At 45.6% G+C, this 57396-nt stretch carries 56 protein-coding genes and 2 pseudogenes (1 of these 58 only partly in view); 32 read left to right on the top strand and 26 right to left on the bottom strand.

Going from position 1 to position 57396, the window contains the following annotated elements:
* Both H8K33_RS12635 and H8K33_RS12630 read right to left on the bottom strand, forming a co-directional pair.
* On the bottom strand, nucleotides 1-61 hold the beginning of the coding sequence (locus tag H8K33_RS12635; protein ID WP_186891414.1) for a hypothetical protein. It extends 449 nt beyond the left edge of the window; only the first 61 of its 510 coding nucleotides appear in the window; its start codon is at nucleotides 59-61; its stop codon lies beyond the left edge, outside the window.
* Nucleotides 62-88: 27 nt separating this feature from the next.
* Complete coding sequence (locus tag H8K33_RS12630) at nucleotides 89-463, bottom strand: HPF/RaiA family ribosome-associated protein (protein WP_186891413.1); 375 nt, start codon at nucleotides 461-463, stop codon at nucleotides 89-91.
* Between the two features lie 317 nt (nucleotides 464-780).
* Here H8K33_RS12630 and H8K33_RS12625 point away from each other — a divergent pair, with 317 nt between their 5' ends.
* The 3 genes from H8K33_RS12625 (at nucleotide 781) to H8K33_RS12615 (ending at nucleotide 1754) form a co-directional block, all read left to right on the top strand.
* The gene (locus H8K33_RS12625; protein WP_186891412.1) at nucleotides 781-1170 is read left to right on the top strand and encodes an MAPEG family protein; all 390 of its coding nucleotides are present in this window, start codon (nucleotides 781-783) and stop codon (nucleotides 1168-1170) included.
* Between the two features lie 17 nt (nucleotides 1171-1187).
* Nucleotides 1188-1409, top strand: coding sequence for a DUF2798 domain-containing protein (locus H8K33_RS12620; protein WP_186891411.1), 222 nt, complete (start codon nucleotides 1188-1190; stop codon nucleotides 1407-1409).
* A gap of 93 nt (nucleotides 1410-1502) precedes the next feature.
* Nucleotides 1503-1754: a hypothetical protein gene (locus H8K33_RS12615; protein WP_186891410.1), complete on the top strand. Its 252-nt coding sequence runs from the start codon at nucleotides 1503-1505 to the stop codon at nucleotides 1752-1754.
* On the opposite strand, the gene H8K33_RS12610 is transcribed toward H8K33_RS12615, so the two are convergent.
* Nucleotides 1751-3316: a tetratricopeptide repeat protein gene (locus tag H8K33_RS12610; RefSeq protein ID WP_186891409.1), complete on the bottom strand. Its 1566-nt coding sequence runs from the start codon at nucleotides 3314-3316 to the stop codon at nucleotides 1751-1753. The genes H8K33_RS12615 and H8K33_RS12610 overlap by 4 nt on opposite strands.
* 147 nt (nucleotides 3317-3463) lie before the next feature.
* On the opposite strand from H8K33_RS12610, the gene H8K33_RS12605 reads away from it, so the two are divergent.
* Complete coding sequence (locus tag H8K33_RS12605; protein ID WP_186891408.1) at nucleotides 3464-3946, top strand: low molecular weight protein-tyrosine-phosphatase; 483 nt, start codon at nucleotides 3464-3466, stop codon at nucleotides 3944-3946.
* A gap of 62 nt (nucleotides 3947-4008) precedes the next feature.
* On the opposite strand, the gene H8K33_RS12600 is transcribed toward H8K33_RS12605, so the two are convergent.
* The 4 genes from H8K33_RS12600 to H8K33_RS12585 form a co-directional block, all read right to left on the bottom strand.
* Nucleotides 4009-6324 (bottom strand): M28 family peptidase, encoded by a 2316-nt coding sequence (locus tag H8K33_RS12600; RefSeq protein ID WP_186891407.1) that lies wholly within the window; start codon nucleotides 6322-6324, stop codon nucleotides 4009-4011.
* Between the two features lie 76 nt (nucleotides 6325-6400).
* Entirely contained in the window at nucleotides 6401-6877 is a 477-nt protein-coding gene (locus H8K33_RS12595) for an EVE domain-containing protein (RefSeq protein ID WP_222613410.1), read from the bottom strand.
* 7 nt (nucleotides 6878-6884) lie between these two features.
* Complete coding sequence (locus H8K33_RS12590) at nucleotides 6885-7256, bottom strand: VOC family protein (protein WP_186891406.1); 372 nt, start codon at nucleotides 7254-7256, stop codon at nucleotides 6885-6887.
* Between the two features lie 78 nt (nucleotides 7257-7334).
* Complete coding sequence (locus H8K33_RS12585) at nucleotides 7335-8030, bottom strand: helix-turn-helix transcriptional regulator (protein WP_186891405.1); 696 nt, start codon at nucleotides 8028-8030, stop codon at nucleotides 7335-7337.
* 175 nt (nucleotides 8031-8205) lie between these two features.
* On the opposite strand from H8K33_RS12585, the gene H8K33_RS12580 reads away from it, so the two are divergent.
* Together H8K33_RS12580 and H8K33_RS12575 are read left to right on the top strand one after the other, a co-directional pair.
* The gene (locus H8K33_RS12580; protein ID WP_246443586.1) at nucleotides 8206-8574 is read left to right on the top strand and encodes a type II toxin-antitoxin system RelE/ParE family toxin; all 369 of its coding nucleotides are present in this window, start codon (nucleotides 8206-8208) and stop codon (nucleotides 8572-8574) included.
* A complete protein-coding gene (locus H8K33_RS12575) occupies nucleotides 8561-8863 on the top strand; it encodes an XRE family transcriptional regulator (protein WP_186891403.1) in 303 nt (100 codons plus the stop codon). Before H8K33_RS12580 ends, H8K33_RS12575 begins: the two co-directional genes overlap by 14 nt.
* A gap of 30 nt (nucleotides 8864-8893) precedes the next feature.
* Here H8K33_RS12575 and H8K33_RS12570 read toward each other — a convergent pair whose 3' ends face one another.
* Nucleotides 8894-9793 (bottom strand): helix-turn-helix transcriptional regulator, encoded by a 900-nt coding sequence (locus H8K33_RS12570; RefSeq protein WP_186891402.1) that lies wholly within the window; start codon nucleotides 9791-9793, stop codon nucleotides 8894-8896.
* A 343-nt stretch (nucleotides 9794-10136) separates the two neighbouring features.
* Here H8K33_RS12570 and H8K33_RS12565 point away from each other — a divergent pair, with 343 nt between their 5' ends.
* Together H8K33_RS12565 and H8K33_RS12560 are read left to right on the top strand one after the other, a co-directional pair.
* Entirely contained in the window at nucleotides 10137-10550 is a 414-nt protein-coding gene (locus H8K33_RS12565) for a hypothetical protein (protein ID WP_222613409.1), read from the top strand.
* A gap of 18 nt (nucleotides 10551-10568) precedes the next feature.
* The gene (locus H8K33_RS12560) at nucleotides 10569-11057 is read left to right on the top strand and encodes a hypothetical protein (protein WP_186891401.1); all 489 of its coding nucleotides are present in this window, start codon (nucleotides 10569-10571) and stop codon (nucleotides 11055-11057) included.
* 136 nt (nucleotides 11058-11193) lie between these two features.
* Here H8K33_RS12560 and H8K33_RS12555 read toward each other — a convergent pair whose 3' ends face one another.
* Entirely contained in the window at nucleotides 11194-11601 is a 408-nt protein-coding gene (locus H8K33_RS12555) for a hypothetical protein (RefSeq protein ID WP_186891400.1), read from the bottom strand.
* A gap of 234 nt (nucleotides 11602-11835) precedes the next feature.
* Between H8K33_RS12555 and H8K33_RS12550 the strand changes: the two genes are divergently transcribed.
* Entirely contained in the window at nucleotides 11836-13551 is a 1716-nt protein-coding gene (locus H8K33_RS12550; RefSeq protein ID WP_186891399.1) for a hypothetical protein, read from the top strand.
* Nucleotides 13552-14384: 833 nt separating this feature from the next.
* On the opposite strand, the gene H8K33_RS12545 is transcribed toward H8K33_RS12550, so the two are convergent.
* Together H8K33_RS12545 and H8K33_RS12540 are read right to left on the bottom strand one after the other, a co-directional pair.
* Nucleotides 14385-14618 carry an addiction module protein gene (locus tag H8K33_RS12545; RefSeq protein WP_186891398.1) on the bottom strand — a complete coding sequence of 78 codons (234 nt, stop codon included), beginning with the start codon at nucleotides 14616-14618 and terminating at the stop codon, nucleotides 14385-14387.
* Nucleotides 14619-14792: 174 nt separating this feature from the next.
* Nucleotides 14793-16094 (bottom strand): dicarboxylate/amino acid:cation symporter, encoded by a 1302-nt coding sequence (locus tag H8K33_RS12540; RefSeq protein ID WP_186891397.1) that lies wholly within the window; start codon nucleotides 16092-16094, stop codon nucleotides 14793-14795.
* A 117-nt stretch (nucleotides 16095-16211) separates the two neighbouring features.
* Here H8K33_RS12540 and H8K33_RS12535 point away from each other — a divergent pair, with 117 nt between their 5' ends.
* The 3 genes from H8K33_RS12535 to H8K33_RS12525 all read left to right on the top strand — a co-directional run bounded on the left by H8K33_RS12535 (nucleotide 16212) and on the right by H8K33_RS12525 (nucleotide 20144).
* Nucleotides 16212-16421 carry a hypothetical protein gene (locus tag H8K33_RS12535; RefSeq protein WP_222613408.1) on the top strand — a complete coding sequence of 70 codons (210 nt, stop codon included), beginning with the start codon at nucleotides 16212-16214 and terminating at the stop codon, nucleotides 16419-16421.
* A 14-nt stretch (nucleotides 16422-16435) separates the two neighbouring features.
* A complete protein-coding gene (locus H8K33_RS12530; protein ID WP_186891395.1) occupies nucleotides 16436-17296 on the top strand; it encodes a GIN domain-containing protein in 861 nt (286 codons plus the stop codon).
* A 142-nt stretch (nucleotides 17297-17438) separates the two neighbouring features.
* Nucleotides 17439-20144, top strand: a complete 2706-nt coding sequence (locus H8K33_RS12525; protein WP_186891394.1) for a serine/threonine-protein kinase — start codon at nucleotides 17439-17441, stop codon at nucleotides 20142-20144.
* A 78-nt stretch (nucleotides 20145-20222) separates the two neighbouring features.
* Here H8K33_RS12525 and H8K33_RS12520 read toward each other — a convergent pair whose 3' ends face one another.
* Entirely contained in the window at nucleotides 20223-20837 is a 615-nt protein-coding gene (locus H8K33_RS12520; RefSeq protein ID WP_186891393.1) for an ECF-type sigma factor, read from the bottom strand.
* A 198-nt stretch (nucleotides 20838-21035) separates the two neighbouring features.
* Between H8K33_RS12520 and H8K33_RS12515 the strand changes: the two genes are divergently transcribed.
* The 4 genes from H8K33_RS12515 to H8K33_RS12500 all read left to right on the top strand — a co-directional run bounded on the left by H8K33_RS12515 (nucleotide 21036) and on the right by H8K33_RS12500 (nucleotide 25077).
* The gene (locus H8K33_RS12515; protein WP_186891392.1) at nucleotides 21036-22622 is read left to right on the top strand and encodes a DUF1800 domain-containing protein; all 1587 of its coding nucleotides are present in this window, start codon (nucleotides 21036-21038) and stop codon (nucleotides 22620-22622) included.
* A gap of 71 nt (nucleotides 22623-22693) precedes the next feature.
* A complete protein-coding gene (locus H8K33_RS12510) occupies nucleotides 22694-23902 on the top strand; it encodes a DUF1501 domain-containing protein (RefSeq protein WP_186891391.1) in 1209 nt (402 codons plus the stop codon).
* A gap of 107 nt (nucleotides 23903-24009) precedes the next feature.
* Nucleotides 24010-24429: a hypothetical protein gene (locus tag H8K33_RS12505; RefSeq protein ID WP_186891390.1), complete on the top strand. Its 420-nt coding sequence runs from the start codon at nucleotides 24010-24012 to the stop codon at nucleotides 24427-24429.
* 102 nt (nucleotides 24430-24531) lie between these two features.
* Nucleotides 24532-25077, top strand: a complete 546-nt coding sequence (locus H8K33_RS12500; RefSeq protein WP_186891389.1) for a GNAT family N-acetyltransferase — start codon at nucleotides 24532-24534, stop codon at nucleotides 25075-25077.
* Between the two features lie 24 nt (nucleotides 25078-25101).
* Here H8K33_RS12500 and H8K33_RS12495 read toward each other — a convergent pair whose 3' ends face one another.
* From H8K33_RS12495 to H8K33_RS12475, 5 genes are all read right to left on the bottom strand, one after another.
* Nucleotides 25102-25824 (bottom strand): alpha/beta fold hydrolase, encoded by a 723-nt coding sequence (locus H8K33_RS12495; protein WP_186891388.1) that lies wholly within the window; start codon nucleotides 25822-25824, stop codon nucleotides 25102-25104.
* Nucleotides 25825-25979: 155 nt separating this feature from the next.
* A complete protein-coding gene (locus H8K33_RS12490) occupies nucleotides 25980-26564 on the bottom strand; it encodes an NAD(P)H-dependent oxidoreductase (protein ID WP_186891387.1) in 585 nt (194 codons plus the stop codon).
* A gap of 597 nt (nucleotides 26565-27161) precedes the next feature.
* Nucleotides 27162-27542, bottom strand: coding sequence for a MerR family transcriptional regulator (locus H8K33_RS12485; RefSeq protein WP_246443585.1), 381 nt, complete (start codon nucleotides 27540-27542; stop codon nucleotides 27162-27164).
* Between the two features lie 61 nt (nucleotides 27543-27603).
* Nucleotides 27604-27966, bottom strand: a complete 363-nt coding sequence (locus H8K33_RS12480) for a hypothetical protein (protein ID WP_186891386.1) — start codon at nucleotides 27964-27966, stop codon at nucleotides 27604-27606.
* Nucleotides 27967-28066: 100 nt separating this feature from the next.
* Nucleotides 28067-28435 carry a hypothetical protein gene (locus H8K33_RS12475; RefSeq protein ID WP_222613407.1) on the bottom strand — a complete coding sequence of 123 codons (369 nt, stop codon included), beginning with the start codon at nucleotides 28433-28435 and terminating at the stop codon, nucleotides 28067-28069.
* A 94-nt stretch (nucleotides 28436-28529) separates the two neighbouring features.
* On the opposite strand from H8K33_RS12475, the gene H8K33_RS12470 reads away from it, so the two are divergent.
* Nucleotides 28530-29837, top strand: a complete 1308-nt coding sequence (locus tag H8K33_RS12470) for a hypothetical protein (RefSeq protein ID WP_186891384.1) — start codon at nucleotides 28530-28532, stop codon at nucleotides 29835-29837.
* Between the two features lie 62 nt (nucleotides 29838-29899).
* On the top strand, nucleotides 29900-30859 hold the full coding sequence (locus H8K33_RS12465) for a polysaccharide deacetylase family protein (RefSeq protein WP_186891383.1): 960 nt from the start codon (nucleotides 29900-29902) through the stop codon (nucleotides 30857-30859).
* A gap of 14 nt (nucleotides 30860-30873) precedes the next feature.
* Here the strand turns inward: H8K33_RS12465 and H8K33_RS12460 are convergent, their stop codons facing one another.
* From H8K33_RS12460 to H8K33_RS12445, 4 genes are all read right to left on the bottom strand, one after another.
* The gene (locus H8K33_RS12460; RefSeq protein WP_186891382.1) at nucleotides 30874-31284 is read right to left on the bottom strand and encodes a hypothetical protein; all 411 of its coding nucleotides are present in this window, start codon (nucleotides 31282-31284) and stop codon (nucleotides 30874-30876) included.
* A gap of 27 nt (nucleotides 31285-31311) precedes the next feature.
* Nucleotides 31312-31917, bottom strand: a complete 606-nt coding sequence (locus tag H8K33_RS12455; RefSeq protein WP_186891381.1) for a hypothetical protein — start codon at nucleotides 31915-31917, stop codon at nucleotides 31312-31314.
* A 251-nt stretch (nucleotides 31918-32168) separates the two neighbouring features.
* Nucleotides 32169-32603, bottom strand: coding sequence for a hypothetical protein (locus H8K33_RS12450; RefSeq protein WP_186891380.1), 435 nt, complete (start codon nucleotides 32601-32603; stop codon nucleotides 32169-32171).
* A gap of 222 nt (nucleotides 32604-32825) precedes the next feature.
* Nucleotides 32826-35045: an NHL repeat-containing protein gene (locus H8K33_RS12445; protein ID WP_186891379.1), complete on the bottom strand. Its 2220-nt coding sequence runs from the start codon at nucleotides 35043-35045 to the stop codon at nucleotides 32826-32828.
* 501 nt (nucleotides 35046-35546) lie between these two features.
* Here H8K33_RS12445 and H8K33_RS12440 point away from each other — a divergent pair.
* The 7 genes from H8K33_RS12440 to H8K33_RS12410 all read left to right on the top strand — a co-directional run bounded on the left by H8K33_RS12440 (nucleotide 35547) and on the right by H8K33_RS12410 (nucleotide 42015).
* Entirely contained in the window at nucleotides 35547-37457 is a 1911-nt protein-coding gene (locus H8K33_RS12440; protein WP_186891378.1) for a Xaa-Pro dipeptidyl-peptidase, read from the top strand.
* A gap of 208 nt (nucleotides 37458-37665) precedes the next feature.
* The gene (locus tag H8K33_RS12435) at nucleotides 37666-38808 is read left to right on the top strand and encodes a histidine kinase (protein ID WP_186891377.1); all 1143 of its coding nucleotides are present in this window, start codon (nucleotides 37666-37668) and stop codon (nucleotides 38806-38808) included.
* A 13-nt stretch (nucleotides 38809-38821) separates the two neighbouring features.
* The gene (locus tag H8K33_RS12430; RefSeq protein ID WP_222613406.1) at nucleotides 38822-39955 is read left to right on the top strand and encodes a sensor histidine kinase; all 1134 of its coding nucleotides are present in this window, start codon (nucleotides 38822-38824) and stop codon (nucleotides 39953-39955) included.
* Nucleotides 39952-40758 carry a LytR/AlgR family response regulator transcription factor gene (locus H8K33_RS12425; protein ID WP_186891375.1) on the top strand — a complete coding sequence of 269 codons (807 nt, stop codon included), beginning with the start codon at nucleotides 39952-39954 and terminating at the stop codon, nucleotides 40756-40758. Before H8K33_RS12430 ends, H8K33_RS12425 begins: the two co-directional genes overlap by 4 nt.
* A 243-nt stretch (nucleotides 40759-41001) precedes the next feature.
* Nucleotides 41002-41205, top strand: a complete 204-nt coding sequence (locus H8K33_RS12420; protein ID WP_186891374.1) for a hypothetical protein — start codon at nucleotides 41002-41004, stop codon at nucleotides 41203-41205.
* A gap of 21 nt (nucleotides 41206-41226) precedes the next feature.
* Nucleotides 41227-41595: a VOC family protein gene (locus H8K33_RS12415; RefSeq protein ID WP_186891373.1), complete on the top strand. Its 369-nt coding sequence runs from the start codon at nucleotides 41227-41229 to the stop codon at nucleotides 41593-41595.
* Between the two features lie 159 nt (nucleotides 41596-41754).
* Nucleotides 41755-42015, top strand: a complete 261-nt coding sequence (locus H8K33_RS12410) for a TfoX/Sxy family DNA transformation protein (protein WP_186891372.1) — start codon at nucleotides 41755-41757, stop codon at nucleotides 42013-42015.
* A 562-nt stretch (nucleotides 42016-42577) separates the two neighbouring features.
* On the opposite strand, the gene H8K33_RS12400 is transcribed toward H8K33_RS12410, so the two are convergent.
* From H8K33_RS12400 to H8K33_RS12390, 3 genes are all read right to left on the bottom strand, one after another.
* On the bottom strand, nucleotides 42578-43060 hold the full coding sequence (locus H8K33_RS12400) for a YegJ family protein (protein ID WP_186891370.1): 483 nt from the start codon (nucleotides 43058-43060) through the stop codon (nucleotides 42578-42580).
* Nucleotides 43061-43434: 374 nt separating this feature from the next.
* A complete protein-coding gene (locus H8K33_RS12395; protein ID WP_186891369.1) occupies nucleotides 43435-44187 on the bottom strand; it encodes a DUF3667 domain-containing protein in 753 nt (250 codons plus the stop codon).
* Between the two features lie 129 nt (nucleotides 44188-44316).
* Nucleotides 44317-44748, bottom strand: coding sequence for a hypothetical protein (locus H8K33_RS12390; protein WP_186891368.1), 432 nt, complete (start codon nucleotides 44746-44748; stop codon nucleotides 44317-44319).
* A 377-nt stretch (nucleotides 44749-45125) separates the two neighbouring features.
* Between H8K33_RS12390 and H8K33_RS12385 the strand changes: the two genes are divergently transcribed.
* Both H8K33_RS12385 and H8K33_RS12380 read left to right on the top strand, forming a co-directional pair.
* On the top strand, nucleotides 45126-45503 hold the full coding sequence (locus tag H8K33_RS12385; protein WP_186891367.1) for a hypothetical protein: 378 nt from the start codon (nucleotides 45126-45128) through the stop codon (nucleotides 45501-45503).
* A gap of 39 nt (nucleotides 45504-45542) precedes the next feature.
* Entirely contained in the window at nucleotides 45543-45956 is a 414-nt protein-coding gene (locus H8K33_RS12380; RefSeq protein ID WP_186891366.1) for a hypothetical protein, read from the top strand.
* 187 nt (nucleotides 45957-46143) lie between these two features.
* On the opposite strand, the gene H8K33_RS12375 is transcribed toward H8K33_RS12380, so the two are convergent.
* A complete protein-coding gene (locus H8K33_RS12375; protein ID WP_186891365.1) occupies nucleotides 46144-46632 on the bottom strand; it encodes a hypothetical protein in 489 nt (162 codons plus the stop codon).
* A gap of 1440 nt (nucleotides 46633-48072) precedes the next feature.
* Between H8K33_RS12375 and H8K33_RS12370 the strand changes: the two genes are divergently transcribed.
* From H8K33_RS12370 to H8K33_RS12350, 5 genes and pseudogenes are all read left to right on the top strand, one after another.
* A complete protein-coding gene (locus H8K33_RS12370) occupies nucleotides 48073-52833 on the top strand; it encodes an NAD-glutamate dehydrogenase (RefSeq protein WP_186891364.1) in 4761 nt (1586 codons plus the stop codon).
* 88 nt (nucleotides 52834-52921) lie between these two features.
* Entirely contained in the window at nucleotides 52922-54112 is a 1191-nt protein-coding gene (locus H8K33_RS12365) for a RelA/SpoT domain-containing protein (RefSeq protein WP_222613405.1), read from the top strand.
* Between the two features lie 595 nt (nucleotides 54113-54707).
* Nucleotides 54708-54908, top strand: a complete 201-nt coding sequence (locus H8K33_RS12360) for a hypothetical protein (protein ID WP_186891363.1) — start codon at nucleotides 54708-54710, stop codon at nucleotides 54906-54908.
* A gap of 59 nt (nucleotides 54909-54967) precedes the next feature.
* Nucleotides 54968-55633, top strand: a complete 666-nt coding sequence (locus tag H8K33_RS12355; protein ID WP_222613404.1) for a hypothetical protein — start codon at nucleotides 54968-54970, stop codon at nucleotides 55631-55633.
* A 318-nt stretch (nucleotides 55634-55951) separates the two neighbouring features.
* Nucleotides 55952-56374: pseudogene (locus H8K33_RS12350) on the top strand (IS4-like element ISCARN115 family transposase); the annotation flags it as partial.
* Nucleotides 56375-56870: 496 nt separating this feature from the next.
* Here the strand turns inward: H8K33_RS12350 and H8K33_RS12345 are convergent.
* Nucleotides 56871-57248 (bottom strand): annotated as a pseudogene (locus tag H8K33_RS12345) (transposase); the annotation flags it as partial.
* Nucleotides 57249-57396 lie beyond the last annotated feature (148 nt).

Genomic DNA, 57396 nt, shown 5'->3' with positions numbered 1-57396 from the left:
ACATCGATAAGGCAATAATTCTTGCCATTGCTTCCGGACTATCTGTTTGATACTGTCTCATATCATGACTCCTCTCGTGCGCTATCTTTCAGTTTGAATCGGATGATTCTGCATCAACGGAATTCTCTGTATGCTGCTTTTTTAGACTAATGTGCGGATGTTCGCGAGCGCGCGCTAGGCGTTTGCTTAATACGCGTTCCATACGATTTGCCGCCTTATCGATTGCAACATACAGATCCGATTCAAGCTCATCGATCACCAGGTCTTGCATGCCTGCGAGAGGAATCTGAATCAAACAGCGTTTATCTTCGCCACCACGCGGACCATTTACGTCAGACAATCGGACGTTAACACGACGCAATTCATCATGTGCCCAATCAGTTGCAAAGCCAAGGCGTTTTTTGGTGTGTTCACGTAAACCATCGGTTAATTCGAAACCGCGTGCTTGTATATCGATTTGCATCACATATCTCCTTATTGGTTAGTGACTTAGCGCGTCACTCTTCTAATCTATGGGCACAGGCTCACACTTACAAATCGAATATAAATGATATTTACATCGAAAAAACCGATCTAATTGTTGTTAATCAAGTCCTTGTTGTGCAAACCAATGTTGATCAAATACGTGGAATAAAAATAGCGAGAAAAATAGTCGCCTTATCTTTTATGTATTTCTTTAGACACAGCCCTCAAACTTGCTAGCGGAATTTGGATTATGATGCAGCGCTAGCGAACGCAAAGGTGCAGATGCACCTTATTTTTATCGGAAAAGGACAATGTATGACTATCGCAAATTGGTGTGTATTGGCAGCGTGTTTTTTACCAGTGATTACCGTCGGTTTTGCGAAGGCCAGCACCGCAAAATTGTCGCGTCGCAAGGGGGGCTATGATAATGACCATCCACGTGATTGGGAGGCCAAACTTACGGGCTGGCCACAGCGCGCAATCGCTGCGCAGAAAAATGGTTTTGAAGCCTTGCCCTTGTTCATCGCTGGCGTTGTGTTAGCACAGCAAGCGCAAGCCAATCAGGCGAATATTGATGGTCTTGCGATGGCATTTATTATTTTGCGTTGCCTTTACGTTGCCGCTTACTTGCTCAATCGAAGTACGCTGCGATCACTGATTTGGTTTGGTGGCGTAGGCGTCAGCGTCGCCTTATTTTTTCAATAAATTTTATTTGATTTTTTATGACTAAAGAAAAGAAACAACAACTGACGTTTGCCCTCATCATGTCGATGTTGATGGCATTTTGCATGTCGGGTATTTTAACTGCGCTGAACACAGGATTTGATGCTGGATTTTTGTCGCGCTGGTTACGTGCCTTTTTAGTCGCATGGGCTTGTGCTTTCCCATTGGTTTTATTGTTTGCGCCATTCACGCGTAAATTAGTTGCGCGTTTCGTCGCTTAGTTTCAGATAAATTGTAATCGGTAACATCCATTTTCTACTGAGATTGAATTTGACTTAGTATGAGGCACTTATCCTTCAACCAGATTGCCCCGAATGAATGAAGAAGCCCTGCTAACTGAATTAATCGCGATGTTGCCCAGCCCGACTTACATCGTCATCTCTATTGTGTTCGGTGTGATCGGGCTAATGTGTTTTCAAGCTGGGCGTAAGGTGAATAAGCCGCGTTTGAAGTGGGGCGGTTTAGCATTGATGTTCTATCCTTACCTGATCGGTAACGACACCCGTTTGTTGATTCTTGTAGGGCTGGCTTTATGTGCCCTACTGTATTTTTGGCGCAAATCCTAGATTCTTTGTAGAACCATAATTAAACTGGCAACTGCCTGTTGTGCATCACGCCGACCTTGATGTGGGCTGCAGTGACGTATTTGGAAACCGTGCGCGTGTGCGAGCCTAGTCAAGTAAGCGGCTGAATGCGCATAGCGTTGTGAGGTTTGCAGGTAAACTTCATCCGCATTGGATTCTTCGACAGAAAAAGCGAAATAGCCATCTTGCTGTAAACAGTTTTTGACTAAAGAAAACCATCGCTCTAAGTCACCAAAATAAACCAGCACATCGGCTGCGATCACTAAGTCAACTGTGCTTGAATGCTGTTCAAGATAATGCAAAATGTCATCGCAAATTAATTCGTCATAAACGGCTTTTGCCTGCGCTTTCGCCAGCATCTTTGCAGATAAATCGACGCCTGTTACACGCTTGGCGATGGATGCCAGAAAGTCCCCGCACAAACCCGTACCACAACCTAAATCAATCGCATGAGTAAGCTGTTTGGAATGCTTGATGCCCAAATCTTGTAACGCGGTTTGTAATAGTTGTGGCACCTGATAAGCCAAATGCTCCTGTAGATGTGTATCGAAATGATCGGCATATTGATCAAACAAATCTTTAATATAGCTCGTTGGTGCGGCGAGTGGTGTGGGTGCCACGCCTAGAGCCGCAAGGTGATATTCGATTTGTTGTCTGATGGCTTGTGCTTGCGCACTGTTGTTAGCAGCGCCCTGCGCTAATTGCCAAGCTGATTGAAAACAGCCGATCGCCGCTTCTTGATGCTGCATCAGTTGATGGACATAGGCTGCTTGCAGATAGGCATTGCCAAAGTCTGGGCGTAAGCTAAGCGCCTCTTGGAAATCTGTCAGTGCTTCATCATAGCGCTGTAATTTTGCAGAGACCATGCCTCGATTGCAGTAAATTGCAGCAATGTTTTCTGTACCAGCGTTAATCGACTTTGCCGTGGTGGAAGCACCTAATGCGCAAGAGTAAGCAGCATAAGCTTCGTCGTATCGGCGTAGTTGTTGTAGGCTAAATGCCCGTGCAAATTCTGCTTCGGCATAATCACTGCGTAGCCTGAGTGCGTCTTCTAGGTCCGCCAATGCTTGCTCGTGTTCCTCCAGCGCTTGCAAACAAATGCCGCGATTTAAAAAGGCCTCGGGATAGTTGAGTTGTATCTCCATTGCCTTGGTAAAACTATCAAGCGCTTCTTGATAACGGTGTAAAGCACGTAAGCTATTGCCTCGATTATTCCATGCTAAGGCATAGTCGTTTTTCAGCGAAAGCGCCAAGTCGTAACAGGCGAGTGCTTGTTGTGCGTTACCGATTTCTTGAAACGTCGCTCCCAAATGACAATGTACTTTCGCATCACGTGGGTTCACCGCAATCGCTTTTGCAAAAAAATTCATCGCACTTTGCGCATCACCGCGTTGCTTTGCAATAAGGCCGATCAAATGCAAAGCATCAAATTGCTGTGCATCGATCTGAAGAACTTGTACATAGAGATCTTCCGCTTGTTGCAGATAGCCTTGCTGGTGCTTTGCAACCGCTTGTTGTAGCAACGCTTGAATAGGTGAAGACATGCGAGTAAGGAAAATGATTGAGCAATGAAGCGATCTAGCTATTAGAACATAAGCGATTGGTCAGTGCCATGCTCAATTGGGAACTGGGGCACCAAGCTATTCGTGTCTCTGGTTATAATTCTGCGTCTATAAGATGGAGCACAAAATATGAATAAGCAAAAAACCACTTCAATTCTATTTGTCTGCATGGGCAATATTTGTCGCTCCCCAACTGCGGAAGGCGTCTTTCGTGGCAAGGCTGGCGCAGAGGGTATGCTCGAACAATTGCTGATTGATTCGGCAGGTACGCATGCTTATCACCTTGGTGAGCAACCTGATTCGCGATCGCAAGAATTCGCTTTAAAGCGAGGCTATGATTTATCGCCACAACGTGCGCGTCAAGTATGTGATGAAGATTTCCAGCAATTTGATTTGATCATTGCAATGGACAAAGACAATTTGCGCAACTTACAAAATCAATGTCCAGCTGCGCATCAACATAAATTGAAGTTAATGATGTCCTATGCCACGCATAGTCCCTCTGATGTAGTACCTGATCCTTATTATGGTGGTGGGCGTGGTTTTGATACGGTATTAGATTACATTGAAGACGCGTCTGACGGATTGATGGCAGCGTTAAAGAAGATCTGAGCTGTGATAAAACTGGCTTCGCTTAAATTTTCAAACACCGAAAAGCGAAGCCCAAGAGTCGCTTAGGGAATATCCACCACGGCGATCGTTTGCGCCACAAAATCAATACCCGCTGGTACGATCAAGTTACCAGCACTGGCGGGTACAACATAGAAAGTATCTGTCACACGTATTTTCATGTCCTTCATGTCTTTCAAGGCTTGATCTTTGGCAATCTGAAAACGCAAAGTGACGCCCTCTCGTGGCATCGCATGAACGGTACTCATCCATTTTTCTTTGGCAGTTGTCGTTAATATTTGATCCTGTATGCTGGCAGATAAAACACTAACACCTTCAATTTGAATTCTGACATTACTTGCCAGATCAGGACTACGAATATGTGCCACGATTTCACGTCGATCGCCAAGGATTTGATCTGATTGGATGGCAATGACTGGTGCCGCGATTTCTGCATTTGGTGCTGTTGCTGTCCAATATTTCCATGTACTGCGTGGATGATCTTTGCCAAATAATATTGGTAAAGTCTTTTGTTCCGCCGCAGTGCCAAACATAGGGAGTGTTCGCTGGTCTAAAGTGCGCTGTGGGGCTAACCACAGATATTGATTTTGCTGTGGCATCGCTACATAGCTTAATTGGGTCGGGATCGGATGGGCTTCATGAAAATTGGCGGTCGCAATCGCACCCAAGCACATCGCAAGTAAACTCACTAACAAAAAGATGCGCGCACGGATTTCTTGCAAGATCCAAATTAACAAGGGTGTGAGCAATCCCAACAGTATCGTAAATAAAATGACAGGCACACCCAGTGAGTGAAAACCTAATGCGATATTGAAAAGCAAAATCAGCGGTGAAAATAGGACGATGGAAAACGCAGCACCTGCTAGCAAAATCCAAGCATAAGCTGAGGATTCTTCAGAGATGTTCTTTACTGCCAAATATAAGTAAGACAGCAGGACAAACAGTAAAGGCCAGGCGAACAAAAAGCTTGCGCCGGGGAATCGGTAGCTGACGAATAATAAGATACCGACCCACACCATAGTTGTGCCAAATGCCAATTCCTTCATGCTGATCCAGCGGGTCAGTAACTTTTGAAGCAATCCAAAAGCAATCGCATTGATGATCAGTATTCCTAACAAGTAGTAATGCCCGGTGTCTTGATCGTGCATTTCTAAATAGGCTGGATAAAGTTTAAAAACTAAATTCCAAGCTTGTTGCGATAGAAATCCTATCGCGATAATTGTCACGATAAAACTCAGCGCACCAGCCATGGTGGCCAAGACACGTAGTCGTGCAGTTTTCCTTGTGAGCCAAAAAGTCACGATCGCTAAAATTGTAATCAATATGGCGATTGGCAAAGCATAGGCTGCGGGATAGTGAATCAGGCCGATAACAGGAAAGCTAAAATACACGCTATCCTCGGCCTTGGTTGGGGAATGGAATGCACTTAAGTCTTGCTCGCCAAAGTGCCGCAGCAGTTGCAACATCATCTGCCCTTGTTGCTGCTGAGACGCCGGACTAATCAGATCGGCGCGGTCATAGCGAGTGTGATAACTAGAGATATTTTGTATCATCGCGAAATTGAGCCCGGGTACACCTTGCTTGCGAAACACGGTGAAGTCGGTGTCATTCGGTAGTGCCTTGTACACCTCGTACATTAATGAATTGCTGATGACATTCGGTACCGCTTTCGCCAAATTGGTGATCAAAGTGCGATTGCCGCTGGATGGCTCAAACATCATGATAGGACCGGCATTGCCGCGATTATCAAAATTGAGCAACATGCCGACATCCTTCATCCAAGGATGCGATTGCACGAATCCCGATGCACCTAGTAAGCCCACTTCTTCACCATCGCTCAACAAGCAAATGAGATCATTCGCCAGTGGCGCTTGTGCTTTCAAAGCCCGCAAGGTTTGCAATATCGCCACCACCGATACGCCATCATCCGCCGCGCCGAAACTATTCGGCACCGCATCGTAATGTGCCATCAAAAGTAGGGCTTTTTTGTTTTGATTTTGGCCGCTGTTACGACCCACTAATCGCACCACGATATTGTGTACCTGCCCGCTCGCAGTGCCTTTCTCAAAACTCGCAAAAGTGCTGTGTACTTGAGGCTCTAAGCCGATTGCTCTGAGTTCTGCAAGCAGATACTCACGCACTTTGGCATGTCCTACGCTGCCGATAGGGTGTTTGTCTTGGGTGATTTTTTGTAACTGAGATTGTGCTGCCGGAAGTGAAAATTCTGTTGTAGTGCTTACTTTAGTAGGGGATGGCGGCTGTACTGAACTTAGTGCAAATAGTATCAGCGAACATATCGCGAACAAAATCGCCAGCATTGAAAAACGATGTTTCGCCGTAGCAGGAAAAAAGAAATGCATGCGAACTCCTGAAAAAAGTGAGTGCATGCATTCTGATCTAAATCATGGTTCTTGCAAACTAAGTTGAAAGAGATCTTCAGTATTTTGCGATATCTAACAACAGTTGTGCTTGTGGTGGACTTGAAAATTGTACAGACATCGCTGCGGCGATGAGAGCCATATCCTTAGCGCTGATTTCAATTAGGCCAAAGCGAAATTGAAAGCCCCAATTCCTTTTGCCACGAGACAATTCCAACTGATCTAACAGCGGTAAAATTGAAGCTGGCTGCGAGTCATGCCATTTCACATCACGTCGGTATGGAAAGAAATCTGCAAACATTTCGACTTGATAAGGCTCGTTATCTAGAACGCTGCCAATTGCCGTAAAACTTTGTAGTCTATTTGCCTTAGCAGATAATCCACCGAAAATTTGTGTTGGCGAATAGTAGACCACACCATCACCTGATTGTAGCCGACGCAAGGGTGCAAGTTTACCGTGACAAACTTGCATAAACCCCTGCGCATGACCAATCGCCACATGTTCAGCCGAGGCAACAGCGATCCAGTTTTTCATGATGCGCTTACTCGCCAGCAGCAACAAAAGCACGTAAGCGATTGCCATCAGGATCAAGTGCAACGAAGGTCCAACCAAAATCCATCATGCATAATGGCTGTGCGATGCGCATACCGCGTGTCTGCCAATTTTGATACAGCTGCTCAAGAATTGTTTGATCAGCTACTGCAAAGGCAAGCTCACTACTACCTGCTTCGGCATCACAAGCTGGCAGCACTGATTGCTTGTTCCACAGACCTAACATGACACCGGATTCCAGCGCAAACATGGCAAATGTTGGCGAAGATTCGATCGCTGGCGTATCCAAAACGTTCGCATAGAATGGTGCGCTGAGCGCAGCGTCAGTCACGTAAAGAATAATGAAATTAGGATGAGGCATGATAAAGTTTCCAATCAGATTAGTGTTGGTCAACACTGGAATTAGTGTTGATAGTTATAATCTTATTGAAAGCTACTGTCAGTTTCTGTCAGTAGCGATGCCTTCGATTTCGCGCCACTCTTTCAGTAAGGTTTGGCGGCGGCGTGGATAGCGTTGTGGATAAACTTCGAACGAGACGATGCGATCGCTACGAAAATGCCGTATCTCTTGCCGTAGTTCACACCAAGCGATCAAGACCCGCACGTGTTCAAAATAGCCCAAAGCGAAAGGCCAAATCATGCGTTGACTGGCTTGTCCTTTGCCATCGCGATAGTTCAGATGAATTTTATGTTCATTACGTATTGCGGCGCGCAAGAGTGGCAAGGCAGTGTCAATGTCAGCGCGATTATCATCTGGTCCAGCGAGTAAGGTTGTGGTATCTAATGATTCGCGCAAATCAGGCGGCAAGACCGCAGCAATCTTCTGCAAAGCATTACGTGCTGCAAATGCCAGACGTTCGTCACCACGATCCGCCACCCAACGCGAACCTAGCACCAGCGCTTCAATTTCCTCCTCCGAAAACATTAAAGGAGGCAACATAAATCCTGGTTTCAACACATAACCCAAGCCCGGCTCTCCAGCAATGCTCGCGCCCTGTTCCTGCAAAGTCGCGATGTCGCGGTATAAGGTGCGCAGGCTGATATCCAAATCTGCCGCAAGCTGAGCACCTGTCACCGGGTAACGGTGACTTCTGAGAATTTGGATTAGATCTAGTAGACGTTGGGTGCGGGACATGGATTCTACTTGCAGTGTGGGAAATGAATGTGGGGATTAGTTTAGCGTATTTACTGCCAAAAAATGGCAGTATTGTTATGATAATTATTTGCACATAAAATATTAATTCGCCTATCTTTTAGTGTAATTTTCAAAAAAACGGATTGCTCGAATGAACCTTATGAGGTACACTAAATTGACGAAGTTAAAATCGCCCCCAAAGCTTGACGCATTTTTTTATAAAACAGAAATGGGGGCGGAGCCAGTAAAAGAATGGCTGTTGGCGCTCACAAAAACGGATAGAAAGCAGATTGGAAGTGATGTCTCTTACGTGCAGTTCAAATGGCCTATTGGTAAACCGCAGGTAGATCATTTACGTGGCGCAATTTGGGAAATCCGCACCACTCTTAAAACACGGATAGCTAGAATTTTATTTGCAGTTGAAGGTAATAACATGGTGCTGCTGCATGGATTTATCAAGAAAACGCAAGCCACAGATAAAAATGACATTGATTTAGCAGAAGTTAGATATAAAGATTGGAAGCAACATCATGAAAAAAAATAATCCACGCAGTGGATCAAATTTTGATGATTTTCTCAAAGAAGAAGGACTCTATGATGAAGTCACAGCTAAAGCGCTCAAGAGGGCGATTTCCGAGCAACTAAAGGACGGCATGGTCGCCAATCGCATCACCAAAGTGGCGATGGCCGCACGCATGGAAACTAGCCGTACGCAAGTTGATCGACTGCTTGATCCAGATAATCTAAAAATCCAGTTTGATAGTTTGGTCAAAGCCGCAACGGCGATTGGTAAACATGTGGAAATTCGCTTGGTTGATGATACTGCTACCTAACGCTGGTTCCTTACATGCGGGAAAATATCGTCAAAGCTTATTAGCGTACTCGATCAATTCGTCAAGCAACTGTTTTTGCAATTCGAATGGCGAAACAATCTGAAGGTGCGGAATCCAATAGCGAATAATTGGAAAAATCTGATTCAAATGTGCAACGGTCGATGAAACCACCAAACTTCCGTCATGCCTCTCTTCTTCTATCACTTGTAGTGGAATCAATTTACGACGCTTAAAATAATGCGCGATTTCTTTGCTCACAGACATGGTAATTGTTTGCTTCGTGGTCGAAAGCCAGATACCGTCTTCGTTAAGTAATTGTTGATTGATCGCCTCCTCCCAAACGAAATTTTCTGATGAAATGTCGAGCTGACGAATCTTTGTAAAGGAAAAGGTTTTCAGTTTATCCTTGTCCTGCGCTGCCAGATACCAGATGCCTTTATTATTGATCAGCTTATACGGTGCTATTTCTTCATAGGATTTTACGGTGTCATTTTTTAAATAGCAAAAGGCGATTTTCTTTCGCTCTTTGATGGCTTTTTCTAGCAGTGAAAATTCTTTTTTTAACTGCGTTAGATCTTCATAGTTATGCCCTTGCACCAGCATATTGGAACCAATACGGGCATCAAATAGCTCTCCTAAGAATTCATCAGACAAAGATGGAAATAAGCCTTTTACTCCCGCTAATCCAGCAAAACGCTCGATATCTTTCGTGCTCAGCTTCCCCAAATAATGCGCATCGAGACGATACCCACCTTCCTTTTTCTCCAAAGGTAAATAGGCAAACCGAATATTTAAGTCACGTTGAATGGTACGCAAATTGACTCCAAACTCCTCAGCCAAATCTTTCGGTACGAGCTTTTGGCCTTGATTTAATTTGATCAACATTTGTGAAAGGCGATAAACCAGTGTGTCGTGATTGTCTGTACTCATAATAGGCTGAAAGTAATTGTGCTGGGATTATCAACGAATTTCTTATGTTTTTATCGAATTATTTTCGCGCAAATAAAAACGACATCACCTGTCATTCAAGCCCTCTAGAATTGAGGCTCGTTTAACAAATTGATCGGGAGTGTTTTATGGTTTGGATATTCGCCTTAATAATGGGTTTGGCACTTGTTTTCTTTAAACTTGGCAATGCCACTGTTTGGGTTGACATGCTCATATTAGGTCTCAAACTGACAATGTTTGTGATTGCATTTCTCGTCGTCGCTTTGCTCTGGAAAAAGTTGAAAGTCAAACAAAATGAAGTAGGAAGCCAAGGATGAGAACCAACATGACAATCAGATTTACCCAATATGGCGTACTTGTCTTGGTCATCAGCTTAAGCGCATGCGTTCAAGTGCCATCGATTGCTAGTAACTCAGCAAATACTTTGACGCCCGGTCAAGTTACGCTAACACTGAAGAAAAATCAAACAACACAAACGGAAGTAATAGAAAAATTTGGCGCACCAAATTTGGTGACGTCTAATGCCGATGGTGAAGAGTCTTGGACTTATCAAAAGCACGCCATTGTTAGCACCGCGTCGTCTACTTCCGCATTCGCAACAATTATTTTGGTAGGTGCTAGCACCACAACATCTGGCTTCGAGCAATCAAGCAGAACCATCACCCTCATTATTAAGTTCAAAGAAATCAATGGTGTAAAACTGGTGTCAGATTTTTCTTCGCGTGCCTCTTCTTTCTAATTATTCTAGGAGATAAAATTGAAAACTTTATCATCACAACTATTGATCGCGTTAATTCTTATTGGCTTAACCGGATGTGCGGTTCCGCCACCAAAGAAAGAAATGACTTCTTTAGAAATCCAGGCAGTTCAGGCAAGGAATTTTGAAGCAGACAAAAAAACCGCTTTCAATTCGGTGGTATCCATACTGCAAGATTTGGGTTACATCATAGGTTCTGCCAGTTTGGAAACAGGGTTCATTACAGCAGAATCAGCAATCAAAAACGATACTGGTTTCTTCGATGCCTTGGGCGGCATCAGACGCGAACAACGTGTAGCGGTTACTGCGTCGATTGAAGAGATGAAACCTAACTTAACAAAAGTACGGTTTAATTTTGTGTCACGGGTGAAACGTTCAGCCAAGAGTGGGCAACAAGCGAACGATGACCTGCCACTGCAAAATGCTCAGCTATATCAACATGCTTTTGATAAAGTTGGGGATGCTATCTTTATTCGGAAGGCGCAGTGAGGTAACGAATACTGACCAGACACATCATTAATGGTCTGGTTATGCAAAAATTGATTGAGCTTACTTAAATTTTTTTGATCAAGGTTTTTTCAATCATAAATGTTACAGATACTGGCAACGTCTTTTACCATACCGATTAGAAAAACCAGACAAGTAAAAGTAATAAGGCTACAAGATTAAGCGCTATCACTAAAAGTAATTTTGCGAATCCACATAAGCCGTAGAAAATCTCCCGCCCTATGTTGTTAATCACTTGCTTCAGTTGGCACTTTGCGTCGAGGTAGTTTTGATACCGTGGACTGAGAAGGTAGTCGATTCGTTTGTTGATGCCAATCGCTTTTCGATCCATCGGCTTCAACTCTGTCAGCGAGCTTTTTAGCATTCCAATTTCCATCTCAACTTGATCGCGTGCTTCTTGTTTAGCGATATTCAAGTTGATCCTGTCCATGGTTGCGTTAGCACTTTTTATTGCATCCATGATTGGTGGTGATATCGAGGACAAATTTTTTAATTCACTTTGTTTGTGATGATCGGAATTGCTCATTTGCTGAGATCCTTGCAGGTGGAATTATGAATGTGCTTTGATGTGTCGACGATAGATTTGTACGATGCCGATTTTATTATTGAGACATGACAGGTCATGTCGTTTCATTTATCGGAAATAAATTTTGCCTATTTGACGTCAATTTATCAATTATCGATCTTCTCTTGCACTTTCCATTCATAATTGGGAGACGAAGTTTAGAAGCAATTTAACCAAGGAAATATGGGAATGCTAATGAGAAAAATCGTCGGCTGGCTAATGCAAAAGAGTTTGTCTTTTGTTTTTATTCTTATCGTTCTTGTTCTAGGAAGTTATTTGATCAAAAAATACGACGAATTTAGGGCAATTCCAGTTCCGCATGGAAGTTGGAATAGTGAATTAAGTATTTTAGAGTCAAAACTAAATAGCAGCCAAGAAGAATTGAAAAAAGGCTATGAATCAAAATTTAAAGAAATGAATCGAACCAAAACTATTTTGGAGAAACGCAAAGCTGAAATTAATAAGAAAAAAATTGAAGTCGAGCAAAAAATTCAAGGAAACCCAATCAATATAAATGATTGCTTGTTCCGTTCGTTTGACAGCTGCTCGAAATCGATTATGGATAACACAATAGCAGAGATTGAAAAGGACTTGCTGTCACAAGAAAGTCAATTCATTGAAAAATTAATTCAGAATATTGAAAAAAAAGATAGTTACGTTTCTCGAATAGAAAAACAACGAAGGAAACTTAATGATTCTGCGAATAAATTCCTTGCTGAAAAAAACAAATATGTTAAATGCGACCCTTCGGGTAAGGCTAAGCGATTCTATAAAAAGACGTGGGATGAATTCTGGAATCAAGGATGCCAAAATGAGCTGAGGTCAATGAATGAGGCTTTGAACATAAATCGAGAAGAAAAAAAGAGATACGATGAGGTTTCTAATGAAAAGTCAGATTCATTAACGATTGATCACGAATTTAAAGATATCGAGTTAAAAATTCTAAAAGAACTTAAGAAGGAATATTCAAACTATCGAAGCATATACGAGAGTCATTTCTTGTATGATTTTGAAAAGATATTTGAAAACCAATTCATGGCAGCGACGAAGATCTTCATCGTCATTATAGGCACACCGATCCTCATTAAACTTTTCTTCTTTTATCTAGTCGCACCATTCGCTGTTCTCAGACCGTCAATAACTTTAATGAGTTTGAGCTCTGGCATTATTGAGAATCTGCCAGAGCTCGAGACTCAGAACAATCATGGAGCAATGATCTCTGAACTGACTACTTCAATATCAATTAGTAAAAATGAAGAGTTACTGATAAAGAACGAATATATTTCTGACCTATCAATTGAAGGAGACAGAAAGACGCGATTTCTGTTCAGTCATGCATTTCCCATTACAAGTTTAGCTGCGGGTTTATATGCTTTGACTCAGATTCAGACTGACTCTAAGGAAGTGGTCAATATTCAGGCAACGCATGAATCCTTGTATGAAGTTGGGGTGTTAAATATTCCCGAAGGTACTGCGTTGGTGCTGAAACCGCATAAATTGATTGGCCTAGTACAAGATAAGAATCATCCAATCAAGATTACCCGCCATTGGCGATTAGGCAGTCTGCATGCTTGGCTGACGCTTCAATTGCGATATATGGTTTTTCATGGGGCTGGCAAATTGATTCTCAAAGGTTGTAAAGGTATTCAAGTTGCGAGAGCTGATTCTGGGCGAGCTATCAATCAATCCGCCACTATAGGATTTACCGCGAATGTCCAGTACTCTAATTCAAGAACGGAAACATTCATTCCATACTTAAATGGAAAGAAGGAATTATTCAATGATAGCTTTTACGGGGATTCGGGTTACTACATCTACGAAACCATGCCTTATGCAGATAAAAAAGGCGGGCTTTTTGGTCGCGGAATTGAGGGCGTTACTGATTCTATGCTCAAGGTCTTTGGAATTTGAATTCGGTAAGGATTAGAGTATGAGATTGCTGATTACATTTTTGTTGGTAGTTGCGACGCTCAACACTACGCAAGCAAGCTCAACCACGAGCTGTTACCAAATCAAAAATACGGATTCAAAGAATCTTTGTCTAGCAACAGCGACACGCGAAGCTAGCTATTGCTACCAAATTTCGAATGCCGATACAAAAAATGCTTGCCTTGCCAATGTCAAATCTGAGCGTAGTTATTGTTATCAGATTAGAGATGCGAACGAGCAGAATAGTTGTTTAGGGGGGTCGCGACAAGAGCCTTCATACTGTTTTCAGATCTCTAATGCCGACGAGAAGAATGATTGTCTTGCCGCGGTAAAGGGAGAGAAAAGTTATTGCTATCAAATACGAGATGCAGACAGTCGATATGCTTGTCTTTCTCCGGCTTCGGGTGGCAAATCTCAGTGTCAAAAAATTTCTTCTTCGGATTTGAGAAAGAAATGTTTAGCGAAGTAAAAAGACATTAAATGCGGCAACCACAGAAGCACGTAGGTCAAACAATCTTAGTTCGTCAGGAGGCTATCGCGGGATTTGGGATTTCGATGTTGGTGGAAACAAGAAAGTATATTCACGACCTTATCGTCTATGACATAGAAGAGTGAGTAAGGAAATCTCGCTAAGTTGACACGGCGAATTTCATCTTCTGTACAAGGATATAAAAATGGATTTTGAGACAGAAATCCATCCACGCGTTCTAACTCAGTAAGGAATGCTATCCCCATATTGATATCTGGTTGTGCGTACCAGGCATAAGCTTCCGCAGCTTCAATTTGTGCTAATGGCTTATAAACGATCTGAAACTTCATGAACGGCGATTAGCGCCTAGCAAATTTGCTTTGAGCTGTTGAAAGGAGATGCCTTGCTCAGAGGGATTGCGACGATGAAATGCGAGTCTGGAGCGCAGTTCGAGCGCTTGCGACTCGGTGATAGGTGGCGAAAAGGCTTCGTTCTCAGCACTACTAATCAACGCTTCTCCTAACAAACGTTTTTCAGCAACATTCAACTCTGCCAGTTCTTTGATTAATTGATTTTTCATCCAAATATGGTAGCACAATTTATTGGCACTACAAGCAGTGACTGCCTATTTCAATAAAAGCAAAATTACCTTCTCATAATAATCAAGCATTCCAATTTTAAGCAATTCTTAACTTAATCTGCCACACAAATTAGGCAAAAATATCAATTTTGCCTAACCTATGTGGCGCACCAATCAAACTGGCAATTTCACTGCCGCGACATCATCGACCACGGGCGTCTTAACCGACTTCCCAAGTTCCTGATGCATTACATCATGTTTCAACTCACCTTCCCAGTGTGATACCACGATTGTTGCGACGCCGTTGCCAATGAAATTAGTCAAGGCACGTGCTTCGGACATAAAACGGTCGATGCCGAGAATGAGTGCTAAACCTGCGACAGGAATCGTTGGGATTACCGCCAGTGTCGCTGCTAAGGTGATGAAGCCTGCACCAGTCACACCGGACGCGCCCTTGGATGTGAGCATAGCGACGGCTAACATGGTCAACTCTTGGGTTAAAGTCAGTTCGATATTTAAAGCCTGTGCCACAAAGATTGCGGCCATTGTCATGTAGATATTGGTGCCATCGAGATTGAAAGAATAACCAGAAGGCACCACCAAACCGACTACGGATTTCGAGCAACCCATTTTTTCTAATTTGCTCATCAATGGCACTAAGGCTGACTCGGAAGATGAGGTACCAAGCACCGTCAATAACTCTTCTTTGATATAAGCGATGAAGCGGAAAATACTAAAGCCGACAAACTTCGCAATTAAACCTAAAACGACAACGACAAATAGAGTACAAGTCAGATAGAAGCTGCCCATTAAAGCTGCCAAAGGTTTTAAAGATGCCAGACCGTATTTGCCAATCGTGAAAGCCATCGCTGCGCCCGCACCGATTGGTGCCAGTTTCATGATCACATTCATCATGCCGAAGAAAATATGCGAAGCTTCTTCGATAAACATATGCACTGCTTGACCCGTTTTACCCATGCGCATCATGGCGTAGCCGAATAAAACTGCGACTAGTAAAACTTGTAATAAATCACCGGAACCAGTGAAAGCGTCGGTGAAGGTTTTTGGGATAATGTGGAGTAAGAAATCAACTGTGCTTTGATCATGTGCGGCCTTTGCATAGCTAGCCACGGCCTTGCCATCTAAGGTCGCAGGGTCGACATTAAAGCCAGCACCAGGTTTCAAAATATTCACGACGACCAGGCCAATTCCTAATGCCAGTGTTGAAACTACTTCAAAATAAATCAATGCTTTGCCACCAACACGCCCCACCTTTTTCATATCCCCAGCGCCTGCAATGCCAAGCACCACGGTGCAGAAGATGATCGGGCTGATCAGCATTTTCACTAAGGCGATAAAGCCATCGCCAAGCGGTTTTAATTTGACTGCATTTGTCGCGTCGAGAAATCCGAATAAGCCGCCACAGAATATGGCAACCAGCACCCAGAAATACAAATGTCCAGTAAGGCGTTTCATGTTTGTCCCCTGATAATTATAGATAGATTTCATCAAGCAAAATGCGCACAAATAAGGTTGTTCGCTTGGTGAATTGAGGATAGACAGCGACACATTTGATGAACGACTGAGCGATCCTTGCAAGCATTATCGAGAGTCAGAGGAACAGCGTCTATTGTGGATAACCGCAATACCTTCTTAGTTCAATCCGCGATTTCTGCTGTTCAGACCATGCTCTTGACAGTTCATCGCTTGGTGCTCGAGACCCCACTAGCATTGAGATACAGTGCGTCCGTGGCTGAAGCCGTGACATTAAGTGATGGCAAGCTCGGCACTCGATTAACTTAATTTGGAAGCTCACTATGCGTACTATTTTTGCCCTTTGTTCTATTCTTGCTTTTTCAGGTTGTGCCATTATTATCGCGCCAGATGGCAATGATGCTCGCTTCGAATCCTCTTGGAGTAGCAATGCCATTAAAGGGAATGGCGATTTGCAATTAGATAAGCGTCAGGTGAATGGCGTATCTGCTTTAAACGTCAGTGGCCCTATGCAAGTGGAAGTGCGCGTTGGCGGCGTGGCTGGTTTAGAAATCAGTGGCGATAGCAATTTGTTGAACTTGGTACAAACACAAGTCAATGGCGACACACAAAAAATCTGGATCGATGAAAAATTCAATAGTAGCAATCCAATTCGCGTTGTCTACACCGTGCCAGCCTTGACAGAAGTCACTTCGAACGGTTCTGGTCGCATGATGGTTAGTGGCTTGAACGGTGGTAGTCTTGCGGTGAAAAACTACGGCTCACGTAGTGTTAACCTAGATGGCCGTGTCACGCGTCTTGATATTACGAATAGCGGTTCAGGTAGTATCAATGCCTTGGGTCTGATCAGCACCGATGCTAAAGTGAATGTACAAGGTTCTGGTTCTTTAAGTCTTGGTGCAGTTAACGGCAACGAGTTAAATGTGTCAGTCAATGGTTCTGGCTCGGTCAACGCGAGTGGCAATGTACGCAATCTGGTCGCCAACACGCATGGTTCAGGTTCTGCACAATTGTCTTCAGTGAAGAGTTTAAGTGCCGATCTCAGCAGCTTCGGTTCTGGATCTGTGCATGCAGCCGTATCGCAAAACGTGAATGCGCAAAGCAATGGTTCTGGTAGTGTCACTGTGTATGGCAATCCAGCACAGCGTAATGTGAATGGTCGCCGCGTGAATTTTGTGAATTAAACCAGTCGATTGATTTGACGAGTTTTGTGAATGGCGACAGAGTTTCTTGTCGCCATTTTGTTTGTTGACTACAACACAAGAAAATATCGCTAGAGAGTTCGAGTAAGATAGTGTCCATCTAATTCACTTTGGACTGACGTTTATGAACACATCTTGGCAAGCATTGGATCCAGCACGTTGGGCACGCGTTAAAATTTTGTTTGAGCAATGTGCTGAATTATCGACTAGCGAAGCGGAAGCGCGATTACTGGCGACGGAGAGTGATCTCAGCGTGATCGAAGAGGTACGAAAATTACTCGTCAGCTTAGCGGAGGATGCGAATGGTGAATTGAAAAATTTGCTGACCCAAGCACCAGATTGGTCCGCAGCTCTATTGATGCAAACGAGTTTGCATCAGCAAGCAGAGCTCAATAAGCAGCGTGAAGGCGAGAAATTGGGGCCGTGGGAGCTACAACAACGCATAGGCACGGGTGGCATGGGTGATGTGTTTCAAGCGCGTCGTGCGGATGGTCGGTATCAAGGTTTGGCTGCCGTAAAACTACTTAAAGTCGGGCGTGGAAGTGAAGATATCCTGCAGCGTTTTGCCTCCGAACAGCAAGCTTTGGCGCGCCTAAATCACCCCCATATCGCACGCTTACTTGATGCGGGTCAGAGTGCCGATGCTCATCCCTATTTTGTGATGGAACTAGTCCAAGGACGACCAATTGATCAGGCTTGCCTTGGTTTGAGTGTGGCACAACGGTTGGAAATTTTCTTGCAATTGTGTGACGCGGTAGCCCATGCGCATCGACAATTGTTGGTGCATAGGGATTTAAAACCCAGCAATGTCTTAGTTGATCAAGATGGGCAGGTGAAGTTATTAGACTTTGGTATCGCCAAAGCACTAGATCCGGTCGACGCTGGCGTGCTGGATCAAACGCAGGTCGGACAAAGACCCTATACGCCTAACTTTGCCAGCCCCGAACAAATTCGTGGTGAACCTGTTGGGACTGCGACAGATATTTATAGTTTGGGTGTGCTGTTATACGTGTTATTGACTGGTGCTCGCCCGTATGGCCGGCAGGCGAATACACCGATTGAGGCGGCACGTAGCGTATTGGAAGAAACACCGACTAAGCCCAGCAGTTTATCACCTGAGCAAGTGAGTGATCCCGATTGGCTGAGTACGCGTAAGAAGCTCAAGGGGGATCTTGACAATATCTTGCTGAAAACTTTAGAGAAAGATCCTGCACAGCGTTACACCAGTGTCGATGCCTTAATCGCTGATATTCGTGCTCATCAGTCAGGGCATCCGGTCTCCGCACATGCAGCAAAACTTAGCTATCTCGCTAAAAAATTCTTAGCGCGCAATCGTCTTTCTGTTGCCTTGAGCGGCCTCGCTGCGACGGCGCTGATTGCTGGTGTTAGTGCCGCATTGTGGCAGGGACATCAGGCTGCACTTGCACGTGATAATGCGCAAGCGCATCTGCAAAGAATTCGCACCATCACCCGCGATTTGGTATTGCGTTACGGTGATGCGATTACCAATGTGCCGGGTGGCTTGCAGATCAAAGAGGACTTATTAAAGGATCTGATTAAACACTTGGAAGAACTCTCGGCCGAAGCTGGCAGCGATCCAGTTTGGTTGGCACAGCTTGCCAGCGTCTACGCTCGTCTGGCTGAGATCGATGGCGATGATACAGGCGCTTCCTTGAATAAGAGTGCGGAGGGGCGGGCTTTTGCTGAACGTGCAATTAACCTTGCCGCAAAAGTGTGGGCGCAACAAAAGCAGGATGCGAGTTTTGTTGGTTGGTATATGCAAGCATTGCAGGTGCGAGCGCTGGGTTTGCGAGCAGACAAAAAACCAGAAGAATCGGTTAAGGTTATGCAGCAAGCTTTGGATTTGCTGGATCAAGCCGCGACCGCGGTGCCAACTAATCAGCAGCGTGCGGTGCGTTTGAATCAAGCCGCCACTTTATTTCGCATGGGGCAATTTCATGACACGCAATCTGTCCCCAGTTTGAATAAGCCTGAAGTCGCATTGGAATGGTTCGCCAAGAGTGAAGCTTTACTAGATCAACTTGGTGCCGGTGCTGTCACCGATGCCCAAGCGAATACCTTGCAATGGCATCAAATCCGCGCTTCCCTATTTGGCGCTCGCGCCTTGACGAAAGCCCGCTTGAATGGCATCCGCGATGCACGTGGTGATGCGGAAAAAGCAGTACAAGAACGTCGTCTTGCGGCACAGTTAGCGCCGAATAATACCGCCGTGTTGGATGGTCTGATTAGTGAAGCAGCCAATTTGGGGGTGATCTTGTTGCGTCAACCTGATCCTGAAGCCGCCTTAAAAGCTACCAGCATCGCTTGGGAATATGTCGATAAACTCGCACGTGAAAATGGTGTTGGGAATAAGTGGGAATCCGATAAACCACGCGTGGCTTTGCATCATGGCCGCGCCTTAGTTGCCACCGGACATTTCAAGGAAGCCTTGCCTGTCGTGACTTTAGCGCTAGAAGGCTTGGCCGCGCGCGCGAAGGCACAACCTAATCCTAATTTAGATCGCATGCAGGCATGGCAACAGCTCTACCGCGCTCAAGCTTTGTACAGCACGGGTGAATCTGCACAGGCACTAGCTATCGTGCAGCAATCGATGAATTTGCTGACACCAATGTCGGAGCAACCTAAGGCTCGTGATGCTTTACTCAATTTGGGCGAGGCGCAAGTTTTGATGATGCGTTGGCAGCCAGCAAAACAACTGGTGTGGCGACAAAGAGCAATCACTTCCTATGAGAAGGCGCATGCTTTGTTAGCCTTGGCTGGTGATCATGAGGCACAGTTGCAGGCTTTGCAAGCGATGGCGAAGCCGTAATTAATAGCTGGGCAAAGGAAGAGACATTATTTTCTTGTGAAGAGGTCTCGTACATTCAGGACGAGATAGGGGGGCGGCTTATAAACGCGATTTCAGCCAAGTTTTTGCTAAAGTCCAGTCACGTTTGACGGTTGCCAGCGAAAGCTCCATTGCCTCCGCAATTTCTTCCAATTCGAGTCCACCGAAGTATCGTAATTCAACAATGCGTGCTGCGCGTGGGTCTTGTTGTTCAAAGTCGTTCAATACCCTGTGTACATCCAATACATCTAATACATCTGCCTGTGAGCTAGGCACTAATTCCGCAGCGGATAAAGTCAGCATTTCTGCAGCGCGTTTATCAGCTTGTTTTGCCAACGCTGCGTCAATTAAAATACGGCGCATCATGGTAGCCGCCATTGCCATAAAATGACTGCGATTTTTCCAGTGGGTATTGTGTTGTGCCGAAAGTCTACAATATGCTTCGTGCGTTAACGCCGTTGCTGACAGTGTTTGGTCTGCAGCTTCGTGCCGCAATCTGCCACGCGCTAAGCGAAGTAATTCTTTATATAAATTTGTGAATAAGATAGAAGTTGCGAGCTCTTCGGGAACTCCCGCCTGAGTGAGCCATTGCGTCACATCTGCCGTGCAGGGCAAATCAATATCTCTATGAGGAGACATTAAATGTAATGGATCAATGTTTTCAGGTTCGGTCATGATCTTGCTATTTTTAACGGAGAAATTGCAGACGATTGTAATAGATTGCTAATGTTTTTACTATGTGCTCTGTTACAAGTTCTTACGAGCTTGATCTGAAAGTTACTAAATACCCCGTGCATATTAGCGTTGTAAGATTTATTCTGAACACTTCGCATTTTGTCATAGTTACACTCTGCTCAAAATTGAAAGTGCTTTATGTTAAATCTGTCTCGTGTACTCCCTCCTTTACCGAGTTTGTTGGCGCTGACCATACTATGCGGACTTTCTGCTTGTAGTAGTCAGTCTATTCAGTCGCAATCTCAGTCTCAATTACTTAGTACTTCAGCTTTTTTTCAACAAGCCCAAGTCAATCCACATGACTTTGCTAATCGTGTGACTTGGGGAGCGAACAAGGCGAGTGAACAACAAGTGCGTGAGCTTGGTCCTGATACTTACTTGTTGCAGCAACTGCGAGCGAGACAAGCACAATTGCCCGCGCAAATTCAAACGCAGATCGATGCGATGACGGTTTCACAAAAGCCGTTTGTGGAAATGATGCAAGCGCTGGATCAGCAGCGAGAAGAATCCGCCAAAATGAAGGGCACGGATGACACCTTGCGTCAGGCCTATCAACAAGAATTAAGCCGAATTGCGCGTGAAGCGGCTTCACGTTCTTTGTTACGTTCAATTTATTCTTCGAATCAATTACTTGAACAAATGAATTGGTTTTGGATGAATCATTTCAACATCTCTAATCGTAAAGACAATCTACGAGCGATGTTGGCAGACTTTGAGGAAAACGCGATTCGTCCACACGCGCTGGGGAATTTTCGTGATTTATTGAAAGCCACCGTGCTACATCCAGCGATGTTGCGTTATTTGGATAACGAACATAATGCGGTGAATAAAATCAACGAGAATTATGCACGTGAGCTACTTGAGTTGCACACGATGGGTGTCGGTAGCGGCTACACACAGGCCGACGTACAAGAACTGGCGCGTGTCTTAACTGGCTTGGGGATCAGAATCAAGGCCGATACGCCGCGTCCTAATCAGGCGCAACTGGCGGGCTATCAGCGTATAGGGTTGACAGAGTTTCATCCAAGACGACACGATTTCGGTGAAAAAACCATACTCGGAACAACGATTAAAGCTCAGGGACTGGCAGAGATTGATCAAGTTTTAGATTTGTTGATGCGTCAGCCGGCCACCGCTAAATTCCTGAGCCAGAAACTAGCGCAATTTTTCGTCGCGGATGATCCTTCTGATGCCCTTGTGCAAAGTATGACAAAGCAGTTTTTGCTGACGAAAGGCGATATTCCTAGTGTGTTAAAGACGATGTTTGAATCTTCAGAATTTGTGGCTTCTTTAGGTAAGAAATTTAAAGACCCCATGCATTATGTCATCTCGTCTGTGCGTCTCGCTTATGAAGATAAGATGATCGTAAATACTGGTCCCGTTTTAAATTGGATCAATACCTTGGGACAACAAGCAAATGGGCATCAAACACCCGATGGCTATTCGATGAAAGAGATGGCTTGGTCTAGTCCTGCACAAATGACCGCGCGTTTCGACGTTGCTCGGCTGATTGCACGTGGCGCACCGAATTTATTTAAGGCGGATGCTGACGAGACCACCGCGCAACATCGTGAAGCTGCACGCCCGGCATTGGCGCAAAACGCCTATGTAAAAGGATTGAGCAATCAATTCAGTGTGACTTCTCGCGAGGCATTAAGTCAATCTGGTTCGGCGCAAGAATGGAATACCTTTTTCCTCTCCGCGCCTGAAATGATGCGTCGATAAAGTTCTAAGGCAATATGCCCTCATCTTCGGACGAATTTTTAACACTACTTTAGCAATGTCAGGTGAATACGATGAACCGTCGAGACCTCTTAAAATCATTTGCAGCAGCGGCTACCACCTTAAGTGCCACAGGCTTTAGCTCGCAGTTATTGGCGGCACCCGCGATTCAGGAGCGTTTTTTGGTGGTGTTTCTGCGTGGTGCTTACGATGCGAGTAATTTATTAGTGCCTATCAATAGTAGTTTTTATTATGAGTCTCGACCTAACATCGCGATCGCTAAACCAAGTGCTGATCCTTTGTCCGCCTTGTCATTGAACGCGGATTGGGGATTGCATCCTGCTTTGCGCGAATCAATTTATCCGATGTTTCAAGCAGGCGAAGCCGCGTTTATTCCGTTTGCAGGAACGCACGATGTATCGCGTAGTCATTTCGAAACACAAGATAGTATCGAGATGGGGCAAGAGCTTGGTGGCAGCCGCAATTTTCAATCAGGATTCTTGAATCGGCTAGCGACACAACTCAATGCCGGCAATGCGATGTCGTTCACTGAACAATTGCCCATCATTATGCGAGGCGATGCGAAGGTGGCGAATGTCGCATTACAAAAAGCCAGCAAGAATAGTTTAGACGACAGACAGAGCAAAATCATCGCGCAGATGTATGGAAAAACTGCTTTAGAAAAACAAGTCGAAGATGGGTTCGCGGTGCGCGGTGAAGTGGTGCAAAACATGAAAGCCGAAGAAGCCACGATGAATAATGATGGAAATCGTGATGCCATCTCGACCAAAGGCTTTGCCTTAGAAGCTAAGCGCATAGGAAAAATGATGCGCGACAAATATGCCTTGGGATTTATTGATGTCGGTGGCTGGGATACGCATGTCAATCAAGGCGGTGCGAGTGGTGTATTGGCGAATAAGTTAGAAGAACTTGGGCGCGGTTTGTTGGCTTATAAAACGGAAATGGGCAGTATGTGGAAGAACACTACTGTGGTGGTGGTCAGCGAGTTTGGACGGACTTTCCGTGAAAATGGCAAACGCGGCACCGATCATGGACATGGTAGCGTGTATTGGGTTTTGGGCGGTGGTATCAAAGGTGGTCGCGTGGTGGGAGAACAAATCGCCTTGACGCCTATCAGCTTATTTCAAAATCGGGATTATCCCGTGTTGAATGAATATCGTGCCGTGCTGGGTGGTTTGTTTGCACGTAGTTATGGATTGAATGCTCAGCAGATGAATCAGATTTTTGCTGGCGTGACGCCGCTGGACCTTGGATTGGTATAAGTCCTACAATTTTCTTGTTGTCTTTTTATTTAGCTACTTAGCCGCTAAACTGCTACGATAGATGTTCTGAAAGCCTTTGGCATTCATCATCTATTGGAAATGACCGCATGAAAAACATATGCCATCCAACTTATCGAAAGCTGAGAACCCTGGTGAATATCCTCGCACTAACTACATTAGGGCCTATCGCCATGTCAGCATCTGCGCAACAAAACCCGCCAGTTGAACTCAAAGATCCGCATCCACTGGTTAAAGTTTTTCAGCCTTGCGTCAATGCGACTGGTTTACTGGTTGACTTGCCTGTCGCCGATCCAGCGCCAGCATATGAGTCCAGTGGTCATTTATATCAATTAAATGAGCTCGGACGCATTATGGATGGCTATAAACACTTCTTACATATCAGCGCAGATACCAAACAATTTTATATTGTGCAAGTTGGTGGCATTGCTGGAACACAAAAGGTCTATGGCCCCTTAGATCCCAATAACCCCTGCCCTGCTAAGCCAGTAAAAGCGGCGAAAAAATAAATTCGGCGCATCCTAATTATCTGTCCAGTAGTCTGTGAGGCATAGAAGAACTTGCGCGAATCCGGTAAGATAGTTTACATCGCGCCTTACCATCGATTTCTTATGCATGCTTATCCACAAGTGCTATCAACCGCATCACTGCAATTTCGCCGCGCCAATAATGACGATGCCGCAGCATTAGCCACATTAGCACGACAAACCTTTGTCGATACCTACGCAGAACAAAATGATGCCGAACAAATTCGTGCACATTGCGAAAAAAACTTTGGCATCGCACAGCAAAGTAAAGAGATCGCTGATCCCAATTATGTCGTCATTCTTGCCTACCATAGTCAAGAGTTAGTCGGCTTTGCGCAGGTCGTAAACAATCCCGCACCGTCTTCAATTGAAGCTGACAATGCAGTCGCTTTGTATCGCTATTACGTCAAAAAAGAATGGCACGGCAAAGGCGTCGCGCAACCGCTGTTAGCAGAAGCAGAAAAAGCAGCTAAAAGCTTTGGCGCCGATCAATTATGGCTAGGCATGTGGGAACATAATGCGCGTGCCTTAGCGTATTACCAAAAAGTTGGCTTTCAACATGTGGGTTGGATGGATTACCAGTTTGGCGATATTGTTGAACGAGACTATGTCTTGTTGAAGCGACTGTGAAAATGTACCTAGTTTGTTTCGCCTTTAATTCACCGCAATCCGATGAATCGCATTAGCCAATTCTGCCGGGCGCGAAAAATAAGCCGAGTGACTAGCATCAATTGTTGTCACTGACGCGCAAGGGGAATTGGCTATCATGATTTTTTGTAGCTCAGGCGTCACAGCGCGATCCTGATTTAGTGCGATGTAGTGACGCGCTACGCTGCCATAATTTTCTTCGCTTAAACGTAGTCGACTGAGTGCTGGCAAGGATGGTTCTGCGGTCAGTAAACTGCGTGCCAATTCGACGTCGGCATCGTCGCAATCTGCATAAAGTGTTTCTCGCTGCACGTGTTCTGGCAAGCTGTCGGTCAGGCTGCTGCGCTGGATTTGGATATGTTTTCTGACCAATGAAGTTTTATCTTGACGAAAATAATCTGCAACACGCTCACCGTCGCGCAACATGTATGCTGCTAGATAAACGCAGGCATGTATTTTTTCAGGATGCGATTCCGCCAAGTTCGCAGCGACAATTCCACCACGACTATGCGCAACAATCATCGCAGGCTCACTTAGTTGATCGAGAAGTTGGCTCACCGATTTGCTCATTGCAGCAAGGGTGATGCGACCACGAGCAAAGCGCCAATCGCGGCCATGTGCGGGTAAATCTGGTACCAATACCGTATGTCCCGCCGCCTGCAAATGTGGCACCACTTTATGCCAACACCATGCACCATGCCAGCTGCCGTGTATGAGTATGATATTCATGCAGAAAGACCTCGCTCGTTTAAAAAATTTCTTGAATCGATAAGTGTAGGTAGCTTATCGATTAGCGTTGTCGAAAACTGGCTGAATTCGGTCATACAATTTTCTGCCATTCTTTGGAGATTTTGTGTGGATGAAGATGGCGACGGGATGATTTTTCAATGAACCCTTGCTGCTAAGGCGCGAATTTTTTCTAACCACTGCTTTCTTTGCCTGTCATTCGAATGGATGATCATGCCTAGGTTCATGACTTGTACCGACTTAATCCCGCAAAGTTCTAAAGTATGTACTTGCATTTGACGTATCCCGGGAGCATGGTAAAACCATCGGAAAAGCCAAGGTGGCGTATCCATCGTGACGATCAGTTGCGCCGAACGCCCTGCTAGCAGACCTTCAGGAGAAATTTTTCCGGGGTGATATTTAAATGCAAAACCCGGTAAGAACACGCGATCGATAAACCCTTTTAACAACGCCGGAACACTACCCCACCAGATCGGATAAACAAAGCAAATATGTTCGGCCCAGATAATTGCTTGCTGCGCCGTTTGTAAATCCGTTTCTAGCTCTTGAATCTCGTGATAGGCCTGATGCAAGATAGGATCAAACTGCAATTGGTCTAAGAAAATTTCTTTAAGTTCGTGTCCGGCAGCCCGTGCAGCCTCGCCATAAGCCTCGCTTAAAGCTTTACCAAAACTATTACTAGAAGAGTGTGCGGAAATAATTAAGATACGCTTGGTAGCCATGATGATCCTGTCGGTCAATAAGAGGATCAGATTGTGAAGCTTGTCCCTAGGGGGAGAGTCAAGCGTGGAATAAAATTATTTTCTTCGATCGTGATGGGTGTGTATTGAGCGTAGAAACTATATTACTCACCTACTCAGTTAAACAAAGAAAAAATTCCAGTGATGAGTAACACGCCCCAACTGAACGATTTAGCCGATGCAGACTGTTCAGCTGTAGTCGGGACTAGTGGCACGATACGCCATAAGTAGGTATAACAAAAAATGGCACCGATCAGCCCAGATATTGCCAACAGACTTGAGCTTTCATTGAATGCGAAAGCGAGCATCACTACCAGTAAAAGTATGCTTACACTAATGATGCTGTTGGAAACGAGTGCTGTAACATAGCTGAGTTCGCCGCAAAAGGCGCATGTTGCGGGCTCGGACGAGCAAGACCACCACTTTCTTAGGTAAGAGATCCCAGTTTGCTGACAATGTGGACAGAGAGTCATATTTGCGTGCCGTTGATTGGCTGGTGATTAGTGAATATTGCGAATGCAGGCTGCATTTTCATCGTTAAATCATTTGAACACATTGAACTCTTGGAGCAACAGCAATTTACTGTCGTGCCAAGCATTCCAGAATCTCAGTTTCTATCTGTATTAATTCTTGATCTTGAATTTGTAATGCGCGCATTTGTTCTTGCAGTAGTGTGCGCTTATGGTGAATCTGTTTTGCCATTCCCAGCCAATCTGGCTCGCTATCTGAAATTGGTTTGTGCGTCGGCTTGAGAATGGGTTTCAATTCAGCCAAGCGAAAACCTAATTGTTGGGATTGGCGGATTAATTTCACGCGTTCTAAATCGCGTTCGGTATAGATACGATATTTACCTTGGCGTTTGACGATGCCGAGTAGACCCAGTTCCTCGTAAAGGCGTATCGCCTTGGGACTACAGCCCGTCGCTTCGGCTAGCGCTCCTATCAACATAATTTGAGACATGGTCTTGGATTCACTTGAATTTTGTATGTGGCTGATCGAGGCTGTCGATCCACTTGTCATTTTACGCAGCAGTCCAGAATAAGATCAGACTGACTGCGAAAAAGAAGATCCAAGAAAGATGCTTTCCTTTCGTGCTAATGAGAGGGAGCAAGCCGCTAATGAGTGATGTCCAGGCAATCGTGAGTAAAGCAGAATTCGGTGTCAGCTTATTTTCTGCCAACAAGAGCAACAAGCAGGCGATCCCAAACCACGCAACCGTGGTGATGTGCCATGCGAAACGCAGGGTTTGCATGGTGAACGCAGTACCACCGAGTAACTGAGGTAAATTGTCGCGCTTGAAAAGACGCGTCAAAATATAACGTTCGCCTAATACACTATGCGCAATACCCAAAAGCGCAATTAGCGCAGCAGCAAGATAGAGCATATTTTTACGCAGTCCTTATATCTGAGGCGAATCAAACCGTTGAATAAAATAGGGCAAATGAAAACAGAGAATAATCGCTATCCTTGGCTTGAACTTGAACTTATTCGGGCTCTTTCCTTACACGTACACGATGCTTTTTGAAATACCATAACATGATAGGAATTTCGACAGCCGTATAGACCGCCAAGGTGTACCAAAACCAATTGACCTCAGTTACCAACAAGTTGAATTGGTAGTCGCTCCCCCAATAGTGATAGCCAACAATCGCCAGCGTAATTGCGGATGTAAAGATATCGTAGAACGCAATTTTATTGAAATCATTACCTGCTAATGTTGGGTACACCGAGAGGTAAGCGACCAGGATGATTGCGATATTGAGTAAGATGATGCTTAGTTCAGCAGATAGCATAAGTAAAAAGAATCTAGAAAAACTTAAGTTTAAAGCAAATAGCGGCGCTTTCCTATGCATAAGTCCTCAAACGCGTTTTAGGTCGCATTCGTCGGCTGTTTTCCTGATAATGTAAGTAATTTATCCATGTACCAATAAACGCGACTAAGAAAAAATGCACATACACATCCTCCAACTCGTCTTACTCATTTTGCTGAGCGCGATGTCGTTACCTGTCATTTCTCAAGAGCGCCTGCCTTGTGAGTGGGGAAATATTAATGTCAGTAATCCTGCATGCGAGCGCCCTCAAGTTATTCTGAAAAAGTATCGAAACGCCTCCACTTACGCGGAGCATCAATCTCTTCTAAGCGACTTAAACCAATTGCGTAATGAGGATTTTCAGCATCAGATGAAGGCGAAGAAAACAGCCAATTTATATGATCCTTTTATGGATGAAGCGCTGATGTTTTGGTTAGATTGGTATCAGGTCGCGTTCAAAGCGCGTTCCGAAAACCGCCAATTGCTTGATACAGAAACTTGGCGCAAGCACATACAATTGGCACATCGAGATCCTTATGCCGCGATTGCTAGCCTCAATAAGCTGAGCGCATCGGCCGACGAGAATGACAGTGCATTGCGTCTATTATTGATCGGTGCCTTGACCAATCAATTGAACACGCTGGCAGAAGCTGCTAATCAAGCCTCTGTTTCCATCCAATCAAAAGATAACGATCACGAGAAGCGATCGCAGCGCTTTGACATTTATGTGGAAAAACACAAACTGGATTTCAATATTGGGGAAACTTGTTACGGCGGGAATTACACCGGGCGACATTTTGCTGCAGTCAAAAAGCGCTATCCACAATCAAACTACGCACAAGCTGCTGCGTATTTGGCTATGCGGATTACGCCTTGTGGTGAATGCGAAGGAGATTTTTCCTGTTACCTCAGCAAAGGCTTGGCTCCGATGGGTGATTTTCTACAAGCATATCCGCAATCAACATACGTCACTATGCTGTTAAAGCGTGCGAACAATCAGATCCGTGGCCAATTTATCGTCAGAGAATCACAAGGCGATTACCTGAGCAAAAGTGATCCCAAAACGGGTGACTACTCAGCACAAAGCGCGGCCAATGTCTTGATCGCATTTGAAGGCTCTTTGAAGCAGATTGCCCCAACTGAGTTGATCTCGACCAAATTGTTATTGGCTGATTTGTATATCAAGTTAAACCAACGCGGCAATGCCAAGCGCGTCATCGACTGGCTGGTAGAACATGCACAAGATTCAGCTGAGCTGGTGGCTCTGCGTCAGGCGCTAGCTGGCGACCACGTCCCTAAGCAAGTAGAAAACACCAAGCAAGTCGCTGAGAAAAAAAAGGAACTAATGCAAGCTTACAGACGACAAGCATGCGAACTTGATAAAGCTTGGCTCGGTCAAGACGGTGTTGCTTGTCAAGATGCGAGATTGACGGTGACGGAGTAGCAGTCTTGATCTCGACATGCGCTTGGACAAATTTTTTAATGATGCTTTTTGGAGGTATATCGATGGCTAGTTTTTGGCAGCAAGCCAAGTTCAGTGGCACCCGTTTGTGGAAGCTCTTGCCCCTCACTATCTGCTTGGCTTTAGCGCCTCAAATCGCTACAGCACAATCTGTTGCGCTGACTTTTGACGATGGGCCCAATCTGGCGGAAACACCACGCTTGAGTGCCACGCAGCGTAATCAAGCGATGTTAGCGGCATTAGCAAAACATGGACTGAAAGGTGCGCTGTTTGTGACCGCGGGTTTTGGTGCAGATACGCCCGCTGGCTATGCTTTGGCGACAGCATGGGGCGATGCTGGTCATGCCATCGGCAATCACACTGTGCATCATCCTGATTTAAATAGCGCGAGCGTCAATTTGGCGCAGTACCAACAAGAAATACTCGCGTGCGACAAGATTATTAGCACCATGCCTGGCTATCAAAAATGGTTTCGCTACACCTATCTGCGCGAAGGCAATACGCCAGAAAAACGCGATGGCATGCGCAACTTTTTGCGAGAGCAGCAATACCGTAATGCTTACGTGAGTTTGGATACCAGCGATTGGCGTTTCAACGAAAAGCTGCTTGAAGTCTTAAAACGCGATAGTCAAGCCGATGTCAGTGAAATCAAACTCGCCTATCTTGCTCACATCAAACAGCGCGCTTTGGCCTACCGCGATCTATCGTACAAACTGCAGGGACGCGATATTCCACAGGTATTATTACTGCATCACAATTTGGTGAATGCGCTGTGGTTAGACGATGTGATCACGCAATTTAAAGCGATGGGCTGGACTTTTGTCACGCCAGCGCAAGCGTTTGCCGACCCGGTTTATCAACTCATGCCAGATCGCCCGGCGGCCGGACAAAGCCTACTGCTGTCGCTCGCCAAGACTTTGGGTCTAGGAAAATTTGATGGATGGCTGCGTTTGCATGACGATGGTGATTTTGAGATGGAGGCTCTTAAACAGAAAGGCTTGTGAGAGGTCTTTTTGATTCAGTTTGAATCGGTATTGCTGCGGGAGGATGGTGGTAGCGCATTATGCGAGATACCAAACACGAGGCGTAAAATCCATCCACCGATCACTGTTCCAAATAGTACAAAACCGATAAACAGCGGTGCCATTAAGTAAATCAAACCACCCGCACCTTGTGAGCGCGGGGCGGTACATGGTTCGGTGCTAAAGATATAGCCAACCGGCAGATACGCGAGACAGGCAGCGATTGCCGAGTAGGGGTTTTTAGTCATGACCAGCGAAGCTGCAAATAACATTAATATCCACACGCTGCCGTGTACATCGCCAGCACACGAGCCAGTGCGCCAACGGTAAGCTGTTACCGCCATGAGTATGATGGGTGTTAGTAGGATGCTTGCTGTCGCTAAACGTCTGATGTTGTTGATTTTCATTGTGCGTCGGTGAATTTGGGTAACGCTTTACCACAGTATGTTGATTGCCTTATAAATCCCAAGGCTTGATGGAAGAACAGTGAAAGCAACTACCACGAATCTGGCCAGATAAGTCCAAATGACACGCGAAGTGTTTTTCGCGGATTGCCATACCAAAATAGCCGCAATGAAATGCAAAGTGACGGGAATTGCAATGGCGATAGGAACTGCGATTAGACTGGCTAGCCCATGTGCTTTAATGGTTCCAGTGCTGATGAGAAGTGTGAAGAGTTTATTAGTGATCAATTGAATAGCGAAAAGAAAAACGACATAGAATCCCCAGAAAATTTTCCAAAGTTCGAGCTTACTCAGTAGTGCACGGTCAAAGATATTCTCGGATTGAACATGAATCTCTGTTGATTGAGTGATGGTGATTTGTCGATATAAGGCTATTACCACTAATCCAAGTAAGCATGCCCAGATGAATACGAATGACAATCCCCAAGCGGCTAATTGGTCAGCGCTGTCTCGGAGTTCGGTAGCAGCAGCAACAAAAGGTAAAAAGAAACTTTTGATGACGTTGATATCATTGATATTGCTGATCTCAGCCAGTATTTCAGGCGTGATTTTCCTGCCTGTTTGTATCCAAAGCAAGCGGTAGATACCGAGTGAGATGCATGCGGAAATGAACGCACAAGCGCAAAGTGAGAGTAAGAGTTGTGTGAGTCGACGGATGCGTAGCATTCTTTAAATTTACATTCAATGTAATGAATTGATATCGATCCGATGATAAGCGATTTAAATTAAAAGCAATCCATTTTATTTGAAAGAAAACGAGCAGGCCATCGCAACAAGACCGCGCAGTATTGGTCTGCTTTTCTTGCGCACCCTGCTCAACTTGGATTTTATTCGACTAAACTCAAGTGAAATTTTCCAGCTTGTGCCGCCGACTTTTCTAAGATGGAGATGCAATTATCCAATTCCTCTATCAGTTCTACGACTTCATCTGCGTCGAGGCCAGTAATAACTGATGAAGCAACGGCGGTTTTCAATGCTTTAAAGCTAGATAAACCCTCTTGCGCATCAAACCAAGTCATGTCGTCAATCCCGTAGGCGAGACCGGTCTCGGGGTCTAAGGCAACATCTTCGTCATCATCCTCATCATCAAACTCCTCATAGTTATATTCTTGGTCGGTGTAGTCCACCAATTCGCCTAGCGACTTAACGCCGATCTTTTGGCAAACCTCGTCGATGGCTTCTAAATGACGGCACATCAGTGAATGATCGTCGCTATCTTGTGAATAGTTTCTTCCTTCGAGTGTGTGAATCCAGATGGTCATGCCCATGTCGAATATATCCTAAGTTCTCTCTTGTTTATCCAAAATCGTATGGCTTCTCTTAACGTAATAATGCCGCTCAATTAAGCCTAATCCTACGTACCGTCATTCCCGCGAAGGCGGGAATCTAGCGGCGTGAACAGCACGAAGACACTGGATTCCCGCTTACGCAGGGATGACAGCTTCACTTTTTGAGTTTAACTGAACAGCATTCCCCTATTAGCCTTACTCTAAGCGCACCCGCAATACATGATTACGGTTAGCCACATTGCCCGCATAATCAGCAGCATGCACGTGAATCAAGTAATCTCCTGCAGGTAAATCTTTGATCTGCCAGAACTGTATGATCGCATGGCCGTCATGAATTTCGTTGGTGATGTTGTATAAAAATTTGGTCGCTGCGCTGCCGTGTACGGTGATGCCACTGTTTTCTGCATAGGCCACTTTAACGGCTTCTTCGTCGGCAGGTAGATGGTTAAAACGTATTGTCATTTTCGGCTTTTCGAAACCCGGTAGCGGTGTGCCATCCGCTTTGAGAATTTGATAGCCGAGTTCATATAGACCCAAACGACGGCGTGCGATATTGCCATCGGCTTGATCAAAGGCATCAACGATGATGCTGACTTGTTCCAAGCTGCGTGACAGCGTTAATGGACCGTTGCTTTGTGGAACGGCTGCCGGCGTTTTGTCTTTCTTCTTGCCCTTGGCTTTCGTTGCTGTCACGACCGGTCTGCCCAAGATTTTGCCGTCTTGGTCTGCGATGTCGATACGATTAATTTGCGGAATCACGCTATCTTTGAAGCCGATAAATTGTAACGACAGCGGATTGACTACATCGCCTTCGGGCGCGTAGTTCAAATGAACGTGGTACATGCTATTGATCGTTCCCACCGTTTCGCCAACTTGAAAGCGGGTACCGCGCTTGACTCTGACTTGTTGGAGCTTACCGCTAGCATCTTTGATCACACTAAATTTTTGTGGATCAAGTACAGCTTCATTGAGCTTGCGCCCCACTTTCATGTGGATGTAAGAAAGTTTGCTGACCCGCATACCTTCGTTAATCGTGCCAGCTGCCCAAGCGGGCACTGGTGAACTGACTTTTTCATTTTTGATAGCAACCACAGACTCGCCCATATTGGCTTGCATATCAACGCCACGATGAAAGTGATGACGGCTATCGCCACCATATTCGCCGCGCACTTCACCGATAGTGCCAACCACTTCATGGGGCTGATCTTGCGGTAGTAGTGGCCATAAAGATGGCGGCAAAAGTGGAGCGACGGGTTCGACAATCTTGAAAATTTGCGGACCGATGCTGCGACCCTCGTAGGAATCTTTGCGATGCACTTGATGAAGCATATTCATGCCACTGTCGCTGACCAAAAGATTGCCATCTGGATTGACCGCGATAGCCATTGGGCTGCGCATCCGTGGACTAGTGTCGTCACCGGGAATAATGTCGATATCAACACCCGTGACGCCACGGCTCTCGCCAGTTGGCGCTATTTGCATGATGCGACCATGTGAGAGTTCGCTGACATAAATGTGATCATCATGCGTGATCGCTAAGCCAGCAGGACGGCGTAGTAAGGCTTCTCTATCCTGCGGATCGCTGGCGATTAAAGTGGAGACTTCACCCAAAGCATTGATCTTACGCACGGCATTGTTGCGGGTGTCGGCGATGATCAGTTCGCCTTTGCTATTGATAGCGATGTTGCTAGGCGTATCAAATAAGGCCGCTATACCGACACCATCTTGATAACCGGGAGTCGCACCACCAGCGATGGTTTGCACCGTGCCATCTGGCAAAATCACGCGTATCTTATCGTTGTAGGTATCGGCTACATAGACCTTACCGTCCTTGGCAACCGTAACGCCGATAGGGCCATTGAATTGCGCTTGCTGTGCTACACCATCGCGATAACCAGCGACACCGTTTCCCGCCAAGGTAGAAACTTGTCCTTTGGGCGTGATTTTGCGGATTACGTGATTGCCCGTATCGGCTACATACAGATTGCCTGCTTTATCGATGGCGAGCGCAGATGGTGTATGAAATTTAGCTGATTGCGCACTGCCCTCAACTGCATCGGCAAAACCTTCGGTGCTGCCAGCGTAGATGATGGTTTCACCCTTTTTGTTGATCTTTAAAATCCGATTATGCTCGCCCGCATCGGCGATGTAGATATTGCCTTGTGCGTCGAAAACGATACCGTTAGGGTCGCTAAAAGTTTCCGCGCTATTGGGATCTTGCTTGAGCGAATACTGAACAGCAAACGGGGTGATCTGCGCTTCCCATAACATATCGGTGACGAGGGTTTTTTTTGCGAGGACGGTTTTAAGTGGGATGGGTAGCGGTGATTCAGCTCGGAACAAGTAGTAGCCAGAAACAGCTAATCCAGAAATGATCAAAGCGGTGGAAGCGAGAAACAGGGAACGGCGTTGCATGAATAACAGACCTTAAACATTCACAGGGATGCGCAGCATAACAAGCATGGGCTGGGTTTTGTAGAGTTTTTGTTGGCGGAGTGAAGTTTTTTGATGGTTTGGGATGATATCTCTTTATCTCGCCGTAAAGATGGAGGTTCCGCTTTTAGCCCTTTCCCAATAAGGTATAGATATCTAAAAAGTCGAATAAACGGTAAAAGTAATTAGTGTCGCTCCTGCGTAGGCAGGAGCCCAGCGTCTTTGCTTGAGCAACGAACGACACTGGATTCCTGCCTACGCAGGAATGACATGCTGAATAGTTGTTTGCTTTTTCTGACTTTCGTGATGTCAAAAGTCTTGTGTATACCTATACCTTCAAGGCAAAGCTAGGGATGGGTTTAAACCACATAAGCCCAATAATTTTTAACTCCTTAATATATTTAACCGAAACTTCTGTGCATAATTGCGGTCTATTTACCTAGTTTCCCTTCTTTAACTGATTACTCTCACAGCCGACTACCTATGAAACTAAGCCAAGTGTATTCTAAAAAATTGTGCCAACGATCCCTTTTAAGTCTCGCCCTCATCGCCGCTTTTTCGACGAATAGCACGGCGCAAGATGCGGCAGCCAATACCAAAACAGTGCCCGTTTTTTATAACGGACAAGCCCAAATCGTGCCGGGTTTTCAAGATAAATCGCAATGGATCAAACAAGAATTATGGGTAGAGACCGAGTTTGATAGCGACGCCGATGGTAAGCCAGATCGTGTGCATGTCGCCGTCACGCGTCCTAAGCAAACCGAGACTGAGGGCTTAAAAGTCGCGGTGGTGTACGAATCTTCGCCCTATTTTGCCGGCACCATGAAGAACCAAAAAATGTGGGATGTGAAGCACGAACTCGGCAGCGAGCCGCCACCACGTCCAGTCAATGAGCAGGCGAAATTTATCCCAGTGCGTCCAGAAATCTCACGCACAGAAATCGATACGTGGTTGCCACGTGGTTTCGCAGTGGTGCATTCCGAAGCGCCCGGCACCGGTTTGTCACAAGGTTGCCCGACGGTTGGTGGTGCACCAGAAGAACTCGCACCCAAAGCCGTCATCGATTGGCTTAATGGCCGCGCAAAAGGCTACACCACCATCGACGGCAATCAAGAAGTCAAAGCAAGCTGGGCCACGGGCAAAGTCGGCATGACCGGCACTTCTTACAACGGTACGATTCCTTTGGCGGCAGCGACCACAGGCGTGGCTGGTCTAGAAGCGATTATCCCAATCGCGCCTAACACGTCTTACTATCACTACTACCGCAGCAATGGTTTAGTCCGTCATCCGGGTGGCTACCTCGGTGAAGACATCGATCAACTATATGACTTCATCTATAGCGGCGCGCCAGAAAAACGCGAATTCTGTAATAAAACTATCCGTGATGGCTTGTACCCAGCCAAGTTTGATCGCAAGTATGGCGATTACAATGATTTTTGGGCAGAACGTGATTTGCTCACCAAGATCAAAGGCGTGAAGGCCGCGACCTTGTTAGCCCACGGTCAGCAAGATTGGAACGTGATGCCCGAGCATTCCATTCGTATTTACGATGCTTTGAAAAAACAAGGCGTACCAACCCAACTCTATTTGCATCAAGGTGGACACGGAGGCGGCACACCGCCATTAGAAATGCGTAATCGCTGGTTCTCGCATTATCTGTACGGAGTCGATAACGGCGTAGAACGTGATGCCCGCGCTATGATTGTGCGCGAAAACGCAGAACGCGGCACACCGCCAACGCCGTATTTGGATTTCCCAAATCCCGAAGCGAGCACAGTGAATTTATATTTGGGTGCAGGCGGCAACAAGGCGGGCAGCTTAGGTTTATCAGCTCAAAACAAAACCAGTATCGAAAAGCTGATCGATGATGTGCAATTCAAAGGTGGCGTTTTGGCGCAGGCAGAACAATCACCACATCGCTTAATTTACGCAACGCCAGAGCTAAGCGATGCCATGCATTTGTCGGGTACGCCTAGCATCAAGATTCGTGTGGCTGCCAACAAGCCAGCAGCCAATCTATCTGTATGGCTAGTCATGTTGCCTTTCGATGGCAAAGTCGTCGGCTCAGCAGGACAAGCCGGAGTACTCTCGCGCGGCTGGGCGGATCCACAGAATCATCGTGCATTAACTAAAACCGGCAATTACGATTCCAAATTAACGGGAACGCCTCTGGTACCAGGTAAATTCGTTGATTTAACTTTCGACCTCCAGCCTATTGATAGAGTCATCCCAGCTGGTAAACGTTTGGGATTGATGATTATGTCCAGCGATCAGGACTTCACTTTGTGGCCAAAGGCAGGTACGGAATTGAGCGTGGATTTGTCAAAGACCACATTGAGTTTGCCTGTGGTAGGTGGTGAAGCAGGTTTGAAATCGGTTTTGTTTTCTAAGTAAGTACCAAGTAAGTATCCAGTAAGCATCAAATAAGTATCATTAGGTGCCATGAAAGTACAAACCTTTTATGGCACTGTTCCCATCAGTAATACTTCCTCGCCCATCCCACATTTCCCCCAATTGATCCCGTGCAGATGCATTTTCTGTAGAGGCGTGGCAAGCTAGCGATCTTTTTGGTGTTTTAGATTCTTCATTAAATTTCTCATTCATGCTGCATATACCGGACAAGCCATGGTCACTGAAAGCGCGTAATTCCCTGCGCCTTGTGCAAAGCTTGTGGCGACCACTGTTGATTGTGTGGCTTTTGTGGTGCGTGTTTTTGTTTCTCGCCACCTTTGCCAATCTCTACGATCTGCGTCATGCCGGAGCACATATCACTCTTCAAACGCAGTTGATCAAATTTTTGGCGATCTTGTTACCTTGGCCTTTGCTTAGTTCTGGTCTGCTCATCTACTTTGCTGCTAAAAATGCCAACAAGGGAATTGCGTGGTCGCAGATCCTGCGGCTGGTGCTATTCTTGGTCTTGGTTTTCTTGCCCTTGCATGTGGTGTACGAGCATGCTTTTTTTGTTGGCTATATTCGGCGCCAAGCGCTTAACTGGGAAGCCATCGTGCGAGCGCTGTCGCCGCTGCAAATCTGGGTGGATGTGATGGTCCTGCTGTTTATTTTATCGGCACATCTGGCGCTACAGTATTGGCAGCATGGTCGCCAACAACTGCACATCGCTCGTCAGTCACAACAAGAAGTATTGCGCCTTAAAATGCTGTACTTACGCACGCATTTAGAACCGTATTTCTTACTGAGTTCTTTAGAAGGCATCGAGAATCTAGTCGTCAATGCCGACACACCCATGGCGACGCGTGCTTTAGCGCGTATGAGTGATCTGTTGCGCTATGTTTTAGAGTCAGCGCAAGAGACCAGCATTAGTGTGGAAAGTGAAATTCGCTTCTTAAGAGACTATCTGGATTTACAAAATCTGGCTTGCGCAAATTGTCTGCAATTGCAGTGGAAATTCGATGGTCATGATTGGTCAGCGATTCAAATTCCACCACTTCTGCTTTATCCGCTGTTCGATTACGCGGTACGCCATCGACAGATCATGTCTAAAGACCAGGCATCGCCAATGTTAGTCAGGATAGCGCTTGAACATTCCATGTTAAGCGTATCGATTGATTTCAATGCTGCATCACCCATCTTATCTAGCACGGAAGAACTAGAGGCAGCGCGCCAAAGAATCGCCCTACTGCATGCGGATGCCGCCGCGATTGATCTAATGACGCAAGCTGCGCCGACAAGATTGAGCCATCGTATTCGTTTGATTTATCCAATCACGGAGTTAGACGATGCCTGAGCAAAACAATAATATGAATAAGCATAAAGCGCGGGAGCTAAGCTCTTTAATAGTGATTTGCGCGCTCTCATTTTGTTTATGGATGTTGATCGCAAGTTTCCACACACTAGCGATTTTTCTCGATCAAAATCAAGATGTCATTACTCTGCCCAAGACGCTGATTTTATTCAAATACATTTGTATTTTTTTGCCGCTATGGCTGCTCAATTGTGTGCTGGCGTTCATGATTTGGCGCAGGCCAGAGCACATGTTGACGCCCTTATCTATGGCGGCAAGTATCGCTGTGATGCTGTTTATTGGTTTGCCACTATTAACCGCGAATAAGGTGTTGATCATGTTGTGGTTTGCTGATCAGCCTTGGACACTTTTTTCGCAAGAGATGAAGAAAACATCTGCCTTTGTTTTATGGGTGGATTTGTTCTTGATCTTCTTTTCCTATTTTTTACAAACGGGTTTTGCCATGTGGCAGCGCACCGCTGCAAAAGAGCTTGAACTCATCGAGACTGAAAATGAAAGCATGGGTTTGCGTCTGCAATTATTGCAAGGCCAACTCAAACCGCATTTCTTGTTCAATGCACTTAACAGCATAAGCGCCTTGGTGCGTGGTGCAGATCGACGATTGGCAGGAACTGCACTACAACAACTCAACGCCTTGTTACGCTATGTGCTGGAATCGAGCAAACACGAATGGCTGAGTGTTGCCGACGAGTTGCAATTTATCCGCGATTATCTGAATATGCAGTTACTTCGTTTTGGAGATCGTATGCACATCGAATGGCAGATCGAAGAAAGAGATTGGCATGCCTTGCCATGCCCGCCTTTGCTGTTTCAACCTTTGGTAGAAAACGCCATTCATCATGGTGTAGAAAATCATCATGAGCAATGCAGCATCCTTTTGGAACTGCAATCGATCAATGGCAAAACCAGTTTCCGCATCCGCAATGCTGTGTTCTCAACTAGCAAAGCACGCAATGGGCATGGCCTAGGTATCAGCTCAACCCGTGAACGTTTGCAGATTCTGTATCAAGATCGGGCGAGTTTAATCACTGAAAAAAGCGGTCAAGCCGATTCTATATTTCTGGCAGAAATACAAATCCCTCAAACATCTTGTGGAGATCGTGTGATGAATACAGGACATAAGTTATGAACCAAGAACCTGCGAATCAACAATACAAAGTGATGATGGTTGACGATGAACTACCCGCGTTGACCAATATGCAGTGCGCCCTCGCAGCACATCCCGAGTGGCGTTTGATTGCGAGCTGCCATTCCACCACCCAAGCGCGGGCGATTTTGCAGAGTGAAACCCTTGATTTGATTTTGCTAGATATAGAAATGCCGACGCAAACTGGTTTAGATTTTGCTCGCGAATTGATTTTGTCTGAACAAACGCCGTTGATCGTTTTCATCACCGCATATAACAAACATGCGGTAAGCGCTTTCGAAATTTTTGCACTGGATTATTTACTCAAACCATTTGATGACGAGCGTTTTGCAGCGATGTTGCTACGTGCAAAACAAGCGCTACAAACCAAACAGCAGTTGCTGCAAAGCGCTGTCATGCAAGATTATTTTTTAGACAGAGATGCAGAAAAATCGGGTGCGGCAACACCACATTTGACGCACGTTACTGTACGTTCGGTTGGCAAGATCGAACGCATCGATATCAGTGACATTATGTGGTTAAGCACCGCCGCGAACTATGTTGAATTGCATTTGCCAAACCGGATTATTCTGCATAGAACCACGATCTCGGCAATGGAAGAACGTCTTCCAAAATCACAATTCCTACGTCTGCACAGAACCGCCATTGTGCGGATAGATGCGATTCGTCGTTTGGAAATCAGTGAAGAAGCTAGCTATGTTGCGGTACTGCGTAACGGCGATCAAGTGAAAGTCAGTGATACCCACATCAAGAAGCTAAAAAAGATGTTAATGCAAAGTCTGTGATTTGAACTAAATCGCAGACCTAGGCCGTTGTGAATTTTATCCCTGAATAAATTCTTTTAATCCCAAGAATTTGCTGCTTACCCCAGATACCAACTATTCCGTCACATTCTGCTGGTATCGCTAATTTTGCTATGTCAAAGTCTTCGCAGATGGTAGATGTTGGCCTGATGATGTTGGCGGAAAATCAGTCAGTCCATAGAAAAAATCTCTCCATCGTCGAATCACACTTTGACAGGAGTAACTATGTACAAGAAAAGACGCAATGGCGGATTGCAACGAGTCTCGTTTCAAGCTCTGACGACGAATAAGCTAAGCCCAGGATCCAATATCGAAACTCAGCGAGCTAAAGCCGCGTTACTGTCATCTTCTCCTTTGCTGAGCGGCATCCTAAAAGGCACGCCTATTTCACCTCAGGCCGACCGTGTTAGCTCGCACAAGAAACATTAAGCATTTATTGAAGGATGCACTTTGTCAATTCAAGCGCTAATCAATGTGACTTCAGTCGTTCCAGTGAAGGATTTCGAAGCGTCTTTTAGCTGGTATCAAACTTTCTTTGGTCGCGAGCCAGATGTTGTGCCCATGGAAGGAATCGCAGAGTGGCAATTCGCTGAAAACGCATGGGTTCAAGTGTCCGTCGATCCTGATCGGGCTGGTAGTACAAGTGTCGCCCTTTGTGTCAAAGATGTCGAAGCACAGCGCACTGCGTTAACAAGCCTCCATTTAGCGGTTGGCGAGATCGTAGAATATCCAGACATTATCAAAATGGTCGAGATCGTTGATCCTGATGGAAACAAGATTTCTTTCGTTCAGAATCTTTCGAATGGTTCGGGCAGTTAGAAGTCGAAACGGAGTTTGCTACGAGGTTGCAGATGAAACCGTGAACACGACATAAGCTAGGAAACCAATTTTGACGTGCACTGAGCTTTTCTGCAAAAAATTCTGCTACGCTAAATGATGTGAGCAAAAATTTTAACTTTCACATCATTTTAGCTAGCCATGACAGATATCACTGACCTTCGCGGCTTAGGCCCTCAATCAAAAGTAATGCTGCGCAGCATAGGTGTGAATTCAGTCGAGCAGTTTATGGCATCCGATGTTTTCGCCCTCTATGTACGTTTGAAATCAAGCAATCAATCGACGAGTTTGAATTTGTTGTACGCGATGATCGGCGCGCAAGAGAATCGGAATTGGCAAGAAATTAAACGAGAGCGACGTTTAGAGGTTTTATTGCGATTGGAGGCGTTGGGTATAGTGTAGATTTACGCCTGTCCTGGTTGCTGAACTGATTTTGTAGGTTGGGCTGCAAAGCCCAATATATCGCAAATCAGAACGGGAATCGTTGGGCTAATCAGCCCAACCTATTATGCGGATGTTTGTGCAGTGATTCAAGGCGTGACTCTAGGAACGGAATGTATTCGCCAAGCCCATTTGGCGGACTCTTTGTTTCAACAGCTTTCAAAAAGGCCAATGCAGTAGATAGATCTTGTTCGGTAACCCCCGGAACATCTAACTCCCAAGCAATTGACTCTGCCAGCGTGGTTAATGATGCGTGAGCTGAACCCTCCGGGGGATTGCTGTGCTGTACGTATGTCTTCCGCAAAATTGCAAGTCCATTCTGGGCAATTATCAAGGCTTCGGTCAATTTTCCTTCTCGTTGTCTTCGTAAGGCGCGACCAAAAGCCGCACTGGCTTTTAGTGCTGCAATTCCGCTTCGAATGGAGTTAATTAGACGCACAGTGATTTAATTTTTTAGATTCGTTGTGTGGGCTCGGCCTCATAGGTCATGGCCTATGAGGCTGCCCTTGTCATAAGTCAATGATTAATCTTCACAGACAAAACCATGATCTTTCTTGTAGCGTGCAACATCTGCTTTTGGCATGGATTTGAAAAGCGCGCAGACGGTAAAGCTTCCGATCTGTTTTCCGTTCAGTTCGTAGCCCCAGTCAGTAATTTGCTCGCGTTTAAAGGCGTAAACCTTACCCGCAACCACTGACTTAATGACTTGCGGATCATTCGCGAGGACGCCAGCAAAACCGTCTTTGATTTCTTTGAATGGAATAAACCAAAAGTGTTCAACTCCAGCATCATCTGACAGCATCACTTTTAATTTGAAGTTGGATGTACCTTCAGGAGGTTTTTTCGATAACGCCAAAAAGCCATCAAGGGTTCTTCTTGCCTCGGCGATAGCAAGATTCATATTCTTGTCTTGCTCGCTAACCTTGACGGTTTGGTCGCCAATCTTGTCGGTAGCAGCACAAGGATTAGAGACGACCAATATTGCTGCGAAAATAAATTTTTTCATTGATATCTAACGAATAGCGTTTTGCCAGCCGCACTGGAAAAGCAATATTAAGAATCCGCGATCATTACCGTGGATTAAGCTTGTTGGATTGCACCGACGATGAGTTGGTGGATTTAGGGATTGTATGCGAATTGACTTAATGATTGCTGGTAAATTGACAAAGAAATTCATTCATCTGTGCTGGCCTAAGCGTTAACTACTCCGCCGTTCTCTTACTTGGTCCCAAGTCAATCATGTAGGGCGAGTGCAACCCGCGCCATGGTTGAACTAAGCGGCACCAGTGTACCGATGTCACGCTATCCTTAAGCGTTTGTCTGCGCGGGTTGCGCCCGCTCTACTTGGCTCGTTCGATATCCCTGATTCTTGCTCAGTCATTACCCCAAAATCAAGTGTTTTAACATCACATATCCCATGATGCTAAGCCAAAACAAGAGGATAAAAAGAACAATTATCAATGCTGTCTTTAGAACGGTAAGGAAAACATGACCCTTAAAAAATTGATGATACGCCAAACTCATATATCCCAACATGAGCCCATGAGACATATAGTTATTGGCCTTAATCGTCTCAGGGAAAAGTAAAAATCCGGGAATAAAGATCACGATCATGATGAGATAAATCTGGCTCAGAACAAATGAATTGAGAACAATGTTTTCGGCCATATTTGTTTTCTGCTTCCTGAAGAAAATCCATGACAAGAATGAGACGAGTACTGGCATTAAAAATAAATTCAGAATCTTTCGATTTTCAAGCATCAATTGCATGCTCTCTGTATATACCTCGCCCTCTACTTTAATTTGTCTATCGAATCCGGAAAGTGCTTCGAAGTATCCCGTTTTGTAACTCAAAAACGCATAAATAGATGAGATTATTATAATAAATGTAAGCGGATTAAAATACTTCTTTCTCTTTCCATCGAGATACTCTTTCGCTACATCACCAGGCCTTAAGATGAGGGCTTTCATCAATAATAAAATTCCCCTGTCGGTATGCGTTAATGCGTGAAAGAACTCGTAAAGAAAATGGGCAAACGTTATTCGATGAGTATCTGCTTTCTGTCCACAACTTGAGCAGAAATTACCGACCAAAAATGTGTCGCAGTTTTTGCACTTCGTGTCGTTTGTCATTGATTTGCCTGTTTAAGTTTTCGTTTATGTCGCATTAACGTAAGTCATGTATGGATCTACCTCGGTAAGGATCAGTACTGATCAATCATCGATAGCGCGCGCTCGCTCGCTAAGCTTAACTCTGACCTCTCAAGACCTTTTGTGCCTCAGTCCAGCGACCCCAAGAGTTAGCAAGATAAGGATGCCAATCCCGAAAAACCAAAAGATGGTCGCGGGTGAAGCTTCTTCCAAATCCCAGCTTGCTTTTGCATGTTGGGTTTGATCGAACCAAACCATTTGTCGTAGCGAGAAAGTGTTTGCTTTCGGTAAGTCGGCTTCACATTGCGCCATCGAAGGATAGCGAATCAAATCTTCAACTTCGTAATTTTGTGAATCTGGTTGAGTTTGGTAAGTATAGGTTTTGCTCAAGTAAATTGGCGAATTGTTTCCGCTTTTAAATCGGCACTTGGCGCTGACAAATTGCACTTTCGTTTGCGCAGGCGATTGCAAACGCTCATCAGCGATTTTGTCCTGCTGAAAATCGTAAACCTTCAATCCCAACAGTAGCCAACAAACTGCCATAGCAAAGCTCCAGCCAGGGCTGCTTCTACGTGTCTGTAGTGGCGCGGTAAGAGCGTCAAGTATCGTCGGTTTCATCGTGTGCTTTATGGATCAATTTAGATCAAGAATGAGTAAGTACAATATCGGTAGCTCATTGAGTGGTGATTGTAGCCTTTTAGGTATGTAAGTGCGACAGTCATGTAGGGCGGGTGCAACCCGCGCTGTGTTTGAACTAAACGACACCTCTCCGACTTTGTCTACCGAGATGTCCTTAACTTTTGGCCATTTTCAAGCGTTTGTCGGCGCAGGTTCCACCCGCCCTACTGGACTTTTATTCATTCCAGTGTCGGCTACGGCATTCGTTTAGAATCCAGTCTTTTGGATTACTGGATCAAACTATGCCAACTCGAATAATTTTATTGACCGCTAGTCTTACGTTAGCGCTTGTTGGTAACGTGACGCGCGCTCAGGAAGTTGCTGCGCCTGCGTCTACTAAGCACGTGGTGGCTGAGTCAACATCATCTGCAAATGAACAAAATGCAGAGCAATCGGTGGAGATTAGTAATACCAGAAATCCCGAGTGGAAATCGTATCGGTCTATGCTTAAAGGATTGGAGGCATTTGATCGCTTTCACGCAAAAGCACCATTGGCCGAGCCGAAATTTGTGATTAGACCAAGAGCCGAGGGACTCTCGATGGACGGATTAACCCTTCATGTCAAATCTGATCAAAGCTCGCTCCCTATTCCTTTGGCTGAAAGTGGTTACTTTGTGTAACCGCGCGATGTACAGGCAGACGCTGACGATGCCGATTTGATGCTCAACCGAAAGAAAAAGCTATACCGTTGGCAGCCTGCGATTCGTACGCCGTCATTGCCGATTGATCAATTGCGCTTAGGCGATTTGAGGTTAGCTTGTGAAATGGAGTGGGCGATAGAAAAAGATGGCGCACCGTTGGTGTTTAGAATGTTCCTTAATGCCATCGGGGGTTTTTGTCGATCTGGTAAATTGACCGTCAGTATCCCAACCCCTTATCTTGGCGCAAAGAGCGTCACCTTAGTACAAGCAAACCGCCGCCTAGATTTGCCACTGAATGTAGGTAAATTTAGTTTTATCTTGCCTATTCATGATCAGACCTATAGCGACGATACGATGATTGAGATCGTTTACGATGAACCCAACGTCAATTTGCGTAAGCCTAATTTGTCGACAATCAATATTGGTTTTTGATGTCGTCGATTATTCAACACCCAAATTCGAGCAAGCAAACACCGCAATTCGGAAGTCATGTAGGGCGGGTACAACCCGCGCTGTAGTTGAATTAAACGACACTTTTCGAACTCTGTATACCCATGTCACGCTAACTTTTGGTAATCCTCAAGCGTTGGTCGACACGGGTTGCAACCGTAGTACTTGGCTATTGCTCGGAATGAAATGGACCACCGGTTTCAGCAAAGCAAAAGCTGTAATGAAATTTAAGCTTGCTACGATGGATTACAAATTCACACGCAAAGTATTTTTTCATCCACTCTTTTTCCAGAAATGTTAGGTCATTATTTATCTCCCACTGAAACTTTTTCGGGTAAAAAAGAATGGTGACAACATTCCCCTTCTGCTTAATGACTTTAATCAATACTTTATCCATCTCGGCAATCTCGACGACTGACTTTGAATTCGTTTTTGATGTGTACAAAAAATCATAAATATCGCCATTGATTTTACCTTCGCTTGAAAAAATATTTTGCTCATCTTCGTATTCAATTAATTTCGCTTCGTTTTTTGAGAGTAAATGGGCCAAGAATTTTCTTGCCTCTATGCTTACCTTTCGGTCTTTTTCTTGAGCACCAACAAACCCAGAAACAATAAATGAACAAAGCAAAGTCAAAATTAGTAATGATATTTTCACTTTTAAATTTCCTTTAATCAGCGTGACTTTTCAGCGCTCCTACTTGACTGGTTTCACGAACAAACAATCTCGTATGAAAGCTGACGAGACTTTCCCGTTGAGGGATCAGTGAAGCGACCGCACAGTGCGTAGTCAGATGGCAGGAGTTCAGCAGGAACTTTGCAGACCCCCAACTCAGGCTCCAGAAATGAACGCGTTGACTTCCACAAGGCTACACGGCCATTGGAACCAATTTGGTACAGACGGGTGTCGTACTTGATGACTAGTTTGTCTCTGATAATGCCGCGAACAGATCCATCCACAGGCATGACCCAACGGCGAACCACTTTGCCGGTAAGATCTGTCTCTAGAACTCGCTCTGGAATAAGTACGCCGTCTCGTTTGTACGCAGGAATAGCCCGAACCTTCGCAATAGCGACTGATCCACATGGATGTTCAACGATTTTCTTGACGCGAGGGTCAGCAGAAGCTGTCGGAGAAGGCCAGAAGGAGAATTCGAAGGATTGCGGTATGGCACTTTTAGACGCCATAGTTCCAAATAATAAGAATGTGAAAAAAAGGGACGCGAAAGCTGGTATTTTCATCATTGGCTAACGAATAGCGATTGCCTGCCGCACCAGAAACGCAAAATTAAGAATCTGCGATCATTGAGGCGAATTAGGCTTGTTGGATTGCACCGACGATGAGTCGGTGGACTCAGTGGATTGTATGCGAATTGACTTAATGATTGCTAATGAATTGGCAAGGCAAATCATTCATCTTTGCTTACCCAAGTGAGAACTATTTCGTTGTTTTCTTACTGGATCCCAATTTAGCGAGTAGGTTGGTGCTGAGCTTGCGAAGCCCAAATTGGATCTTTCGGCGTTCGATTGTTGGGCTTCACTTTGTTCAGCGCCAACCTACTGTTTCTATTCGGTTCCGACATTGACCTGGTGGGGTAGTGTGACAACTAATCGCAGCGTAAAGCTGCATCGTTAAAATTAAAGCACATCCATGGCGTAGAACCATTTCCCCATCCCATTCCGTCAAACCATTTTGATCTAACCCAAACTAAGCTCTTTCCCCATCTGGTCTTACCGCCTGAACAATACAAATAAAGCTACACTAGCGGCACTTTGTCAGGTGGTCTGCTCGCTGTTGGAATTTCCTCGCTGTATTTGTCATTCCCTCTCGAAAGGAGGATACTTGCAATATGGGAATTTCTAGAGATTTTCCACTAATGTTGATGGTGCCGTTTCTTACCCAGAAATGGTGTGCTGTTAGACATTCAAAATGATGAGGATTTACGCAAATGCTAGCTAGTAGGGTGCGCCGTGCGCACCATTACTGTCGTCATTATTTATCACTGGACGGTGCGCATGGCGCACCCTACCTTATTTGCGTAAATCTGAATAATTATAAATTGGCACTTCTTGAACTTTAAACAAGTAAGGAACAAGCATGACCTCATCCCATTTTGCCGAACTCATGGCATATGCCCAAGAACATTCTGGCTCAGCCAGCAAACGTCAAGGCGGCTTTATCGCTGCTTATTTTGAAAACACCGATCCTGATGAAATCACCACGCGTGGCGCGGCGAATTTGTTTGCCTTGGCGAACGCGCATTGGCGCTTGTTAGATTCGCCCCGTGCGGCGAATAGCCCGAAGATCCGCGTGTTTAATCCTAGTTTGGCCGAAGATGGCTTTGTTAGTGAACACACGGTCGTGCAGATCGTGAATGACAATATGCCTTTCTTGGTCGATTCCGTCACCATGGCGATCAACCGCAGCGGGCGTACCGCGCACTGGATCGTCCATCCTTTGATGAGCGTCTCGCGTAATGCCGATGGCAGCATCGCCGAAGTCAGCACCGTGGCTGCGGCAACGGCAGCAGGGCGCAATGATCCGGTCGAATCCTTGATCTTGGTTGAGTGTGACCGTATCGTCAGCGCCGCCGAACAACAAGCTCTGGTCGATGAATTGACACATATTTTGGCGGATGTCCGTGGTGCTGTGGTCGATTGGCAGCCGATGTTGAGCCGCGTCAAAGAACTGATTACCGCCTCAGAAAAATTCACAGGTACGCACCAAAGTCATGGCGAAGGTATCGCCTTTTTGCGTTGGTTAGAAGACCGCCATTTCACATTCTTAGGTGCGCGTGATTACGAACTCAAACGCAATGGTAACCAAGTCAGCCTGGTCGCGTTAGCAGATTCTGGCCTCGGTATTTTGCGCGGTAAAGTGCAAACCAACGAAACTCTATTGCCACCAGAAGTCGTGGCCTTGATCGATTCTGAAGAAACAGTCTTAGTCACCAAAGCGATGACACGAGCCACCGTACATCGTCCAGCCTGGCTCGATTACATCGCAGTCAAACGCTTCAATGATGCCGGTGAAGTCATCGGTGAATCGCGCTTCCTTGGCCTTTACACATCAACCGCCTACTCCGCACCAGTGAGTGAAATTCCACAAGTACGTCAACGTACTGCAGCCGTCATGAGCGCGGCAGGCGTGGTGCCTGAAAGTCATGCGGCCAAAGCTTTGCAATCGATTCTGGATGATTATCCACGTGATGAATTGTTCCAGGTCGATACTGCAACCTTAACCGATCACGCCATCGGTATCTTGCGTTTGCAAGAACGTCAGCGTGTACGTCTGTTCTTGCGCCGTGATCCGTTTGGTCGCTTCACGTCCGCCCAAGTATTTGTGCCACGTGACCGTTACAACACCGAATTACGCGTCAAGATCAGTACCGAATTATTAACCGCGCTGGACGGCCTTTCCATCGAGTTCACACCAATGCTGACCGACAGCCCATTAGCACGTATTCATTATTTGGTACGTGCCAAAGCCGATGCGCCATCAAATGTGAACGTCTCGGTACTCGAAGCACGCATCGCCAAACTCGCTCAGCGTTGGGAAGACGATTGCAGCAACGAACTCTTGCGCACGCACGGCGAAGGTCGTGGTCTGGATTTGGCAAATCGTTTTGCGAATGCTTTCCCTAGCGGCTATCGCGAAGATTTCACACCACAAGGCGGTGCCGAAGATGCTGATATTTTGGCGCATTTATCTAAAGCATCACCGCTGGCAGTTAAGTTATATCGCCCGCTCGATGCAGTTGCCGGCTTGTTGCGCTTTAAGATTTACAACACCTCTAAAGTCGCTTTGTCAGATTCCTTGCCAGTGCTGGAACGCATGGGCGCACGCGTGCTCGACGAACATCCTTACCATGTGGCCGATGGCGAGAGTGAATTGTGGATCCATGATCTGGGTTTGCAATTACCCGTTGAAACAGATTTGACGGCAGTCAAAGCCCGCTTTGAAGAATTATTCTGCCAGGCATGGCGTGGTGAAGTCGAAAGCGATGATCTCAATCGCTTAGTCCTCAACACCGCGCTCGATGCACGTTCCATCGGTGTCCTGCGTGCTTGCTCACGCTACTTCAAACAACTCGGCTTCGCGTACAGCCAAAACTATATCGAAGCGGCATTGAATAAAAACTGTGGCATCACGCAATTGATCGCTGAGCTATTCGGCGCACGTTTCAAACCAGATTATGTCGGTGATCGCGAAGCAGCACAAAAACACATACGCGAGCAAATCGAAGCCGCGATGAGCCAGGTCGCCAGCCTCGACGAAGACCGCATCTTGCGCCAATTCATCGCAACGATTTTGGCAACACTGCGTACTAATTTGTGGCAAACCACAGAGACAGGCGCGTTCAAGCCTTACATGAGTTTCAAACTCAATCCACGCGAAGTCCCCGGCGTGCCAGAACCAAAACCGCTATTCGAAATCTGGGTCTATTCCCCACGTGTCGAAGGCGTGCATTTACGCGGCGGCAAAGTCGCCCGCGGTGGTTTGCGCTGGTCGGATCGTCGTGAAGATTTCCGTACCGAGATTCTCGGTTTGGTGAAAGCGCAGCAAGTCAAAAACACCGTCATCGTGCCAGTCGGCTCCAAAGGCGGTTTCGTCCTCAAAAATCCACCCGCAATGAGCGACCGCGAAGCCTATCAAGCCGAAGGCGTAGCGTGCTACAAAATCTTCTTGTCGGGCCTGTTAGACGTGACGGATAACATCGTCAAAGGCAATGTCGTGCCACCGACCAAGGTCGTGCGCCATGATCCAGATGATCCATACTTGGTCGTTGCTGCCGACAAAGGCACGGCAACCTTCTCCGATATCGCCAACGGCGTCTCTGCCGATTACGGCTTCTGGCTAGGCGATGCATTTGCCTCCGGTGGCTCAGTTGGTTACGACCATAAGAAAATGGGTATCACCGCACGTGGTGCATGGGAATCCGTCAAACGTCATTTCCGCGCATTCGGTCACAACACGCAAACCACACCATTCACAGTCGCGGGTATCGGCGATATGTCGGGTGACGTGTTTGGTAACGGCATGCTCTTGTCCGAACAAATTAAATTGGTCGTGGCTTTCGATCACCGCCATATTTTCATCGACCCGAATCCGGATGTCGCTAAGTCTTTTGCCGAACGTCAGCGCATGTTCAATCTGCCGCGCTCCAGCTGGGAAGACTACGACAAGAGCCTGATCTCCAAAGGCGGTGGCGTCTATCCACGTGGTGCCAAATCAATTAGCTTAACGCCCGAAGCACGCGCCGTCTTAGGCATAGAGACCGAAGAACTCACGCCAGTCGAATTGCTCAAAGCAATCTTGCAAGCGCCAGTCGATTTGCTCTACAACGGCGGTATCGGTACCTACGTCAAAGCGACTTACGAAACCCACGCCCAAGTCGGCGATAAATCCAGCGATGCTTTCCGCGTCAATGGTAATGAGCTGCGTTGCAAAGTTTTGGCAGAGGGCGGTAACCTCGGTTGCACTCAAAACGGTCGTATCGAATTTGCGCAAAAAGGTGGCCGCATCTACACCGACGCGATTGATAACTCCGCCGGTGTTGATTGCTCCGATCACGAAGTTAACATCAAGATCTTGGTCGGCGCGATCACCGAAGCGGGCGACCTCACGCTCAAACAACGCAATGACTTGTTAGCCTCGATGACCGATGAAGTCGGCCACTTAGTCTTGACCGACAACTACTACCAAGGCCAAGCACTCGACATCGCTTGCCACCGTCCTTTGTATGTACTCGATGGTCAACAACGCCTGATGCAAACTTTAGAGCGCCAAGGCCGCTTAAATCGTGCGATTGAATTCCTCCCATCCGATGAAGAAATCGCCCGTCGCCGCGCGCACAAACAAGGCTTAACTGCACCAGAAAACGCCGTCGTCTTAGCCTATGCCAAGATGGCCGTGTTTGATGAATTGGTCGCCTCTAATTTGCCAGACGACCCCTTCTTCAGCCGCGCATTAAAAGCCTACTTCCCACAAGTCTTGTCTGAAAAGTTTGCCGATGCCATCTCTAATCATCAATTGAAACGTGAAATCATTGCGACCTTTATCACCAACACCGTGGTCAATCGCACTGGCGCTACTTTTGTGAATTTCATCGCTTCAGAAGCCGCCGCTTCCGCTGCAGATGTGATCCGCGCCTTCACACTGGCACGCGAGATTTTTGATCTGGAAGCACTGTGGGATCAAATCGACGCGCTCGATTACAAAGTCGATTCTAAATTGCAGTTAGACCTGCTCAGCAAATTGACCGCGATCGCACAACGCGCCTCACGCTGGATGCTACGCGCCCGCACCGCCAACGCCGACTTGCCAACGCTGATCCAACGCTACCAACCAGGCGCACGCGAACTGCGCGCCAACGTAGCGACCTGGTTACCAGCCGCCGCCTACGCCAGCTTACAAGAAGCTAGCGCAGCCTTGGTCAAAGCCGGTGTTGAAGCAGGCCTGGCAGAAAACTTAGCCGCGCTGGAATTCATCTTCCCAGCCTTGGACTTAGTCGATCTGGCACAAAGCACAGGCAGCGATTTAGAAAAAGCCGCCCGCACCTATTTTGGCGTCGATGCCGAATTAGGCTTAACCGGATGGCGCGATCAAATCAACCGCCTGCCAACCGACACGCTATGGCAAACACAAGCCCGCGGCAGCGCCCGCGACGACGTGTATTCCATCGCCAGCCAAGTCACCAAATCACTGCTATCACGCCAAGAAGACATCGCAACCTGGCGCGAACAACACACAGCAGCGATCGTGAAGCTGAATCAATTGTTGGCGACGATCACCACGCAGGGTGCGGATTTGGCACCTGTGTCTGTGGCTTTGAGGGAGTTGCGTAGTTTGGCGTAAGTTGGAATGTTGAAGGGCGAGCGCGGTATTTGTGTTCGCCCTTCTTGTAAGAGTGACTCAAAATGTGAATGGCGTGTGGTGATGTTGTATGTCAAGACTTGACCCCATTTTTCTAAGACTTGACCCCATTTTTCTCAAAAAAGGACATGAAATAATGGCGAGTAGCGCATACGAGAATCAAAAGTGCATATTAAAATTTTCTAAAGGGCAAATTGAGAAGGCTGGTAGAAGTATACGCCATGGCTGCACAGGGGACGACAGGAAAGATGCTATTTTGAAGATTCAAAATTATAGGGAGACGCATCTTTATCCGTTAATGCTTATAAAAAATCATCTTGTTCAAGCGACGAAAAAAGTAACTAAGCAAGGTCTTGTTGCCAGAAGGCTAAAAATGCTTTCTACAATTATTGATAAATTAGAGAGGCCGACTTTAGATGGCAAAAAATCCAATGCAATTGAAGTCACGCGAATGCAGGACATTGGTGGCTGTAGAGCCATAGTACCAAATCTGAAGCAATTAAATGAATTACATGAAAGACTGAAAAATAGTCATTCTGTGCATCAAATCATAAAAACAAGTGACTATTTAACTCCAAAAGATAGTGGCTATGGCGGGATCCACCTAGTGTATAGCTGTTTTGCGGGAACAGAATCCGATAATGAATGGAAGAAAACAAAAATAGAAGTACAACTAAGAACCGAGCTCCAACATGCGTGGGCCACATCGCTAGAAATCATCGATACTCTAGAAGGCATTAAGTTAAAAACCTCACTGGACGGGCATGACGATTGGCGTCGTTTTTTCAAAATTTCTGGCCTACTTGTAGCTCATACAGAAAAGTCATGTCTGATACATGAAGATCAATTGCCTATTCTTATTTTAGAACTACGTGAATTAGAGAGCAAGTTAGATGTCCGAGATAGGCTTTCGAGGTTTAATATAGCAATTCAATTTACAACCGACAAAAAACAATTGCCAAAAAAAATATTGGCCCATCAGGGCATGTTCTTGGTAAAAATATTGAAGGGTAGTGAAAAGAATCCACAACAACCGGGTAAGGTCAAAATAGAAGTCACGATTAGTACCTTTGGGCTTTCAGAGATGGATCAAGCATTAGAGGCATTGGCAGTGAGCGAGGCTGATGAGCAAGTTTTGATTACCGTTCTTGTTTCCGCTGACGGCGTTAGAAATTTGAAAAAAGCATACCCAAATTATTTTGGCTCAACTAGAAAATTTCAAAATTTTATTTCGACTTATGTTGAAGCACACAAAAAGTAATGCTGCTCGCTGTCTTGGTTAGTCGCAATTTATTCAAACGGTGAAATAGTGTTTAGCTTTTATAAAAGACTGGAAGAACGGAGCCATCTATTTTTCTTATCAATGGTTATGGAAAATTTTTTTGGAAACAGATTTATCGCGGATTTTTTGAGGTGTTTTTTTATGTGATCTGACTAGCTGTCGAAACAAGAAAACGGTGGCATGACTACCTAAGCATCGATAAATATTACTTAAATAAGAAATTAACTTGAAGATTTTCCATATTTTCAAGGATTTTGTGGTTGAAATGTATAAAAAATATTTTTTTTTAGTGGGTTAACTGATATTATCGCGAGGTTGTTAATCTATCTTGTCTTAGTTTGATAAGATAGAATCGCCAATATTAACCGCACTTCTTCTGGATCTATAAGAATAAAATGATTCGTGAATTGAAAAGACGGACTATCAGTTTTTTTGAAATTTCTGAATGTTGACACTATTCTATAACAAGACTAGTGTTTTTTTGTTTTCTAAATATATGTCTTTAATGTCTCAATCGAGTGCTCGACTTGGTTTTTCCTTCAGACATTTAATATGACATAAGTTGGAGTTATTTATGATCACCATTTTTAACGCATATTGGAATTTGCTTTTTCCTCGCGTTCCCGATAACCACTACGTTTTAGATGAGCGTAGTATAAGAAAAATTGTTAAGGAAGTAGCGCGTGGAAATCCTAGTCTTCAAGCTGGAAAATACGCTACCGAAAAAGAACGAAAAGCTCAAAAAATGAAGATTATCAAGCATTCTTTCATTTGAAATTAACTAGCTTCAAATAAGGCCACACAGTGTGTGGCCTTATTTTTATATTGGGTCCAATGAATATGATCGCGTTACCTCAAAACCAGAAAGAATATTTACAGCTCCCTAAGATTGAAATTGATGAGATTGAGCGCCTGTTTGTTAAAGCCGAGCAAAAAATAAAAACAATTGAACATTGTGGTGACGGGTTGGATATACCGTCGATAAATGAACTAAGGTATGTAGCTCGGCACTTGCTTACGGCGTTGCAAAAGAGCAATTTAGAGGAGCTGACAAAGGCGAAGAATCATGTAAAGAGAGCACTCTATGATGCATGTGAAGTACTTATTATCTCTAACTTGGAAGAAATTAAACAATTTCAGAATGATTACCGTTTAATTGCTGTGACCGACGTCATTAAAAATTATGCTGAACTTATGAGTTCAGCCGAAGAAGCTCGATCATTTATTCAAGAAACAGAGGAAGGCTCACGCGAAGATTACTATGATAAATGTTCTGAGTTGGTTGAAACATTAAAAAGGATAAATACCACCTTAAATGCTGCAAGATCAGATCTAAATGTAAAAATTTCGGATCGGCGTACCACGACCACAAGATGGTTCATTGGTATCGGCATTACACTTCTAATTGCAATAATCGGAGCTACGGTGACTTATCTTGTGAAAGCTCCTAAACAACAAATGCCAGAGATAAAAACTTTACAAAAAGATGCCACTCATTAGCCTCCTGTAGTCAAGTAGTTGCCAAATGGGGTCACCCATTAGCCCCCCAGTGTCAAGTAGTCGAACCAAATACTCGCAAATTACCGCAATAAAATTTTACCGTTTATACCACCACACAATTTTACGAAACTTTTTCGTGCCTTTTGCTTCATCGTGTGGTTGCGTGAATCGCACCAGTCACCCAGACGTGCGGGGTCAGGCCTGAATGGCACTTACTTAAGCGTAAGTATATGAATTAAATCAGAAAAGCAGGCTAGCGTAGTAATGGTAAGCTGCAGTCGCCAAACCATTGCTCCCACTACATAACGCTAGCCCCGCATGCATCATACTCGCACATCACAATCTCATCAAAGTCGTTTTCGCCACCATGCATCTACTAGCGATACCTTTCGCTTTTTCAATCTGCTGACATCACCTGATTTGTTCGACACATTAGAAGCATCTCTTCCTGCACATAGGGAACGCCTATTTCCACCGACAGAAACGTTATCCATGTTTATGGCACAAGCCCTTAAACCTGATCGTTCTTGCCAAGGCATCGTTGATGATGTGGCGACCAAACGCCTGCTACATGGCATGCCATTATGCAGTACCAAGACAGGCGCTTACTGCAAAGCGAGACAACGCTTGCCGCTGCCTCTGGTGTCAGGAATGGTCACAGCTACTGGGCGTATGATGACGGAACGAACGGCTATCAAATGGCGTTGGCACGGTCGGCCTGTTCGAGCACGAGAACGCACGAGAACGGTGTCACCCATTAGCCTCCGGTAGTCAAGAAGTCGAACCAAATACTCGCCAATTACCGCGATAAAAATTTTCCTATAACACCATCACACATTCGTTTCAAAATGCTGTCGTGCCTTTTGCTTCAATGTGTGGTTGCGTGAATCGCACCAGTCACCCATGTGGTTCTAGCGAAAATGGTATTGCTGTTTTCGCCCAAGTAGCGCTGCTACTCCAGAAGCATCTCAGTACCGCTTTGCGTCCAAGTGATGGGCAGATCTGTGGCTACCTTTCGGTTCCAACCCCTTGTGGCTCGCATTGCAGACGACTCATTTTAAATAAACTGTTGTGATGGCAAATGCAACGTGTCCAATCAGTTCTGATGGTTTGACGTCCATCAGCTTGATTTAACTTGCGTCGACCTGCCAAATCAATGGCAAAAACTACGCGTCCAATCAGGCCTAATGGCTTGTCATCCAACCCCAATTACTGGCTCGCGTAGCCTTGCCAAACCTTAAGTGAAGCATCGTTCCACCGAAAATACTTCGCCTGTTTTAAGCATATGAAAACAGGCTCTTGCTAACTTATGCGCCACTGCCTTAATCGCCACAATGCCGTTGCGTTTGGCCTTCTTACGCTGATAAAACTTCTTCGCCGCTTCGCTGTAGCGAATCGCAAAATTGGCAGCCTCAACGTACGCCCAAGCTAAGAAGCGATTGCCATTTTTGGTGTTACCTTCCCCTTTCTTCTTGCCGTTTGACGTATGCACGCTACCAACACAGCGGCAATACGATACGTAATTCCCGACATCTTTAAATCGTTCTATCGAGCCAGTTTCCAGCAGAATCACGGTTGCCAGGACATCACCAATTCCAGCCACACTCTTGAGTAGATCACGGGGTCAAGATCACGGGGTCACCCATTAGCCCCCAGTAGTCAAGTAGTCGAACCAAATACTCGCAAATTACCGCGATAATTTTTAATACACCACCACACGTCTGTTTCAAAATGCCATCGTGCCTTTTGCTTCAATGTGTGGT

The organism is Affinundibacterium amnicola, assembly GCF_014284275.1.
Lineage (GTDB): Bacteria > Pseudomonadota > Gammaproteobacteria > Burkholderiales > Burkholderiaceae_D > Undibacterium > Undibacterium amnicola.
This window is presented reverse-complemented; position numbering and strand designations above follow the sequence as displayed.

Excerpts from the sequence above, each read along its gene's own strand:
- H8K33_RS12630 (WP_186891413.1), bottom strand. The coding sequence starts at position 463 with ATGCAAATCGATATACAAGCACGCGGTTTCGAATTAACCGATGGTTTA.
- H8K33_RS12625 (WP_186891412.1), top strand. The coding sequence starts at position 781 with ATGACTATCGCAAATTGGTGTGTATTGGCAGCGTGTTTTTTACCAGTG.
- H8K33_RS12620 (WP_186891411.1), top strand. The coding sequence starts at position 1,188 with ATGACTAAAGAAAAGAAACAACAACTGACGTTTGCCCTCATCATGTCG.
- H8K33_RS12615 (WP_186891410.1), top strand. The coding sequence starts at position 1,503 with ATGAATGAAGAAGCCCTGCTAACTGAATTAATCGCGATGTTGCCCAGC.
- H8K33_RS12610 (WP_186891409.1), bottom strand. The coding sequence starts at position 3,316 with ATGTCTTCACCTATTCAAGCGTTGCTACAACAAGCGGTTGCAAAGCAC.
- H8K33_RS12605 (WP_186891408.1), top strand. The coding sequence starts at position 3,464 with ATGAATAAGCAAAAAACCACTTCAATTCTATTTGTCTGCATGGGCAAT.
- H8K33_RS12600 (WP_186891407.1), bottom strand. The coding sequence starts at position 6,324 with ATGCATTTCTTTTTTCCTGCTACGGCGAAACATCGTTTTTCAATGCTG.
- H8K33_RS12595 (WP_222613410.1), bottom strand. The coding sequence starts at position 6,877 with ATGAAAAACTGGATCGCTGTTGCCTCGGCTGAACATGTGGCGATTGGT.
- H8K33_RS12590 (WP_186891406.1), bottom strand. The coding sequence starts at position 7,256 with ATGCCTCATCCTAATTTCATTATTCTTTACGTGACTGACGCTGCGCTC.
- H8K33_RS12585 (WP_186891405.1), bottom strand. The coding sequence starts at position 8,030 with ATGTCCCGCACCCAACGTCTACTAGATCTAATCCAAATTCTCAGAAGT.
- H8K33_RS12575 (WP_186891403.1), top strand. The coding sequence starts at position 8,561 with ATGAAAAAAAATAATCCACGCAGTGGATCAAATTTTGATGATTTTCTC.
- H8K33_RS12570 (WP_186891402.1), bottom strand. The coding sequence starts at position 9,793 with ATGAGTACAGACAATCACGACACACTGGTTTATCGCCTTTCACAAATG.
- H8K33_RS12565 (WP_222613409.1), top strand. The coding sequence starts at position 10,137 with ATGACAATCAGATTTACCCAATATGGCGTACTTGTCTTGGTCATCAGC.
- H8K33_RS12555 (WP_186891400.1), bottom strand. The coding sequence starts at position 11,601 with ATGAGCAATTCCGATCATCACAAACAAAGTGAATTAAAAAATTTGTCC.
- H8K33_RS12550 (WP_186891399.1), top strand. The coding sequence starts at position 11,836 with ATGAGAAAAATCGTCGGCTGGCTAATGCAAAAGAGTTTGTCTTTTGTT.
- H8K33_RS12545 (WP_186891398.1), bottom strand. The coding sequence starts at position 14,618 with ATGAAAAATCAATTAATCAAAGAACTGGCAGAGTTGAATGTTGCTGAA.
- H8K33_RS12540 (WP_186891397.1), bottom strand. The coding sequence starts at position 16,094 with ATGAAACGCCTTACTGGACATTTGTATTTCTGGGTGCTGGTTGCCATA.
- H8K33_RS12530 (WP_186891395.1), top strand. The coding sequence starts at position 16,436 with ATGCGTACTATTTTTGCCCTTTGTTCTATTCTTGCTTTTTCAGGTTGT.
- H8K33_RS12525 (WP_186891394.1), top strand. The coding sequence starts at position 17,439 with ATGAACACATCTTGGCAAGCATTGGATCCAGCACGTTGGGCACGCGTT.
- H8K33_RS12520 (WP_186891393.1), bottom strand. The coding sequence starts at position 20,837 with ATGACCGAACCTGAAAACATTGATCCATTACATTTAATGTCTCCTCAT.
- H8K33_RS12515 (WP_186891392.1), top strand. The coding sequence starts at position 21,036 with ATGTTAAATCTGTCTCGTGTACTCCCTCCTTTACCGAGTTTGTTGGCG.
- H8K33_RS12510 (WP_186891391.1), top strand. The coding sequence starts at position 22,694 with ATGAACCGTCGAGACCTCTTAAAATCATTTGCAGCAGCGGCTACCACC.
- H8K33_RS12505 (WP_186891390.1), top strand. The coding sequence starts at position 24,010 with ATGAAAAACATATGCCATCCAACTTATCGAAAGCTGAGAACCCTGGTG.
- H8K33_RS12500 (WP_186891389.1), top strand. The coding sequence starts at position 24,532 with ATGCATGCTTATCCACAAGTGCTATCAACCGCATCACTGCAATTTCGC.
- H8K33_RS12495 (WP_186891388.1), bottom strand. The coding sequence starts at position 25,824 with ATGAATATCATACTCATACACGGCAGCTGGCATGGTGCATGGTGTTGG.
- H8K33_RS12490 (WP_186891387.1), bottom strand. The coding sequence starts at position 26,564 with ATGGCTACCAAGCGTATCTTAATTATTTCCGCACACTCTTCTAGTAAT.
- H8K33_RS12485 (WP_246443585.1), bottom strand. The coding sequence starts at position 27,542 with ATGTCTCAAATTATGTTGATAGGAGCGCTAGCCGAAGCGACGGGCTGT.
- H8K33_RS12480 (WP_186891386.1), bottom strand. The coding sequence starts at position 27,966 with ATGCTCTATCTTGCTGCTGCGCTAATTGCGCTTTTGGGTATTGCGCAT.
- H8K33_RS12475 (WP_222613407.1), bottom strand. The coding sequence starts at position 28,435 with ATGCATAGGAAAGCGCCGCTATTTGCTTTAAACTTAAGTTTTTCTAGA.
- H8K33_RS12470 (WP_186891384.1), top strand. The coding sequence starts at position 28,530 with ATGCACATACACATCCTCCAACTCGTCTTACTCATTTTGCTGAGCGCG.
- H8K33_RS12465 (WP_186891383.1), top strand. The coding sequence starts at position 29,900 with ATGGCTAGTTTTTGGCAGCAAGCCAAGTTCAGTGGCACCCGTTTGTGG.
- H8K33_RS12460 (WP_186891382.1), bottom strand. The coding sequence starts at position 31,284 with ATGAAAATCAACAACATCAGACGTTTAGCGACAGCAAGCATCCTACTA.
- H8K33_RS12450 (WP_186891380.1), bottom strand. The coding sequence starts at position 32,603 with ATGACCATCTGGATTCACACACTCGAAGGAAGAAACTATTCACAAGAT.
- H8K33_RS12445 (WP_186891379.1), bottom strand. The coding sequence starts at position 35,045 with ATGCAACGCCGTTCCCTGTTTCTCGCTTCCACCGCTTTGATCATTTCT.
- H8K33_RS12440 (WP_186891378.1), top strand. The coding sequence starts at position 35,547 with ATGAAACTAAGCCAAGTGTATTCTAAAAAATTGTGCCAACGATCCCTT.
- H8K33_RS12435 (WP_186891377.1), top strand. The coding sequence starts at position 37,666 with ATGCTGCATATACCGGACAAGCCATGGTCACTGAAAGCGCGTAATTCC.
- H8K33_RS12430 (WP_222613406.1), top strand. The coding sequence starts at position 38,822 with ATGAATAAGCATAAAGCGCGGGAGCTAAGCTCTTTAATAGTGATTTGC.
- H8K33_RS12425 (WP_186891375.1), top strand. The coding sequence starts at position 39,952 with ATGAACCAAGAACCTGCGAATCAACAATACAAAGTGATGATGGTTGAC.
- H8K33_RS12420 (WP_186891374.1), top strand. The coding sequence starts at position 41,002 with ATGTACAAGAAAAGACGCAATGGCGGATTGCAACGAGTCTCGTTTCAA.
- H8K33_RS12410 (WP_186891372.1), top strand. The coding sequence starts at position 41,755 with ATGACAGATATCACTGACCTTCGCGGCTTAGGCCCTCAATCAAAAGTA.
- H8K33_RS12400 (WP_186891370.1), bottom strand. The coding sequence starts at position 43,060 with ATGAAAAAATTTATTTTCGCAGCAATATTGGTCGTCTCTAATCCTTGT.
- H8K33_RS12395 (WP_186891369.1), bottom strand. The coding sequence starts at position 44,187 with ATGACAAACGACACGAAGTGCAAAAACTGCGACACATTTTTGGTCGGT.
- H8K33_RS12390 (WP_186891368.1), bottom strand. The coding sequence starts at position 44,748 with ATGGCAGTTTGTTGGCTACTGTTGGGATTGAAGGTTTACGATTTTCAG.
- H8K33_RS12385 (WP_186891367.1), top strand. The coding sequence starts at position 45,126 with ATGCCAACTCGAATAATTTTATTGACCGCTAGTCTTACGTTAGCGCTT.
- H8K33_RS12380 (WP_186891366.1), top strand. The coding sequence starts at position 45,543 with ATGCTCAACCGAAAGAAAAAGCTATACCGTTGGCAGCCTGCGATTCGT.
- H8K33_RS12370 (WP_186891364.1), top strand. The coding sequence starts at position 48,073 with ATGACCTCATCCCATTTTGCCGAACTCATGGCATATGCCCAAGAACAT.
- H8K33_RS12365 (WP_222613405.1), top strand. The coding sequence starts at position 52,922 with ATGTCAAGACTTGACCCCATTTTTCTAAGACTTGACCCCATTTTTCTC.
- H8K33_RS12360 (WP_186891363.1), top strand. The coding sequence starts at position 54,708 with ATGATCACCATTTTTAACGCATATTGGAATTTGCTTTTTCCTCGCGTT.
- H8K33_RS12355 (WP_222613404.1), top strand. The coding sequence starts at position 54,968 with ATGAATATGATCGCGTTACCTCAAAACCAGAAAGAATATTTACAGCTC.